Here is a 56476-nt window from a genome sequence, read left to right as displayed (position 1 = left end):
CGACCGCACCGTGCGGCAGATCGCCGAGCAGCGGCAGGCGCGGCGGCGGGCGGCGGCGTTCGCCAACTCCCGTGGTCGGGCCACCCTCGAGACGCTCATGGAGCAGCTCAAGGCGGGCGAGAAGACCTCGCTCAACCTGGTGCTCAAGGGCGACGTCTCCGGTTCCGTGGAGGCGCTCGAGGATGCCCTGTTCAACCTCGACATCCCCGAGGAGGTCCAGCTACGGATCATCCACCGGGGCGTTGGGGCGATCACCGAGAGCGACGTCATGCTCGCGAGCGCCTCGTCGGAGGCGGTCACGATCATCGGCTTCAACGTGCGGGCCGCCAACAAGGTCCGCGAGATGGCCGACCGCGAGGGCGTGGAGATGCGGTACTACACCGTCATCTACCAGGCCATCGAGGAAATCGAGGCGGCGCTCAAGGGCCTGCTCAAGCCGGAGTACGAGGAGGTCGAGCTGGGCACCGCGGAGGTCCGCGAGGTGTTCCGTTCGTCCAAGGTCGGCAACATCTCCGGTTGCATCGTCCGGTCGGGTCTGCTCCGACGCAACGCCAAGGCCCGGCTGCTGCGCGACGGCGCGGTGGTGGCGGACAACGTCACCATCAGTTCGCTCAAGCGGTTCAAGGACGACGCGACCGAGGTGCGCGAGGGCTTCGAGTGTGGTCTGACCCTGGCCGGTTTCAACAACGTCCAGGTCGGCGACGTGATCGAGACCTTCGAGATGCGGGAGAAGGCGCGCGCCTGATCCGGTAGGGACACAGGTCAAGGGGTTTACGCCAGACGGCGTAAACCCCTTGATCATGTCCGGCTTCGTCCGTAGTCTCCGGGACGATGTTCACCGGAACCGCGGTATTCGATCTTCTCCTGCCGGGCGACTCCCGGTCGCTGAAGGCCAAGAGGTCCTATGTTCGGCCGATCGTGTCGGCGCTGCGCCGCGTCGAGGTCTCCACCGCCGAGGTGGGGGCGCTCGACCTGCACGGGCGGGCGGAGATCGGCGTCGCGGTGGTGGCCGCGACAGCGGCGCACGTACGCGAGGTGCTCGACTCGTGTGAGCGCCTGGTCGCCACCCGTCCCGAGGTTGATCTGTTGTCGGTGCGGCGGCGACTGTACGGCGCGGACGACTGATCCACTGGCGTCGCTGCGGGGCTGCTCGGTGGGCGGTCACCGCACCGGCGACGTACGGGCGGACCGGCGGCGCGGGTAGTGTTCATGGTGATGGCCGGCGGCTTGGGCACTCCTGGTGCCCGGCGGCCGGGAGCGGTACGCCTGGAGGTGGCGAGATGTCGGATCCGGCCAAGGTGCGCCGGCACGCGGAGCGGGTGCGTGAGCTGGTGGCGTCGGTGGTACGTAGCCAGATCAAGGATCCCCGGCTTGGCATGATCACCATCACGGATGCGCGGATCACCGCTGACCTCCGCGACGCCACGGTCTTCTACACGGTGCTCGGCGACGCGGCTGCCCAGGCGAGCACCGCGGCGGCGCTGGAAAGCGCCAAGGGCATGTTGCGCAGCACCGTTGGGAAGGCGCTGGGGCTGCGCCACTCGCCGACGCTTACCTTCGTCTTGGACGATGTTCAGGACCAGGTCAAGCACATCGACGACCTGCTCGCCCAGGCCCGCCACGCGGATGCCGAGGTGCAGCGCCTCGCCACCCGGGCCGAGTACGCGGGTGAGGCCCAGCCGTACCGGCTGGAAGAGGAGCCCGAGGCCGCCGGGGACGAGGTGCTGCCGCCGGGCGGAGAGCAGCGGTGACCGATTCCGTCGCCGGGGCGCGGTCCGCGCCGGCGGAGGCCGACTGGGCGGCGGCGGTGGCCGCGGTCCGGGCAGCGCCGGCCGCGGGGCGGGTGCTGCTGGTCTGTCATGTGAACCCGGACGGCGACGCGCTCGGCAGCATGCTCGGCTTCGCTCTCGGCCTGCGTTGGCTCGGTCTGCGACAGGTGCAGGCCACCTTTCCCGGCCCGCCGCAACTCCCGGAGCCGCTGCGCGGGCTGCCCGGTGAGCAGTTGCTCGTTCCGGCGGCGGAGGCGGTTGCCGATCCGGACCTTCTGATCAGCTTCGACGCGGCGAGCGAGTCCCGGTTGGGGGAGCTGGCTGACCGGTTGACGACCGCCGGCAGCACGTTGGTGCTCGACCATCACGCGTCGAACCCCGGCTTCGGTGCGATCAATCTGGTTGACCCGCGGGCGGCGGCCACCGCGGTGCTCGTGGACGAGCTGCTCAACCGGCTGGGGGTGCCGCTCGATGCGGAGATCGCGGAGTGTCTCTACGTGGCGTTGACCACCGACACCGGTTCGTTCCGGTACGCGGCCACCACCGCGGCGGTGCACCGCTTCGCGGCCCGGCTACTCGCCACGGGCATCCGTCCCGGTGAGATCTCTCGGCGCGTCTTCGACACCCGCCCGTTCGGTGCCGTGCGGCTCTACGCCGAGGTGCTCGGTCGGGCCCAGCTGGAGCCGGCCGCTGCGGGCGGTCACGGCCTGGTGTGGACCTGGGCGAGCCAGGAGGACCTGGCCCGGCACGGGCAGCCGGCGTACGTGCTGGAGGCGCTGATCGATTCGGTGCGGTGCACGGCGGAGGCCGACGTGAGCTGCGTGGTGAAGCAGACCGCCGACGGCGAGTGGGCGGTGTCGTTGCGGAGCAAGGGCGCGGTGGACGTGAGCCGGGTGGCGATGGCGTTGGGCGGCGGAGGGCACCGGCTCGCCGCCGGCTTCACCGGCCGGGGCAGCGCCGACGAGGTGGTGGAGGCCGTCCGGCGGGAGCTGGCCGAGGCGCTACTCGCCCCGACCGGCGGTTGAGGGGTGGCCTCGCGGTGTCGGTCTGGTCAACCCCGCGGTGTCGGTCTGGTCGGCTTCGCGGCAACGGTCGGGTAGCCCTGCGGTAGCCGTCAGGTCAGCCCTGCGGTTTACTGCTGGCGGGCCTGTCGGCTGATGATCTGTCGGACAAAGTTCAGGGTCGGCTTACGGGTGTTCGGTCTTCCCGCCGTTGGTGACGGTGGGCAGAATTGCGGAATGGAACAGCCCTGTGACCTGACCATCGAGGCGCCGCGCGCCTGGGATCGTCCCGCTGTCACCGTGCCGGTGCTCGTCTGCCTGTCGTTGGTGGGTGGCCGGTTTCCCTCCTTCTCGATGGAGGCGAATCTGTGGACGCTCGGCACCGGTGGTGTCCTGATCTGGCTTGGCCTGGGTAACCGGGTGCCCCGGCGACCCGCACCGGTTCGGCTGGACGGGGGTGCGGTGTGGTGGACGTTGCCGGTGGTGGTGTTTGTGGTCTTCGAGGGGGCCACCTTCGTGGCCGCTGCCGGTGATGATTTCCCGACCTTCTCCCGGCTGGCGGATCCACTGCTGGAGGACGGGGTGATCCGTTCAGCGGGTTGGCTGGCCTGGTTGTCCGCGTTCTGGGGGATGGTGCGGCGATGATGCGGACGCTGGCGATCGGCGGTTTCCTGGTGGCGGTGGCGCTCTTTGTCGCGGTGGAGTTGGCAGCCCGCCGGGAGGGGTCCCGCATCCCCACCCTGGGTGAGGTCTGCGCGTACGTCATGCGGTACGAGGTCGGCTCGGTGCCGGTCGGCCGGATTGGGCTCTTCGGCTTCTGGTGGTGGCTGGGCTGGCACTTCCTGGCTCGTTGAGGTGCCGCTTCCGCGCTGGCCGACCACCGGCCTTCGGAGCTCTGGCTCCGCCCGGATGGTGGGAACAGCCGGCGGTGGGTGGACCTGAACGATAGCTTGGACATTGACCGATGCCGTGCTGACGGTGCTGGTCGTGAGCGGTGGGGCCGTACCCGGCGTCGTCGCTCTCCAGGGTCGGACCGACCCGGGCTCGATGCTTCGTGCGCCGCTCCGGCGACCCCGGACGTCCGCGGGTGGCAGACCTTGCCCGTGAGTTCCACCGCTGCCTTGGTGGCTCGCGCCCTGGAAGGGGTTTCCCATGCCGAACAAGCCCAAGCCCGACACCGCGGACGAGGCACGTGAGCAACTGCGCCGTGCCCTGCAGACCTCGATGGACACGCGCCAGTGACGTCGCCGAGCAGCTGACGCCCTCCCCGACGGGCGGCGCTGGCCGCCCGTCGTCCGGCGCCACGGATCGCCGGTAAGTGACTAGCCCGGTTTGCGGTCCTTACCGAGCCCGTGTCAGGATCGGCGACGATGAACCCGCCGTCCGCCCCCGCAACCCGCTCCGCCTCGCCCCGCCGGATCGCCGCGCTCGCCCTGCCCGCCCTCGTGGTGCTCGCCGCAGAGCCGCTGTACGTGCTGGTCGACACGGCGGTGGTGGGACACCTCGGCCGGGTCCCGCTCGCCGCGTTGGCGATCGGCGGCACCGTGCTGACGCTCATCGCCTGGCTGGGCACGGTCGTCGCCTACGGCACCACCGGGCGCTCCGCCCGGCGGTTCGGGGCTGGTGACCGCGCCGCCGCCGTTGCCGAGGGGGTCCAGGCCTCCTGGCTCGCGCTCGCGGTAGGGGTCTTCGTCGCGGTCGGCATGCAGGCCGGTGGCGGCGTACTCGCCCGTGCCCTCGTCGGGGCGGACAACGAGGTGGCGGAGGCCGCCGCGCAGTGGCTGCGGATCGCCGCGCTCGGCGCACCGGGGCTGCTCCTGGCCGCTGCTGGCAACGGCTGGCTGCGGGGTGTCCAGGACACCCGCCGGCCGCTGTGGTTCGTGCTCGGCCCGAGCCTGCTCTCCGCGGTGCTCTGCCCGGTGCTGGTCTATCCCGTCGGGCTCGGCCTGCCCGGATCGGCGGTGGCCAACGTCGTGGCGCAGACGATCTCTGGTGTGCTCTTCGCCGGGGCGCTGGTCGCCGAGCGGGTGGCCCTCCGCCCCCGGCCCCGGGTCCTCGCCCAGCAGCTTGTGCTCAGTCGGGACCTGCTCATCCGCGGCGTCGCCTTCCAGGCGAGTTTTCTCTCCGCCACCGCGGTGGCCGCCCGCTTTGGCGCGGCGGCGGTCGGCGCCCATCAGATCGTCCTGCAACTCTGGTTCTTCACCGCCCTGGTGCTCGACGCGCTCGCCATCGCCGCGCAGGCCCTGGTCGGCGCCGCGCTGGGGGCCGACGACGCGGCCGGCGCCCGTGGACTGGCCCGCCGGATCGGGTTGCTCGGCGCCGGCTGCGGTGTGGCGTTCGCGCTGGTCATCGCCGCTGGCGCCGGGGTCGTCCCGGGCTGGTTCAGCGCCGATGGGCAGGTCCGCGACGAGGCGATGGTGGCCTGGCCCTGGTTCGTCGCGATGTTGCCGCTGGCGGGCGTCGTCTTCGCCCTGGACGGGGTGTTGATCGGCGCGGGGGACATCCGCTACCTGCGGAACCTCACGATCGTGGCGGCGTTGGGGGGATTTCTGCCGGCCATCTGGTTGGCGTACGGACTGGACCTCGGACTCGGTGGGATCTGGGCCGGACTCACCTTCTTCGTGGTGCTCCGGTTGGCCGCCCTGCTGCTGCGCCTGCGCTCCGGTCGCTGGGCGGTCGTCGGTGCCACCCGGGCCTGAGTCGCCGGCGTGGTCGGAGCCTGAGTCTTCGGAGTGGGTCCGGGCCGCCGACCGCAGCGTGCGGGAGTGGAGCGCCGGCTAGGACGAGGCCATGCCCAGCAGGGCGTAGGTGGCCATCACCAGCCCCAGGGCCACGGCGAAGGAGACGATGAAGCCGGCTAGCTTCATCGTGTTCGGGAAGCGTTGGTACAGCCGGCGTCGGCCCTGCCACACCTGCCACCGCCGGCGCAGGGCGGCGGCACCCGGGAGCGCGAGCAGCGCCGCGGCGATCCGGTCCACAGTCGTGCGCCGCGGGGGCGGTGGGTCGAGCATCCAGGAGGGGAGGCTGGGCGGCTGCTCCGGTTGGTGCAGTCGGGGAAATCGCTGCCGGTCCTGATTCTGGTGCTGGCGTGACATTGCCTAACCCTCCCGTGGTTGATCAGCCCATTGGTAGCAGCCGGTGTCAATGCGATCGTCGTGGTGCGGGTGGGTGGTCTGGTTGTCCGGGTGGCGTCCCGGTGTCGGCCTGGCCGGCCCGTCTGGCAGGCTTGGCGGTCGTGAGCGCAGACGGACTGATCGTGGTCGACAAGCCCGGCGGCATGACATCGCACGACGTGGTGGCACGGGTGCGCCGGCTGGCCCGGACCCGGCGGGTCGGGCACGGTGGCACACTCGATCCGATGGCGACCGGGGTCCTGGTCCTCGGCGTGGGGCGAGCCACCCGGTTGCTGACCTACGTCATTGGGGCTGGCAAGAGCTACGCCGCCACGATTCGGCTGGGGCAGGCGACGGTAACCGACGATGCCGAGGGGGATGTGATCTCCAGCACGCCGGCTGGTCTGGTGACCGACGAGGCGGTCCGGGCCGTGCTGGCGGCGCAGACCGGTGCGGTGGACCAGGTGCCCAGCGCGGTCAGCGCTATCAAGATCGACGGTCAGCGGGCGTACCGCCGGGTTCGGGAGGGAGCCAGCGTTGACCTGCCGCCCCGGCGGGTCACCATCTCCCAGCTCGACGCGCGAGCACTGCGCCGCGACGAGCCGGACGTGGTGGACGTGGACGTGGACGTCACCTGCTCCTCCGGCACGTATGTGCGGGCGATCGCCCGGGACGCCGGCCAGGCGCTCGGCGTCGGCGGGCACCTCACCGCGCTACGGCGTACCGCCGTGGGCGGTTTCACCCTCGCCGAGGCCGCTACCCTCGATGACCTGGAGCGCCGGGCACCCGAGGTGGTCACGCTCTCCCTCGCGGCGGCGGCCGATCGGTTCTTCCCGCGCCGGGAGGCGACCGCCGAGGAGGAGCGGGTGCTCTCGCACGGCGGTCCGTTGGACCCGGCGGGGATCGACGGCCCGTACGCCGTCTTCGGCCCGGCGGGCGGGTTGGTCGCTATCGTCAGCGAGCGGGCCGGTCGGGCCCGTGCCGAGATCGTGCTGGCCCCGGCCTGACGGCGCGGCGGTCGGGACAGCGACAGGGGAGGAGCGTTATGCAGCGGTGGCGGGGGTACGACGCGGCGCCCGGCGGCTGGGGGCGGTCGGTCGTCACCATCGGTGTCTTCGACGGCGTGCACCGGGGGCACCAGGCGATCATCGGGCACGCGGTGGCGCGGGCTCGCGAACTCGGCGTCAGGTCGGTGGTGGTCACCTTCGATCCGCACCCCGCCGAGGTGGTCCGTCCGGGTTCGCACCCGGCGGTGCTCACCGAGCCGGCCCGGAAGGCCGAGTTGATCGAGGCGCTCGGCGTGGACGTGCTCTGTGTGGTGCCGTTCACCCCGGACTTCTCCCGGCTGTCGGCAGAGGCGTTCGCGCACGACGTTCTGGTCGAGCACCTGCACGCCGCGCTGGTCGTGGTGGGGGAGAACTTCCGGTTCGGGCATCGGGCCGCGGGAGACGTGGCGTTGCTGGAGCAGCTCGGTCGGACGTTCGGTTACGCCGTCGAGGGGGCGCCCCTGGTGGCCGAGGCGGGGACGATCTTCTCCTCCACGTACATCCGTTCGTGCGTCGCCGCCGGAGACGTGGTGGCCGCTGCCAGCGCGTTGGGGCGGCCGCACCGGCTGGAGGGCGTGGTGGTCCGCGGCGACCGGCGCGGTCGCGAGCTGGGCTTCCCCACCGCCAACCTGCTCTGCCACCGGTACGCCGCGATCCCGGCCGACGGGATCTACGCCGCCCGCCTGGTGCGGCGGGGGCAGCGGGAGCCGCTGCTGGCGGCGGTGTCGGTCGGCACGAACCCGACCTTCTCCGGCCAGGAACGGCGGGTCGAGGCGTACGTGCTCGACTTCGACGCGGACCTGTACGGCGAGCGGCTGGCCCTGGACTTCGTGGCGCACCTGCGTGGGCAGGTCCGCTACGACTCGATTGAGCCGTTGGTGGCCCAGATGGCCGAGGACGTCGAACGTACCCGCCAAGCCTTGGGATGATCACGGAAAGTGATCGGGTTCGACACCCCGGTCCGCCCCTGGTCCGGAGTTTCCGGACTGGCTGGTACCCTGACAGGGACGTCGGCCGACCGACGTGGGTCCTGGCATGCCTGCACGACGCCGCGGGTGCGAGGACCGTCCGCCGCCGGGCTTCGCCCGGCCATCTGGGCGAGGCCCAACCGGGCGGACACGATACCGATCAACCCACCGAAACAGGGAGAACATGGCGCTCGACCAGCAGGACAAGGCCAAGATCCGCGAGGAGTACGCGACCGTCGAGGGTGACACCGGTTCGCCGGAGGTGCAGGTCGCCGTCCTCACCAAGCGGATCGCGGGCCTGACCGAGCACCTGAAGGTGCACAAGCATGACCACCACAGCCGCCGTGGGCTGCTGCTGCTGGTCGGCCGCCGCCGTCGGCTGCTCAACTACGTGCAGAAGAAGGACATCAACCGCTACCGGTCGCTCATCGAGCGGCTCGGTCTGCGCCGGTGACGTGACGGGGGAGTGGCCGAACGGCCGCTCCCCCGCTCCGGTTCACCGCCAGAAACTCCGAAATTAGGGCCGCACGACCCCCCGACCACCGGGAGCCGGTCAGCGCACCGGTCTCCGGTAGTGGCCTCCGGGCATCCGGCACCTCGCCGATCCGCCCGGGCGCTTCGATCGAAGACCGGCCGTCTGAGCAGCTGCGCGTCGCGGTCCGTAGACGCGAAGGAGCGCAACCACAGATGACCGAGAGCAACCTCGGTACCCAGTCTCGTACCGCCACGATCGACAACGGGGCCTTCGGCACCCGTGTGATCACCTTCTCCACCGGCCGGCTGGCCCGTCAGGCCGCCGGCTCCGTCGTCGCCCAACTCGGCGAGACGGTCGTCCTCTCCGCCACCACCGCCGGTCGGCAGCCGAAGGAGCACTTCGACTTCTTCCCGCTGACCGTCGACGTCGAGGAGCGGATGTACGCGGCGGGCCGGATCCCCGGTTCGTTCTTCCGCCGGGAGGGGCGCCCCAGCGAGGACGCGATCCTCACCTGCCGGCTGATCGACCGGCCGCTGCGTCCCTCGTTCGTCAAGGGCCTGCGCAACGAGGTCCAGGTCGTCGAGACCGTCCTGGCGCTCGACCCCAGCCACCCGTACGACGTGGTGGCGATCAACGCCGCCTCGATGTCGACGAAGCTCTCCGGCCTGCCGTTCTCCGGCCCGATCGGGGCGACCCGGATGGCCCACATCGACGGCTCCTGGGTTGCCTTCCCGACCCACGAGGAGCTGGAGCGCGCCACCTTCGACATGGTGGTCGCCGGTCGCGCCCTGCCCGACGGCGACGTCGCGATCATGATGGTCGAGGCGGAGGCCACCGAGCACACCGCGAAGCTGGTCGCCGACGGCGCCTCCGCACCGACCGAGGAGGTCGTGGCGAGCGGGCTGGAGGCAGCCAAGCCGGCCATCCGTGAACTGTGCCGTGCGCAGAGCGAGCTGGCCGAGGTGGCGGCGAAGCCGGTCGCCGAGTTCCCGGTCTTCCTCGACTACGCCGATGACGCGTACGACGCGGTCACGGAGCTGGCCCGGGAGGACGTGGCCGAGGCCCTGAAGATCGCCGGCAAGGCCGACCGTGAGGAGGCCCTGGACCGGATCAAGGCCCGGGTGGTCGAGGAGCTCGGCCCGCGCTTCGAGGGTCGGGAGAAGGAGCTCTCCGCCGCGCTGCGGTCGCTGACCAAGTCCGAGGTCCGCAACCGGGTGCTGCGCGAGCAGGTCCGCATCGACGGCCGCGGCCCGCGGGACATTCGCCCGCTGACCGCCGAGGTCGGGATCCTGCCCCGGGTGCACGGCTCGGCGCTCTTCGAGCGGGGCGAGACCCAGATCATGGGCGTCACCACGCTGAACATGCTCCGGATGGAGCAGTCCCTGGACACGCTCTCCCCGGAGAAGTCCAAGCGTTACATGCACAACTACAACTTCCCGCCGTACTCGACCGGGGAGACCGGCCGGGTGGGCTCGCCGAAGCGGCGGGAGATCGGCCACGGCGCGCTCGCCGAGCGGGCCCTGATCCCGGTGCTGCCCTCGCGCGAGGAGTTCCCGTACGCGATCCGGCAGGTCTCCGAGGCGCTCGGCTCCAACGGCTCGACCTCGATGGGCTCGGTCTGCGCCTCGACGCTCGGCCTGCTCTCCGCCGGGGTGCCGCTGAAGGCGCCGGTCGCCGGGATCGCCATGGGTCTGATCTCCGACGAGGTCGAGGGTAAGACCCGGTACGTGACGCTGACCGACATCCTCGGCGCCGAGGACGCCTTCGGCGACATGGACTTCAAGGTCGCCGGTACGCCGGACTTCGTCACCGCGCTGCAGCTCGACACCAAGCTCGACGGCATCCCGTCGGACGTGCTCGCCGCGGCGCTTCAGCAGGCCTACGAGGCCCGGCAGACGATCCTGCAGGTGATGCAGGCGGCGATCGAGGCGCCGGCCACGATGAGTGACTACGCGCCTCGGGTCACCACCGTCAAGATCCCGGTGGACAAGATCGGCATGGTGATCGGCCCGAAGGGGCAGACGATCAACGCCATCCAGGACGAGACGGGCGCCGAGATCTCGATCGAGGACGACGGCACCATCTACGTCGGTGCGACCAACGGCCCGGCGGCGCAGGCCGCGGTCGAGCGGATCAACGGGATCGCGAACCCGACCCTGCCGAAGATGGGCGACCGCTTCCTCGGCACGGTGGTCAAGACCGCCGCCTTCGGCGCGTTCGTCTCGCTGCTTCCCGGCCGCGACGGTCTGCTGCACATCTCCAAGGTGGGCGACGGCAAGCGCGTCGAGAAGGTCGAGGACTTCCTCAACGTCGGTGACAAGGTCGAGGTGGAGATCGCCGACATCGACCAGCGGGGCAAGATCTACCTGGACAAGGTGCGCCCGGAGGGCGCCGAGGTCCCGGCGGAGGGCGCCGGCGAGCGGCCGGCGGGTCGGGACCGGGGCGACCGGGGACCGCGCGACCGCGGTGACCGCGAGCGCGGTGGCCGGGGCCCGGACCGCGGCGACAGCGGCGACCGTGGCGACGGCGGTGAGGGCGGCGAGTCGCGTCCGCGCCGTCGTACCCGGCGCAGCTGACCGTCGGACCAACGCACCATCCACCCCTCGTCGAACCGGGAGCCCTTCGTGAGCCGGACTGTCTCCGTACCGTCCACACCGGAACGACGGGGGGTGGCCGCGTTTCGGGGTGCTCCCGGCGGCGCGGCCAGCCGCGCCGTAACCCGTACGCTCAGCGATGACCCGCTGGGTGGCACGGTCCGCCGGACCGTGCTCCCCAGCGGGCTGCGGGTCCTCACCGAGGCCATTCCCGCGATGCGCAGCGTCTCGTTCGGCATCTGGGTGTCGGTCGGCTCCCGGGACGAGACCGGCCCCCAGTCCGGTGCCGCCCACTTCCTTGAGCACCTGCTGTTCAAGGGGACACGCCGGCGGTCGGCACTGGAGATCTCGTCGGCGATCGAGGCGGTCGGCGGCGAGACCAACGCCTTCACCACGAAGGAATACACCTGCTACTACGCGCGGGTCCTCGACGACGATCTACCCCTCGCCATCGACGTGATGTGCGACCTGGTCGCCGACTCGGTGCTGACGCCGGAGGACGTGGAGGTCGAGCGGGGCGTGATCCTCGAGGAGATCGCCATGCACGACGACGAGCCCGGCGACGAGGTGCACGACCTCTTCGCCCGGGCTGTCTACGGTGAACACCCGCTCGGCCGGCTGATCTCGGGGACGGAACAGACGGTCACCCCGATGACCCGGCGACAGATCCAGAGCTTCTACCGGCGGCACTACACCCCGCCTCGGATCGTCATCGCCGCCGCGGGGAACCTTGATCACTCCAGCGTGGTCAAGCTGGTCCGGCAGGCGCTGCAGGGCACACCGCTGGACACCGACCCGGCGGCGCCCGCTACCTACCGGAGCGCCACCCCGGCGGTACGCACGCAACCGGCGACCACCCTGGTTGGGCCGAAGGAGACCGAGCAGGCGCACGTCGTTCTTGGCTGTACCGGCATCGATCGGCGGGATGAGCGTCGGTTCGCCCTCGGGGTGCTGAACAACATCCTCGGCGGCGGCATGTCCAGCCGGCTCTTCCAGGAGATCCGCGAGCAGCGGGGGCTGGCCTACTCGGTCTACTCCTACGCCAGCCAACACGCCGACAGCGGCCTGTTCTCCGTCTACGCCGGCTGCGCCCCGGGTCGAGCCAACGAGGTGCTGGAGTTGATCCGCGCGGAGCTGGCCCGGACGGCCGCCGACGGACTCACCGCAGCCGAGCTGGCCCGGGGCAAGGGCATGAGCAAGGGCGCGTTCGTGCTGGGCCTGGAGGACAGTGGTTCCCGGATGAGCCGGCTGGCCAAGGGGGAGCTGCTCTACGGCGAACTGATGCCGGTCGACACCTTGTTGGCCCAGGTGGACGCGGTCACCCTGGCCGACGTGAACGCGCTCGCCGCAGAGCTGCTGAGGCGCCCGATGTCGCTGGCGGTGGTGGGTCCGTTCGGCGAGTCCGACTTCCCGCCGGAGTGAGCCCGACCGCCCCTGCCTGACCGCCTCCGCCCGACCGCCTCCGCATCGCCGCCCCAGCCGGAGCGCCGGCACCCGGGTTCCGGGTCGCGGTCCATCGGGCTACCCCGGCGATGCCCGTGTCCCGGTTGGGATAGGTTGTCGGCTGTGACTGACGAGCAGGACAAGAGCGCGGACGAGCCGCTCCGGGTCGGTGTGCTGGGCGCCCGTGGCCGGGTGGGCATCGAGGTGTGCAAGGCGGTGGACGCGGCCCCCGACATGGAGTTGGTGGCCATGGTTGACCAGGGCGACTGGTTGTTCAACGCCTCCGACGCCGGAGCCGAGGTGATCGTCGACTTCACCACCCCTGACGTGGTCATGGACAACCTGCACTGGTGCATTGACCAGGGCATCAGTGCCGTGGTCGGCACCACGGGTTTCACCGAGGCGCGGCTGGAGCGGATGCGCGGCTGGCTGGCCCGGAAGCCGGGGGTGGGCGTGGTCGTCGCCCCCAACTTCGGCATCGGGGCGGTACTGATGATGCAGTTCGCCGAACGGGCCGCCCGCCACTTCGAGTCAGTCGAGATCATCGAGCAGCATCACCCGCGCAAGCTGGACGCGCCGAGCGGTACCGCGACGCACACCGCGCGCCTGATCGCGGCGGCCCGCGCCGCCGCCGGTCAAGGCCCGGCACCGGACGCCACCCGGGACGAGGTGGCCGGTGCCCGCGGCTGCGACATCGACGGTGTACGCGTGCACTCGGTCCGCGCCACCGGCCTCGTCGCCCACCAGGAGGTGCTCTTCGGCGCCGCCGGCGAGACGCTGACCATCCGGCACGACTCGTACGACCGGGCCTCCTTCATGCCCGGCGTGCTGCTGGCTGTCCGCGAGGTGCGCAACCGGCCCGGCCTGACGGTCGGCCTGGACGCCCTGCTCGACTGAGCGGATCGTCCCGCACCGGCGGTGAACCGGGCCGCCCGGGGTCGCGGGGCCGTCCGGAGGTTGGGTCGTCAGGGAGTCGGATCGTCAGGGAGTCGGATCGTCCGGGAGTCGGGTCGGTTCCGCGGGGACCGCGACGTGTAGTCGTAACTGGGCGACCAGCATGTCGTCCACGTCCAACGCGCGGGTCGCCCCGTCCGGCTCCCACCCGGTGCCGGTCAGAAACCCCCGGGTCGCCGCGTCGGCATCGAACGCCCACGCCACCGCGCGGGTGAACCCGTCATCACGCCAGTGGTCCACCGCCGCGGCGAGTAGCCGACTGCCGTGCCCGCGCCGGCCCCAGCGCGGCTCCACCAGCAGGTCGGTGACCGCGACGACCTTCGGACCCAGCGCTTCGGCGGGTTCGCCGGGCGCCTGGGCCTCGGCGTCGGCCGGGCCGGAGGCGGCGAACCCCACCAGATACGATTGCTCGGCCTGTTCGACGGCGACCAGCACCCGGTGGGCGGCCGAGGGCGGCTCTTGCACCGCTGCGGTCCACCGCTGGGCCAGCCACGCCTCGTCGAGGTTCGCGAGCACCTGCCGGGGCAGGATGCGGCGGTACGCGACCCGCCAGGTTGCGAGTTGGATGCGTGCGATATCGCCGGCGTCCTGCGGACGCGCCGGGCGGACGTACCCGAGAGCCATGGCACGAAAGCCTACGCAGGGTGGAGGAGGCGACGATGGCGCAGGGTGCCAAGCGGACGGTCAGACAGGCGATCGGTGTGGTCGGGCTCGCCATCGGGGTGGCCCTGTTCCTGTCCGTGGCGGCCGCGCGGCACGGATTTTTTGACCTTGGGGTCTACTACGGCGCGATCCGCTACTGGGTGCACGACGGCGGAGAGATCTACGACTTCCTGCGCCCGTTCACCCAGTACGGCTTCACCTACCCGCCGTTCGCAGCCCTGGTCATGCTGCCGATGGCGTACGTCTCCTGGACTATGGCGATCGTGCTGAGCGTCTCCGCGAGCGTGGTGGTCACCCTGGTGCTGTTCTGGTGGCTGCTGGACCCGATCTCGCGCCGCGCTGGCTGGACCCGCTGGTTTGCCATCGCGGTGGCGCTCTGCCTCGCCGCGGCCTACGAGCCGATGCGGGAGACGGTGAACTTTGGCCAGGTCAACATGCTGTTGCTGTTTCTGGTGGCGGTTGATCTGCTGCGGTTACTGCCTTCGGGTAGCCGGTGGGCCGGTGCCACCATCGGCCTGGCCACCGCGATCAAGCTGACCCCGGGGATCTTCATCGTCTACCTGCTGGTGACCGGGCGCTGGCGGGCGGCGGTAACCGCGATGGGCACCGCCGCCGGCGCGACCCTGTTCGCCGCCACCCTCTTCCCGGATGCCTCCCGGGAGTTCTGGACCGAGGCGCTGTGGAACACCAACCGCGTGGGCGAGCTCTCCTTCGTCTCCAACCAGTCCCTCCGTGGAGTGGTGGCCCGGCTGAACCCGGAGAATCCGAGTACCGTCGCCTGGTTGGCGCTGGTGGTGGTGGTGCTGGCGCTCTGGGTGTGGCGGGCCCGGGCTGCGGTGGCGGTCGGTGACGAGGCGACCGGGCTGGCGTTGACCGGTGTGCTGATGTGTCTGGTCAGCCCGGTCACCTGGGTACACCATCTGGTCTGGCTGCTGCCGGCGCTCATCCTGTTGGTGGACAACGCGATGGCGGCGCCCGCCGGCAGCCGTCGGCAGCGCCGGCTACTGGCGGCCGTGGGCATCGCGTACGCGTTCCTGATCAGCCGGATCGTGTGGGCCTGGGAGCGGGACTTCACCGGGATCGACGGCTTCCTCGGCAGCAACACGTACGTCTGGATCAGCCTGGCCCTGCTGGCGTTTCTGCCGATCCGGACCGTGACACACCAGACCGCGGTCGGGACGGCCGGGCAGGAGGAGGGCCGTCCCCGGAGCAGTGTCGTACCGGTGACCTAGTGTCCCCGCGATGACCGCGCCGGAATCGCTCTCGCTCGCCCAAGCCCGACGGATCGCCCTGGCAGCCCAGGGTTTCACCGACCCCGCGCCGACCGGTGTGCCCACCCGCCGGCACCTGCGTCGGGTGCTGGACCGGGTCGGTCTGATCCAGCTGGACTCGGTCAACGTGCTCCAGCGGGCGCACTATCTGCCGCTCTACAGCCGCCTCGGTCCCTACCCGACGACGCTGCTCGACGCGGCCGCGTACCGCCACCCCCGGGATCTTTTCGAGTACTGGGGGCACGAGGCGTCGCTGGTGCCGGTCGCGTTGCAGCCGGCGCTGCGCTGGCGGATGGCGCGCGCCCGTAGCCAGGCCTGGGGCGGCATGCGCCGGATCGCCGAGGAGCAGCCGGATCTGGTGGCGTGGGTCCGGGACGAGGTAGCGGCCCGCGGGCCGATCACCGCCGCGGAGATCGAGCACGACGCTGACCGGGTGACCGGCAACTGGGGCTGGAACTGGTCCGCGACGAAGCGGGCGGTGGAGTACCTGTTCTGGTCCGGTGAGGTGACGGCCGCCGAGCGTACGACGTCCTTCGCCCGCCGTTACGCCCTGCCGGAGCAGGTGCTGCCGCCGGCGGTACTGGCGGCGCCCACCCCGAGCGACGCCGAGGCGTACCGGACTCTGGTGGCCGTGGCCGCCCGCTCCCTCGGCGTGGCGGCGGAGCCGGAGCTGCGGGACTACTTCCGGTTGCCGCTGGCGCAGGCGCGGGCGGCGATTGCCGAGCTGGCGGAGGCGGGGGAGCTGCTTCCGGTAACCGTGTCGGGCTGGCGGCAGCCGGCCTGGCTGCACGCCGAGGCCCGACTGCCGCGTTGGGTGCGGGGCAACCGGCTGGTCAGCCCCTTCGACCCGCTGGTCTGGGAGCGGGGCCGCACGCTGCGGTTGTTCGATTTCAGCTACCGCATCGAGATCTACGTCCCGGCGCCGAAGCGGGTGCACGGCTACTACGTGTTGCCGTTTCTCCAGGGGGAGCGGTTCACGGCCCGGGTCGACCTGAAGGCCGACCGGAAGCACGGGGTACTCCTCGTGCCGGCAGCCTGGCAGGAGCCCGGCGTTGAGGCGGGTGAGACGGCGCTCGCGCTCGCCGCCGAGCTGTACCGGCTCGCCGGCTGGCTGGGCCTGGCCGCAGTGGCGCCACCGACCGCCGGTGACCTGGCGGTGCCGCTGGCCGCTGCCCTGAGGAGCGTGGCGGGTGTACCGTGATCGACGTGACGAGCGTTGACGGGCCGCAGAGCCGGGCCGCCGCGGCGACTGATGCTGCTGACCAGCCGTCCGCGGCTGGGGCCCCGCCGCCGGATGGCTGGCCGGTGGAGGCGACGCCGGTCCATCCGGCTCCGCAGCCGGACCGACTGACCCGATTCGTGCTCCGTCTCCAGCAACGCTCGCCTCGGTGGGCGGTGCCACTGGCCGCCCTGGGCTGTGTCGGCGCCGGTATCGGCTACACGCTGATGATCGATCCGACCCGGTCCACGCCGGATGCGGCCCCCACCTGCCTGCTCAAGCTGACGAGCGGGCTCGACTGTCCGGGCTGTGGTGGCACCCGGGCCCTTTGGTACCTGCTGCACGCCGACCTGCCGGCCGCTGCCCGACACCATCTCCTTCTCGTCTTCGCGCTTCCCTTCCTGGCGTACCTGTTCGTGGCGTGGGCGGGTCGGCAGGCCTTCGGGTGGCGGCTGCCCGAACTGCGGATCAGCAACAAGCTGATCGGGGTCTTCCTGGGCGCCTGGTTGGCTTTCTCCGTGGCGCGTAACCTGCCCTGGGCACCGTTCACCACGCTCTACGTCTGACCGGGCTCCGCGGCTCGGCCCCGCCGGTCGTGGGTTGCCGGTCGAGGTACGGGGGTGGTGGTCCGCGTCGGGACCGCAGGTCCAGGTGGTGCGGCAGCCGCTGACGGTCGGTCCACCCCTGGCACGCCCCGTTTGTGTGGGCAGCTCGACAGGATGCGCCGGCGCCCCCGGTCGCTCGGGGCGGGAGGCAAGCTGCGGGGTCCGATTTCCGTCGGCGCCGGTCGCGCCACTACAGTCGCAGGAATGCCGGACATGGTGCAGCCCCAGGTCAAGCTCATTGCGTGGACCCAGTTCGCGCCCCCAGACGACGTTGAGTGGTCGACTGACGCGGACGGAGGGCAGGCGCTCGCGGAGTTCGCTGGGCGGGCCTGCTACCAGAGTTGGAAGAAGCCAAACCCGGCGACGGCGACCAACGCCGGCTACCTCGCCCACATTCTCGAGGTGGGCCACCTGAGCGTGCTGGAGCACGGCTCGGTGAGCTTCTACCTCACCGGGGTGTCGCGGTCGCTCACCCACGAGTTGATCCGGCACCGGCACTTCTCGTTCTCGCAGCTGTCCCAGCGGTATGTGCCGGAGCGGGACGCGGCGATGGTGGAGCCGGCCGTGATCGCCGACGACCCGGAGCTACACAAGCGGTTCGTGGAGGCCGCCGAGGCGAGCGTACGGGCGTACACCGAATTGCTGGCGGGCCTGGAGCAGCGCTTCACCGACGAACCCAACGCCACCCTGCGGCGTAAGCGTGCCCGGCAGGCGGCGCGGGCGGTGTTGCCGAACGCCACCGAGACCCGCATCGTGGTCACCGGCAACTACCGGGCGTGGCGGCACTTCATCGGCATGCGGGCGACCGAGCACGCCGACGTGGAGATCCGGGAGCTGGCGGTGGAGTGCCTCCGCCAGCTGCAGGGGGTGGCCCCGAGCGTCTTCAACGACTTCGTGATCTCCTCCCTGCCCGACGGCACCGAGGTGGCGACCAGCCCGCACGCGGAGGTGTCCTGAGCCCTTCCCCGTCGGGGGCTCAGCGGCCGTCCGCTAGGTTGGACGCATGACGAGTGACCTCCCCGACACCCCCGCCCGGACGGCCTCCCGGCCGTTCGGGCGGGTGCTCACGGCCATGGTGACCCCCTTTGCCGCCGATGGTGCGCTCGATCTGGATGGTGCGGCCCGGTTGGCGAACTACCTGGTCGACGAGCAGGGCAACGACGCGCTGGTGGTCAACGGCACCACCGGTGAGTCGCCGACCACGACCGACGCGGAGAAGGAACGCCTGATCCAGACGGTGGTCGCGGCCGTCGGCGATCGAGCCAAGGTGGTGGCCGGGGTCGGCACCAACGACACCCGGCACACCATCGAGCTGGCCGCTGCGGCGGAGAAGGCCGGAGCGCACGGCCTGCTGGTGGTGACGCCGTACTACAGCAAGCCACCGCAGGCGGGCCTGGTGCGACACTTCACCGCGGTGGCCGACGCCAGCGGGTTGCCGGTGATGCTCTACGACATTCCGCACCGCGCCGGGGTGGCGATCGAGACCGAGACGCTGGTGCGCCTGGCCGAGCACGGGCGGATCGTCGCGGTGAAGGACGCCAAGGGCGACCTGACCGCCACCAGCTGGGTGACCAGCCGGACCGGTCTGGCCTACTACAGCGGCGAGGATTCGCTCCTCCTGCCCGCGCTGGCGGTGGGTTCGGTCGGCGTGGTGGGCACGTCAACCCACTTCACCGGGGCGCGGACCCAGGAGATGATCCGGGCGTTCGACGCGGGGGACAACGCCACCGCGCTCGCCCTGCACCGACAGCTGCTGCCGCTGTACACGGGCATCTTCCGGGCTCCCGGCACGATCCTGGTCAAGGCCGGCCTGGCGGCGAGGGGACTGCCCGCCGGCCCGGTCCGCTCCCCGCTGGTGGACGCCACCGCCGACCAGCTCGCCCAGCTCCGCGCCGACTGTGCGGCGGCGGGCCTGGACCTCCCTGAATGAACGAACGACACGACGGACGCCGGGTGACGGCGTCGCAGAATGAGGTGAACGCGTGACCGAGGCGCGAATCGAGACAGAACTGCCGCCGCCGCTGCCCGAGGGTGGGTTGCGGATCGTTCCGCTGGGCGGGCTCGGCGCCATCGGTCGGAACATGACCGTCTTCGAGTACGACGGGAAGCTGCTGGTCGTCGACTGCGGCGTGCTCTTCCCGGACGTGGAGCAGCCGGGGGTGGACCTGATCCTGCCCGACTTCGCCCCGATCCTGGACCGCCTCGATGACGTACAGGCGATCGTGCTCACGCACGGCCACGAGGACCACATCGGCGCGGTGCCGTACCTGCTCGCCCACAAGCCGGACATCCCGCTGGTCGGTTCGGAGTTCACCCTCGCCCTGGTCGAGGCGAAGCTCGCCGAGCGGCGGATCCAGCCGTACACGCTGACGGTGCGGGAGGGCGGTCGGGAGCAACTGGGCCCCTTCGAGTGTGAGTTCTTCGCGGTCAACCACTCGATCCCGGACGCGCTCGCCGTGGCCATCCGCACCCCGGCCGGCCTGGTGCTGCACACCGGTGACTTCAAGATGGACCAGCTCCCGCTGGACGGCCGGATCACCGACCTGGCCGGCTTCGCGCGGCTCGGCGCGGAGGGGGTGGACCTGCTCCTGTCCGACTCCACCAACGCCGAGATCCCCGGCTTCGTCACGCCCGAGCGGGAGATCGGCCCGGTGCTCGACTCGATCTTCGCCAAGGCTCGGGGCCGGATCATCGTCGCGTCGTTCGCCTCGCACGTGCACCGGGTCCAGCAGGTCTTCGACTCCGCGGTGGAGCATGGCCGCAAGGTGGCGCTGATCGGCCGGTCGATGGTGCGCAACATGGGCATCGCCCGCGACCTCGGTCTGCTGAACATCCCGCCCGGCCTGGTCGTCGGGCTCGACGAGGCCACCAGCATGCCGCCCGACCAGATCGTGCTGATGTCGACCGGTAGTCAGGGTGAGCCGATGAGCGCGCTGGGCCGGATGGCCAGCGGTGACCACCGGCACATCACCATCGCTCCCGGCGACACCGTGGTGCTCGCCTCCTCGCTGGTGCCCGGCAACGAGACCTCCGTCTACCGGGTGATCAACCGGCTGGCCCGGGCGGGTGCCGTCGTCGTGCACAAGGACGTGGCCAAGGTGCACGTCTCCGGGCACGCCCCCGCTGGCGAGCTGCTCTACCTGCTCAACATGGTTCGGCCGAGCAACCTGATGCCGGTCCACGGGGAGTGGCGGCACCTGCGCGCCCACGCCCGGCTCGGCGTCGAGTCCGGAGTCGCCGCCGATCGGGTGGTGCTCTGTGAGGACGGCGACGTGGTCGACCTGGTCGAGGGGCGGGCCAGCCTGGTCGGACGGGTCAGGAGCCGGTACGTCTACGTCGACGGCCTCGCCGTCGGGGACGTGTCGGAGTCGCTGCTCACCGAGCGGCGGATCCTCGGCGACGGCGGGTTCATCGCGGCCACCGTGGTGGTCGACTCGGTCACCGGGAAGGTGGTCGGTGGGCCGACCGTCTCCGCGAAGGGCTTCTCCGAGGACCCGGAGGCGTTCAGCCCGGTGGTGCCGTTGATCACCGAGGCGCTCAACCGCGCGGCCTCCGACGGCATCACCGACCCGCACCAGCTGCAGCAGATCGTGCGGCGCACGGTGGGGCGGTGGGTCAACGACGCCTACCGCCGTCGGCCCATGATCGTGCCGAACGTGGTGGAGGTCTGAGCCGAGGCGCGGCAGGGTCGGGGAGCCGGCCCGGGTCAGGGCAGCTCCGCGACCGCGTCGGCGTACGCCGAGCCGGTGCGTACCGCGGCGGCCAGCAGCACATCCAGCTGGGTGGGCGCGACCCCGTGGGACAGGTCGGTGCTGACATCGCCGGCCAACACCAGTTCGGCGCCGGAGTCGTGCACGTAGGCCGTCGGTAGCAGCCGGTCCTGGTTCCAGGCGTTGCAGAACGCGTACGCCTCGGCGCGCCGGTCGGCGGGCAGCCGGCGGCTGGCCACGGCGCGTACGTGCAGGACCTCGCCCCGCTCGCCGGCCCGCCGTACCTGGATCAGCGCCTCGCCCCAGCGCCCCACGACGGTGTCCGTGGCGTCCAGGATGTACTTGTCGCCGCGCCGGTCCAGGGCGCTGGTGATCGCTGCCAGGCTGAGCGGGGCGGGCTGGTCAGCCGGTTGGTCGTCCGGCTCGCGGTCGGGTTCGTCGTCGTCCGGGCGCTCGAACGGCAGCGCCACCGGGTGGGCCAGGGCCCGGTCGGCTGCGCCCCGCTCGTCCAGCCAGGAGGCGACCCGCCCGGACTGGTGCCCGGTGCCGTTGCGCGCGTCGAAGCTGCCGGCGAGCCCGGTGGCCAGGTCGGTCAGCGCGGCCCCGAGGGTGGCGAGATCGAGGTCGGCCGCGGGCCGTGGCCCGTACGCGGGGCGGTGCACCCGCTGCTCGCCGAGGTCGGCGGCGACCGCGACCCCGCACACCAGCGCCCCGGCGGCGGCGAACTCCATCGCGGAGAGCTCGTCGGGCGCCCGGTCCAGCTGGGGCAGCTGCTCGGTGAGGACGGCCAGCCCGCGGACCGGGTTTCCGCTGAGCGCGCAGAAGCGCAGGTGCGCCGCGAGGTATGCGAAGCCGGCCCGTTCGCGTCGGTGCCGCTGGTACGCGTGCACGTGCGCCGCCGCGGCCGACTCGGTGGCACCGACCCGGAGCCACGGAAGCATCCCCGCGGCGAGCCCCCGTTCGGGTGCTCCGGTGCAGTCGCCCGGGCTCACGCCGGCCAGGACGTCCAGCGCGGCGGACCACTCCTCCCACCCGGCGAGCAGCTCCGCCCGTCGGACGGCGGCGCAGCTGACGCAGCCGTCGGCCGGGGTGGCGGGCGCCGCTACCCAGCGGTCGTACCAGGACCGGGCGGTCGGCTCGTCGCCGAGGTGGTCCGCGATCCGGCAGTAGAGTTCGGCGGCGGTCGCGGTGTCGGCGGTGCCGAGGTCGTCGAGGAGGGCCCGGGCCTGGTCCAGGCCACCACGTGGGCTGCCGAGCAGCGCTTCGACCGCGTACCGCCGGTAGCGGGCCAGAATTTCGTGACCGTCGGGCGGCAGCAGGTCGGGCCGCCGGTCCACGGCGGCGAGGCAGCGGCGGACCGGCTCGACCAGGCGCCACCGCCCTTCGTCGAGCAGGTAGGTCTCGATCAGCGCGAGCCGGGCCTCCAGCGCCGACTGGTCGTCGCCGGCGGCGTCGGCGCGCGCGGCGATCCGTTCCAGCTCGGCGCTGCGGGTCTCGCCGTCGGGGGAGTCCCGGGCGTCGGCCAGCTCCTCGGCGAGGGGGCGGCCGTTCCGCCCGGGTCGTTGGCGGCGTGGTGGCCATCCCGGCCAGCCGAACTCGTCCAGCCCGCGGCCGCCGGGCTGCCCGATCACGACGGCACCCCGCCGGGTAGCCGGGCCACCTCGGCGGCGAGCTGACAACCGGTGGTGATGCCGCGGTCGAGGAGCCGGTCGAGTTGGTGCGGGGTCACACCGCGTTCGAGGTCGGTGATGACCTCCCCACAGATTCGTGCCCGACCGTCATCTTCGACGTGCACGAACGCCTTGGGCCAGAGCCGGTCGTGGTTCCAGGCGTTGCAGAAGGCGTGCAGCGCGGGGACGTACTCGATCGCGAACGTGGGTGCCACGACGGTGCGTACCTGGAGTAGCTCGCCGGCGGTCCCGGGCCGCCGGAACCAGATGAGGCTGTCGGCCCACCGGCCGACCAGCTCCCCGGCCGGGTCGGTCTCCACCGTGTATCCCCGCTGGGTGAGTACGGTGGCGACCAGCTCATTGGTGAGTGGGCTCAGGGTGCCCGGGTAGCCGCCCAGGAGGCGGTCCGGAATATCCCCGGTCGGCGACGCCATGCGGCATCCCTTCTGAGGCGAATATCACGACCGGCGGCGGATTCGCGTGCCGACGCGCGGACACGACCTGGAATAGCGGCGATCCACCGGGTACCGCCGCTAGGTTGATGCTATGGCGGGCCGTACCTCTCAGGCGAGTCGGCGGCGCGGCGCGTCGCCACGAGGCAACACGAACAACCGTGCCCGGCAGCCGGCGAAGAAGCCCCGCGCTGCCGCCAAGCGTCGTCCTACGGCCCGTACCAGCCCGGCCGGTTCCGTGGGTCGGGCGCTCGGGGCACTGTGGATGGGCCTCGCGCACGGGGTGGGCTGGTCTGTTCGCGCCGCCGGCCGGCAGGCCGCCGCGGCCCGTGGCCTCGACCCCGAGCACCGGCGCGACGGCGCCGGGCTGCTGGTGCTCGGCATCGCATTGCTCAGCGCGGCCAGCATCTGGTTCGAAAAGGCCGGACCGGTCGGGGAGCGGCTGGCCGACACCGTACGGCTGTTTCTCGGTGCGATCGCCGTCGTGGTGCCGGTGCTGCTGATGATCGGTGCCTGGCGGCTGATGCGGGAGCCGACCGCTCCGGAGCACCGGGGGCGGGGGCCGGTCGGCTGGGGGTCCATGCTGGTCGCTACGGCCGCGCTGCTGCACATCGGGCAGGAGCCGACCTCGCCGGCGCAGCGGGACTTCGCGGGCGGCCTGATCGGTGCGGGGGTGGGGAGCCTGCTGGAGCGGGCGGTGACGGCCTGGGTGGCCGTGCCGCTGCTGTTGCTGCTCCTGGTCTTCGGGCTGCTGGTGGTCACCGCGACCCCGATCAACAAGATTCCGGAGCGGCTCGGTCTGTTGGCCGGCACGGTGGTCGGCACCCCGGCCGGCGCGGAGGCCACCGAGGAGGCCGCGGCGGAGACCGGCAAGCCGGTTCGCAAGCGTGCGGCGAAGCGGACGCCGCCAGCACCGCCGGACCCGGCGGACTTCGCCGACGACCTGGCGGGCGCGGATCTGCAGGAGACGCTCGTGCTGCCCCGCAGGTCGTCGGCGAAGGTGCCGGCCAGTCGGAAGCCGGCGGAGCCGCCGGAGCACTCGCCGCTGCCCACCCGGGCCGAGCAACTCGCATTGACCGGGCTGGCGGGCGACTACGCGCTGCCCCCGGCGACGCTGCTGGGCAGTGGTGCCGCCCCCAAGAAGCGCAGCCGGGCCAATGACGAGGTGATCGCCGCGTTGACCGGGGTGTTTGAGCAGTTCGACGTGGACGCCGCGGTTACCGGTTTCACCCGGGGGCCGACGGTGACCCGGTACGAGGTCGAGTTGGGCCCCGGGGTCAAGGTGGAGCGGATCACCCAGCTCTCCCGCAACATCGCGTACGCGGTGAAGTCGCCGGACGTGCGCATCCTCAGCCCGATCCCGGGCAAGAGCGCGATCGGCGTGGAGATTCCGAACACCGATCCGGAGAATGTCGCCCTCGGCGATGTGCTGCGCTCCCGGGCGGCCACTGGTGACCATCATCCGATGGTGGTCGCGCTCGGTAAGGACATCGAGGGCGGCTACGTGGTGGCCAACCTCGCGAAGACGCCGCACATTCTCATCGCGGGGGCCACCGGCGCGGGGAAGTCGAGCTGTCTGAACTCACTGCTGGTCTCGCTCCTGACCCGGGCCACCCCGGACGAGGTGCGGCTGCTGTTGATCGACCCGAAGCGGGTCGAGATGACCGGCTACGAGGGGATCCCGCACCTGGTCACGCCGATCGTGACGAATGCCAAGAAGGCGGCCGACTCGCTGGAGTGGGTCGTGCGCGAGATGGACATGCGCTACGACGACCTGGCCGCCAACGGGGTGCGGCACATCGACGACTTCAACCGCAAGGTTCGCAATGGTGAGATCACGGCTCCGCCCGGCAGTGAGCGGGAACTGCGGCCGTACCCGTACCTGCTGGTGATCGTGGACGAGCTGGCCGACCTGATGATGGTCGCCCCGCGGGACGTGGAGGACTCCATCGTCCGGATCACGCAGCTCGCCCGGGCCGCCGGCATCCATCTGGTGCTCGCCACCCAACGTCCGTCGGTGGACGTGGTGACCGGTCTGATCAAGGCCAATGTGCCGTCCCGGCTCGCCTTCGCGACCTCGTCGTTGGCGGATTCGCGGGTCATCCTGGATCAGCCGGGTGCGGAGAAGCTGCTCGGTCGCGGTGATGGTCTCTTTCTGCCTATGGGTGCCGCCAAGCCGGTCCGAATCCAGGGCGCGTGGGTGACCGAGCGGGAGATCGCCGATGTGGTTCGGTTCTGCAAGGAGCAGCGGGAGCCGGAGTTCCGCGCGGATGTGCTCACCGTGGCCCAGGAGAGCAAGAAGAAGATCGACGAGGATGTCGGCGACGACCTCGACCTGCTGGTGCAGGCGGTTGAGCTGGTGGTGACCTCGCAGTTCGGCTCCACCTCGATGCTGCAGCGCAAGCTGCGGGTTGGTTTCGCGAAGGCGGGTCGGTTGATGGATCTGATGGAGACCCGCGGCGTGGTGGGCCCGTCTGAGGGCTCCAAGGCCCGGGATGTGCTGGTGAAGCCGGACGAGTTGCCGGAGGTTCTGGCCGGCCTGCGCGGTGGCGAGGACTGACCGGGACGGTCGTCGTGCCCGACGGATTCGGTCTGGCCCCGGTGCCGAGCGGGGTCAGTCCGGTCCCGGGGCCGGGCGTCTCCCGGGGCCGGGCGTCAGTGGTAGATCTTCAGGCCCATCACGCCGGCGATCACCAGCAGGAGGCAGAGGATCCGGGGCAGGCTGGTTGACTCGTTCAGCGCCACCATCCCCACCACGGCGGTACCGACCGCGCCGATGCCGACCCAGACCGCGTAGCCGGTACCGACCGGGATCTCCCGGAGCGCGTAGGCGAGGCCGATCATGCTCAGGGCGGCCGTGACGGCGAAGACAATCGTGGGGACGAGCCGACTGAAGCCGGCGCTGCGGTCGAGGGCGATGGCCCACGCGGTTTCGAGGAGTCCGGAGATCACCAGCACGATCCAGGCCATTGCCGGACGGTAGCAGCTGCCGGAGAGCGGAGCAGTGCGGTGAAGGTGATCTTCACCACCATGACTGGAGCTGAACCTGACTTTATCTTGCAGTATCGGTCCATGCCGCCGCTTCTCACTGACTCCGAGGTCGCCGCCGCGCTCGACGCCCCGACGACCATCGCCGCCATGCGGGACGCGCTGCACGCCGCCCACGACGGTCGACTGGTCGCCCCGCCCCGCGCCACCGCGCCGCTGGACGGGGGCCGGATGGTGTTGACCGCCGGGCACCTCGTCGGTCAGTGGTACGGCTCCTGCTCCTACGACACCTTCGGGCTCCCCGGAAGCGAACCGGTGGCGGTGCTACACGACGCCAGCACCGGCGGCGTCCGGGCGGTCGCGGTCGGGACGGAGCTGAGCTCCCGGCGTACCGGTGGGTTGGGTGGGGTCGCCATCGACACGCTGGCCCGCCCGGACGCGGCCACGCTCGGGGTGGTCGGCTCGGGTCGGCAGGCGTGGGCGCAGGTCTGGGCCGCCGCGGCGGTACGGCCCCTGCGGGAGGTGCGTGTGCACAGCCGCTCGGTGGCGCGGCGTACCGCCTTCGTCAGCCGGGTCCGCGCCGAACTGGGCGTACCGGCGCGGGCGGTCGACTCCGCGGCGGCGGCCGTCGCCGACCGGGACATCGTGGTGATCGCCACCTCCAGCACCACCCCGGTGGTGGACGCCGCGGACCTCGCGCCCGGGGCCCACGTGAACGCGGTGGGCTTCAAGCAGGTAGACCGGCACGAGTTCGGCCCGGATCTGCTGGACCGGGCCGAGGTGCTGGTCACCGACTCGCCGGCCCAGGCCGCCGGGTACGCCCCACCGATGCTCGCCGCCCTACCCCCGTACGCCGAACGGCTGCGTGACCTGGGTGCGGTCCTGGCGGCGGCGGTGCCGGGCCGGACCAGCGCGGACCAGATCTCCGCCTTCTGTGCCACCGGCCTGGGCGGCACCGAGCTCTTCCTGCTCGATCGCCTGGTCCGGGTTGCCGCGACGGTCTGACCAACCGGTGTGCGACCCCGCGGGCTGGCTGACCCCCGGTGTGGCGCTGTTGGGTTGACCCGGACGGGCGCGCGGTCGAGGCCGGCCGCTGGCGGTTGCCGGGCGGTCAACCGGCGCCCGGTACCCTCGGATGGTGTCTGCCACCCCTCCCGCACCCGCCGACGGCCGCCGCGTCGCCCTGCTGACCCTGGGCTGCGCCCGCAACGAGGTCGACTCCGAGGAGCTGGCTGCCCGGCTGCACTCCGACGGCTGGCAGGTGACCACCGACGGTGAGGGCGCCGACGTGGTGGTCGTGAACACCTGCGGATTCGTCGAGAAGGCCAAGCAGGATTCGATCCAGACGCTGTTGGCCGCCGCCGAAACCGGCGCGAAGGTGGTGGCGGCGGGGTGCATGGCCGAACGGTACGGGCGGGAGCTCGCGGAGAGCCTGCCCGAGGCGCAGGCGGTGCTGAGCTTCGACGACTACCCGGACATCTCTGATCGGCTCCAGACGGTGCTCGCCGGAACCGCGATCGACGCGCACACCCCGCGGGACCGGCGCGAGCTTCTCCCGCTCACCCCGGTACGGCGGGCGGAGGCGGCGGTGTCGTTGCCGGGCCACGGCACCCCGGCCACCGGGTCGCACTCCGGCACGCGGTCCGCTCCGATCGAGGTGGACGAGCACACCCCGGCGCATCTGCGTCCGGTGCTGCGGCGTCGGCTCGACACCGGACCGGTCGCGTCGCTCAAGCTGGCCAGCGGTTGCGACCGACGGTGTGCCTTCTGCGCCATTCCCGCCTTCCGCGGCGCGTTCGTCTCCCGTCCGCCGGAGGCGCTGCTCGCCGAGGCGGAGTGGCTGGCCAAGACCGGGGTACGGGAGTTGGTGCTGGTCAGCGAGAACTCCAGCTCCTACGGCAAGGACCTGGGCGACCCGCGGGCGCTGGAGAAGCTGCTGCCCCAGCTCGCCGCGGTGGACGGCATCGTTCGGGTGCGGGCGAGCTACCTCCAGCCGGCGGAGACCCGTCCCGGACTGGTCGAGACGATCGCCACCACGCCGGGCGTCGCCCCGTACTTCGACCTCTCCTTCCAGCACTCCAGCGAGACGGTGCTGCGGCGAATGCGTCGATTCGGCTCCACCGACCGGTTCCTGGAACTGTTGGGCAGTATCCGGGAGCTCGCGCCGGAGGCCGGCGCGCGGAGCAACTTCATCGTCGGGTTTCCCGGCGAGACCCGGGCCGACGTCGCCGAGCTGGTCCGCTTCCTGGAGGAGGCGCGGCTGGATGCGATCGGGGTGTTCGACTACAGCGACGAGGACGGCACCGAGGCCGCCGGCCTGCCCGGCAAGGTCACCGCCGCTACCGTCAAGCGTCGCTACGACCGACTCAGCTCCCTCGCCGACGAGCTCTGCGCGCAGCGGGCCGAGCAGCGGCTCGGCTCGACGGTGCAGGTGTTGGTCGACTCGGTCGACGGTGGTGCGGTGGAGGGTCGGGCCGCGCACCAGGCCCCCGAGGTGGATGGCTCAACCACCCTGGTCGCCCCGGCCGAGGGCGGCGTGGACCTTACCGCCCTGTGCCCTGGTGACCTGGTTCAGTGCACGGTGACCGCTACGGAGGGTGTGGACCTTGTCGCCGTACCGGAGGCGATGATCTCGGCCGCGCCGGGCGTGGCGCGGTGACGGTGCGGCGGGAGGATACGGAGGGCGCGGGGCCGGAGCGGCGGCGGGACACGGCGATGACCGGAGCGGCGGAGCCAGCGCCGGCGGCTCCCCGGGTGCCGGTGCTCAACGCCGCCAACGCGTTGACATTGCTGCGGCTGGTGTTGGTGCCGGTCTTCGCCGCCTCGGTGGTCGTCTCCGAGATGACCCACGTCGGCTGGCGGATCGTGGCCTGTCTGGTCTTCGTCGGGGCTGCCCTCACCGACCTGGTGGACGGGTGGATCGCTCGCCGTTTCGGGCTGGTCACCTCGGTGGGTAAGGTGGCCGACCCGATCGCGGACAAGGCGCTTACCGGCGTCGCGCTGTTGTTGCTCTCCGCCTACGACCAGCTTCCGTGGTGGGTGACCGTCACGATCCTCCTTCGGGAACTGGGCATCACCGCGCTGCGGTTCTGGGTGATCCGGCACGGCGTCATCGCCGCCAGCCGGGGCGGGAAGATCAAGACGGCCCTGCAGACCCTCGCGATCGTCTGGTATCTCTGGCCTGTGCCGGCGCCGCTGGACCTGGTCGGACCATGGGTCATGGGTGTCGCGGTGGCGGTTACGGTGGTCAGTGGCATCGACTACGTGGTGCGGGCGCTTCGTCTACGGCGGCACGCGCGCTGACCAGGACGGCGAGGGGAGAGTAGCCATGGGGCTGGGAGCGGATGCCGAGCAGCCCGTCGGAAGCCCCGCCGCCAGCATCGTGCACAGCCTGGCCAAACGGGGGGAGACGCTCGCCACGGTCGAGTCGCTGACCGGTGGTCTGCTCGCCGCCACGATCGTGGAGGTCGCCGGGGTGAGCAGCGTCTACCGCGGTGGGTTGGTGGTCTACGCGACCGAGCTGAAGTCCCGGCTGGCCGACGTGTCGGAGCAGCTGCTCGCCGGGCGTGGTCCGGTCGACCCGGACGTGGCCGTGGCGCTTGCGCAGGGAGGTCGGCGCCGGTGTGCTGCCGACTGGTGCCTGGCTACCACCGGGGTGGCCGGGCCGGAGCCACAGGGCGGGAAGCCGGTCGGCCTGGTGTACGTGGCGGTGGCCGGTCCGGGTGGCAGCGTGGTGCGCCGGCTGGAGCTGGGTGGGGGCCGTGAGCTCATTCGGTCCGCCAGTGTGGTGCAGGCGTTTCGACTGTTGGCCGAACGGGTGGCCGGGGCACCCCGCGATACGGCCGATGGTGCGTAGTGACACCGACCGTGATACGGTCGGCACTCTTTGTCGACAGCGTTGTCATTCGGTGGGCTAGCCGGCCCGCAGCCTGATTCGGCAGGCGGGGCGGTATGTCGGTCAAGCCGGCACCGGGTACGGTTGCGGGAAGGTTCCGGTGGTCGGGGCCCGGATTCCCCGGGTCGTCGACGCACGGAGTGTTCCTCCAGGGGAGGTGCGATGGTCCTGCTACGCCGGCTGATCGGTGACGCGCTACGGACACGCCGGCAGGGGCAGCACCGCACCCTGCGCGAGGTCTCCTCTGCCGCCAATGTCAGTCTCGGCTATCTCTCCGAGATCGAGCGTGGGCACAAGGAACCGTCGAGCGAGCTGCTGGCCGCCATCTGTGACGCGCTTGGCGCCCGCCTCTCCGAGCTGCTGCGTGAGGTGAGCGACACGGTGGCGCTCGCCGAGCAGATGTCGGGGGTGCTGGTGCCGGTCCAGGACGAGCCGACCGGGCAGCAGCCCGCCCCGGTCCCGGCCGCCAACCACGGCAAGACCGCCGGCCGGGCGGTCCGCCAGGTCTCCTCCTCGGACGGCACGGTGTCGGTGCAGGTCCGCCAGGAGTCGCCGCTCAAGGCGACCCTGCACACCCGGGTTCGCGCAACGGACCGGGACGTGGTCTGCGCCGCCTGAGCGCGCGTAGGGTTGTCGTGGCACCGTGGCCCCGCTGGGTTGTCGGCGGCTGCCCATACTGGCATCCGCCTGCGACGATGGAGTCACTGCCGTCGCGGCCGGCCAGGTCGCGGCCGGCCGCGTTGCTAGTGAGGGGATACCGCGGAGATGGCGAACCCGTTCGTCAAGGGTTGGAAATATCTGATGACGCTCTTCGGCACCAAACTTGACGAGCGTGCCGATCCGAAGGTGCAGGTTCAGCAGGCGATCGAGGAATCGCAGCGGCAGCACCAGCTGCTCGTCCAGCAGGCCGCCGCGGTGATCGGCAACCAGCGGCAGCTGGAGATGAAGCTGTCCCGACAGATGTCCGAGGTCGAGCGGTTGCAGGGCAACGCCCGCCAGGCCCTGGTCCTGGCCGATCAGGCCCGCGCCCGGGGCAGCGTCACCGAAGCCACCCGCTACGAGCAGTCCGCCCAGGCGCTCGCCACCCAGCTGGTAGCCGCGGAGCAGGCCACCGAAGACCTCAAGACCCTGCACGACCAGGCGCTCGGCGCGGCGGCGCAGGCGCGTAAGGCGGTCGAGAACAACTCGATGATCCTCCAGCAGAAGCTCGCCGAGCGGGCGAAGCTGCTCAGCCAGCTTGAGCAGGCCAAGATGCAGGAGAACGTGGCCGCATCGCTGGAGTCGATGTCCGCGATCACCGCCCCGGGTACCACCCCCACCCTGGACGAGGTGCGCGAGCGCATCGAGCGGCGTTACGCCAACGCGATGGGTCGAGCCGAGCTCGCCGGCAACTCGGTCGAGGGGCAGATGCTCGACGTTCAGCAGGCGGCCCTCGACGCGGCCGGCTCCGCCCGACTCGATCAGATCCGCGCCGGCATGGCCGGCGAACAGCTACGCGGCGCGGCCGAGCGGCCCGCCGTCACCCGGCCCGAGCAGCAGGGTGCTCCGGTCGCCGACTCGGCCGCCGTGGCCCGGCTCGACGAGATTCGCTCCACTCTGGGTCGCGAACGCGGCACTGGGGACAGCACCGCCGCCGGCTGAGCTGCGCGGGATGGGGAGGCGACGTGGCGGACGAGCGGACGCGATACTTCCGGCGGCTGGCCCGCCGGCGGCGCTCTGCCCGGCGGTGGAGCGTCATCGCCGGTGGGCTCGGCGGTGCCGCGGCGGTGCTGACGCCGTACGCCGGTCTGGGGTTGCCCGACGCGGCCTGGGCCGCCGGCGCGGGTGGGGCGATCGTGCTCGCCGCGTGGCGCTGGGCCGACCTGCGGGCGCTCGCCGCCCAGCCGGCGCCGCCGGAGCTGGGCCCGGCCGAGGCGGCGGCCCAGTCCCGGGCCCGGCTGGTCGCGGCGGTGCAGCGCCTCCCGGCCGGCTCCGGCATGCTCGCCGAGGCCCGACGGGTACGGTCCCGGGTCGCGCTGCGCGGCACCAGCGCCGCCGAGCCGTGGGGCCGGCTGGATCGGGCCGGGTCGACCTTCGCCGGCCTGCGGGGCCGGTTGACCGGGCTGGCGGCGCCCGCGGTCGCCGAGGCCACCGCGGCCGACCACTCGCTGCGGGACCTCGCCCTCCGGGTCGGGGAGGTCGAACGGGCCATCCGGTTTGCGCCACCCGACACCCGGCCCTCGCTTGAGCAGGCCCGGACGGCCCTCGCCGACCAACTGCGCGACGGTGTCGAGGCGTACGAGCGGCTGGTGGCGGCCGCCGCTGGCTACGTGGCCGAAAACGTACGGTCCGATGTCCAAGAACCGGCGGTGGCCCGGCTCACCGAGGCGACCGACCTGCTGCACGGGGTGGCGTCGGCCCTGGCGGAGCTGCGCGCCACCGACCCCACCTACCGCGCCTCCTGAACAACGGGGCCGAAGCCACCACCGGCTGGCGGTGCCGGGTTGGGGTGTCAGTCCGGCGTCGTCACCACGATCGGGGCGGCGAACGGGGACAGTCCGACGACGTTGAACGCACGGATCCGGTAGTGGTAGGTGGTTCGGCGGGCCAGGCCGGTGTTGGTGAACCCCCGTCCATGCACGGTGAAGGTGGCGACGTCCTGGCTGAACGCCGGGTCCGCGGCCCGCTGCACGGTGAAGCCGGCCCCGGATCCGACGGCTGCGCTCGTCGTCCAACCGAGGATGACCGTCGCCGTGTCCGGTGCGACCGCGGTGGCGGTGACAGTCACCGACTCCGGTGCCCCCGGTCGGGGTGGTGTGGTCACCTGAGCCACTCTGGACCAGGGGGAGGCCGAGCCGAGGTAGGTGGTGCGGACCCGGTAGTAGTAGCGGGTGTCGGGCGCCACGGCGGTGTCCAGATGGGTGTCACCGACACTGATGGCGGTGGTGCCGGGCCCGCTGGTGAACGTGGGGTTGGTGGCGCGCTGCACATCAACGCCGGTGGCGAAGGAGCGATTGCGCCACTGCAGCCCCACCCGTAGCGGTGCGGCCGGCGGCACCGCCGCGGCCAGGCCGGTCGGTGCGGTGAGTTGCACCGATGCGGGCGCGCAGTTCGACCATGCCGAGCAGCTGACCGCGTTCTCCGTCCGGATGCGGTAGTGGTAGGTCACCCCGGGAATGACGGTCGCGTCGGTGTACCGGGTGGCGTTGGCGGCTACCGTGATCGTGGCGAGTCCATCGGTGAACACCGGGTCGGTGGCCCGTTGGAGTTGGTGGCTGGTGGTGGGGGGCCGGTCGCCGTTGCGGGTCCAGGCGAGCAGGATCGCCGGCAGCGTGGTGGCCGACCCGGGTCCGGGGGTTGCGGTCAGCCCGGTCGGGGCCTTCGGGGCGACCCGCAGCACCAGCGGCCGGCTCAGGCCCTGGTCGCGGTAGCCGGCGAGCTGGCTGTGCCAGCGGTACTCCCAGCCCAGGTTGACCGGCTGGGTGCCCGCCGGGGCGGCTTGGCCGCCGCGCGGCGCGCCTGGGGGGTGGATGCTCGCTGGTCGGCTCGGGTCCAGCGGTCGTACGCTGTCCGTGATCTTGAATGGGAGGGGCGGTGCGACCGGGCGCAGTGCCACCACCACATCCTCCCGTGGGTTGACCCGGATCACCTGTTTCCAGCCCAGCTCGTTCGGTGCCGGCGCGCGGAGCGTGCCGTCCCACCCGGCTCGGTTGACCAGCTGCAGGTCGACGCCGTCGAGGCGGACCGGCTGGGTGTGTCGACCGGTGCCGCGCAGCCGCCACAACTGCACCTCGTCGATGACCGGGTCCCCCGTTACCGCCGACTCGCCGACCGACACCACCTCGGTGGCCGGATCGGTCGGGTCGAGTGGTGTCACGGCCGGGGTGCGGGACGCTCCGGGTGGTGGACCGACGCCGAAGCGGCCGGCGAGTCGGCCGTGCGCGGGCTCGAAGACCTCCCCGATCGACTTCACGGCGAGCGGCAGCAGGATGGGGTAGGTACTGCCGGTGGGGGCGAACGTGACCGTCGCAGCGTGTACCGGGACGACGGTCTCTTGGGCCGTGCGGGTGCCGAACGCCGCGTCGTAGGCGGGCTGCGGCACGACCGGCGGACGCTGGCTGGCCGAGTACGCCCGGGGCAGCCGCTCCTGGAGCCGGGCCAGGTCGTAGCGGGGCTTCGGAACGCCGGCCACCCGGAACAGCAGCAGGGTACGGGTGTTCGGCCCGTACCCGGGACGGCTCGGTGGTGTCCCGCCCCCGGCGGTGTGGTCCGGGGCTTCGGTGTGGTGGTCATAGCGGGGGTCGAAGGCGGGGAACGGGGCCGGGGCGTCGTTGTAGAGAAGCACGGTGCTGCCGGGGGTGACGGTGGCGAAGTCCACCAGCACGTCGGCCTGCTCTCCGGGGGCGAGCAGCAGCGTGTGCCGGTCCACGTTGAGCACGGTGGGGTCGCGTCGGTCGTACCGGTAGGTCACCGGCTGGTTGGGGAGCACCGCGGGGGCCGGTAGGAGGCCCCCGTCGTTGCCGATCTGCACCAGGTCGGGGCCGGCGGCACGGGGATCCGGCACCCCGCCCTCCCGCCCGTCGGTCGGCCACCAGGAGGGCCGGCCGGGCACCGGAACCGCCGCGACCATCGGTACCTCGCCGGCGTTCGGGTCGGCCAGCCTGCCATCGCTGTCCCACATCGGGCCGGCGGAGCGCGCGTGGTAGAGCTGGAGGTTCAAGCTGCGGTCCAGGCACGCGTTGAGGACGCGGAACCGGTAGGCGCGCGGCTCGACCGCCAGCCAGGGGTACGCGACGCCGTTGACCAGCACCGTGTCGCCGTACGCGGCCGGCACCGCCGACGGGTGCGGTATGCCGGGTGCCATCGGCGGTTCAGCCGAGGCGTCGTCGACCGGGTCGTGGTGTGGGTTCGGGACCGGCCTCGGTCCGGTGCCGGTGGGTTCGGTGCCGTTGGGGCTGGTTGTGCCGTCGGTCCCGAACTCTTCGGCGGTTCGCGTCCACGGCCCGTAGTCCCAGCGCCCGGTCGGGTTGATGCCATCGTTGCGGTAGGGGTTCTGCCGGGGTTGGTAGATGTGTGGGTGCCAGAGGCTGCCCCGCGCCCCCCAGCGGTCGCGGTCCCAGGTCGGGTCGGTGGCGGCCAGCTGACTGTCGTCGGGCACGAAGGTCTTGTCCTCGAAGACCAGCGGGATCTGGTCGGCGGGCAGCACCCCGTCGGCGACCAGGTCGTCCTCAGCCGGTTCGGTGATCAGGTAGATGCCCAGCTGTCCCGAGTAGCTGGTGAGCCGGGCCAGTCCAACGGTGTTGTCGTGGTACGCGAGTAGCCGGCCGCTCTGCTCGTTCGGGTAGTACAACGTGGTGGCCCCCCGGCCGGGCGGCGGCATGTCCGGCACGGGGGTCAGCCCAGGACCGGTTGGGTACGGGGTGATCTCTGTTGCAGGTGTGATCCAGTGCCATGGGTTTCCGGCGCTGATCCAACCGGTCTGCGCGCCAGCGAGGTGCAGCACCGCCCGATTCTGCGGGTATGGTGCCGGCCCGTCGAGTGGCCCGGGACCGGCACCGTGGATGGTGGGGTCAACGGGTAGGAACAGCTCACCGGCCCGACCGGCGGGAAGCTGGTTGATGAACTTGACCCGTACTGGTCGGCCGCGCCGCGCGACGAGCACCGGGCCGAGGTGGACCGGGCACCTCGGTGGGGGGACCGTGTTGTGCCCGGTCGAGTCCGTACCAAGATTCAGTTGCCGGTATCCCCGCAGCCGGGTGGCCGGCAGGTCCCGGTGCAGCTGTTGCGCGTACTCCTGAAGGCCGATTTCGTAGTAGTCGCAGCCCGGGTAGGTGATGGTGTCGGGTACGGCCACCGGCAGGCGGCCGGGGTCGTTGGCCGAGCCGAGCGTGGGCAGCGGGTCGACGAATTTGCGGATGCCGGTGCCGGGCACCACGTCGCCATCGTCGTCCACGGTCGGCAGCGGGCTGTGCGCGTGGTTCGGGACCCGGCCGAAACAGCGGGGCAGCGCCGCCGGGTCCAGCGTTGTCGGTGCCACCGGGTCCAGGGCCGTCGGTGGTGCCGGATCCAGGGCCGTCGGCGGGTCCGGGGCCTCCACTGGCGGGCTCGCCGCAGCGTCCCGCGCGCTCCGTGTCGCCGGCACCAGCGGGCCGTCGTCATCGGTGGCGTCTGTGTGGTTGGTGGCGGGTCGCTCGGCCCAGGGGATCCGGAGTCTGCGGAACAGGTCCATGGCTCTCCCGGCGTCGGGCGCGGCACCGACCACCTCGGCGTGGCGGTGGACGCGCGAAACGAACGGTGTGTGAGCGCTCCACCGCAGCATGCGACCTGTGGGGGTGGGTTAGGAAGTGTCCAATCGTCCCTTTCTGCGACCGCCCGTCGTTTCGTCCGTGCCCAGCCCCGCGAGCAGGCGTAGCCCGTCCTCGCTGGGGCTACCGGGGGCTGCGGACAGGACCAGCAGTTCCACGCCGGACTCGTCCGGTGGCATGAGGCTCTCCTGGTGCAGTTCCAGGAGCCCCACCAGCGGATGCCGATATGTTCGGCGTCCGTGGGTGCGGGCGCGTACGTCCGCGCGGGCCCAGAGGCCGCGGAAGCGCTCGCTACCCATCGCCAGTTCGCCGATGAGCGAGGTGAGACGGGGCTCCTCGGGGTACTTGCCGGCGGCCAGGCGCAGATGTCCGACCACGTTGAGTGTGCACGCCTCCCAGTCCGCGTACAGACCGCGTTCGTCCTCCTCGAGGAAGATGTGCCGAGCGGTGTTCAGGCCCGGCATCGGCAGGCCGTAGAGGAGCCGGGCGAGGCGGTTTCCGGCGAGCACGTCCAGGCGATGGTTCATGATCAGCGCGGGCGCGTCGGCCATCAGGTCGAGGAGGTGGAGCAGTTCGGGCCGGACCCGCCCGCCCGGTGTCTTCGTGCGGTGGCGACGTTGTCGGGCGAGCCGGAAGAGGTGCTCGCGTCCGGTCTCGTCGAGGCCGAGAACGCGGGCGAGCGCGTCGAGGACCTGGTCGGAGGGTTGGGTCGCGCGGCCCTGCTCCAGGCGTTGGTAGTAGTCGACGCTGACTCCGGACAGGTGCGCGACCTCCTCGCGGCGCAGCCCCTGCACCCGGCGGTGCCGGTCGGTGGGGATGCCGACGGCCGTCGGGTCGACCCGGGAACGCCGGGTCCGCAGGAAGCTCGCGAGACTGTCCATCCTCCCAGTATCGCCGGGCTACTGCCGGGTGGGTGGTACTGCTGTTACCAGGACGTCCCGTCCGAGGAAGCGGCGCCCCTGAATATCGAGCGCCCCGGCGCCCAGGATCGAGACACCGATCCGAAGGGGAGCCCTCATGAAGACACTGATCGTCTATGCCCACCCAGAGTCGAAGTCGCTCAACGGCTCGCTGAAGGACCTCGCCGTCTCCACCCTGCGCACCGCCGGGCACGAGGTGCGGGTCAGCGACCTGTACGCGATGAACTGGAAGGCGGTCGTGGACCGCACGGACCACGAGCCCGACGCCTCCGGCCGGCTGAAGGTCGCGCTGGACTCGGGCCGAGCCTTCGACGCCGGGACACTCACCCCGGACGTCCTCGCCGAGCAGGAGAAGCTGCGGTGGGCCGACACGGTCATCTTTCAGTTCCCGCTGTGGTGGTTCACCATGCCCGCGATCCTCAAGGGCTGGGTGGATCGGGTGTTCAGCTTCCACTTCGCGTACGGCGTCGGCGAGTACAGCGACACCAGGTTCGGTGACCGTTTCGGCGAAGGCACCCTGGCTGGCAGGAAGGCACTGCTGTCGGTGACCGCCGGCGGATCGGAGCCGCACTACTCTGATCGTGGGATCAACGGCCCCATCGAGGACCTGCTGTTCCCGATCCAGCACGGCATTCTCTACTACCCGGGTATGCAGGTGCTGCCGCCGTTCGTGCTGTACGGCGCCGATCGGCTGACCGACGAGGACTACCCGGACATCGCCAAAGCCTGGACGCAGCGCCTGCTCACCCTGGAGTCGACCGAGCCGATCGCGTTCCGACAGCAGAACTCCGGCGACTACGAGATCCCCTCGTTGCGGCTGAAGGAGGGGCTGGAGCCCAGCGGCCGTACCAGCTTTGGGCTGCACCTGAGGGACTGACCGCGGTCGCCGGCCACCGTCTCGACGGTCTGTCTCAGCCGGGACGTTCGGGTTGGCAGGTCGGGCACCAGTAGGTGACCCGTTCATCCTGCTCCTGCCGACGGATCGTGGTGCCGCAGCGGCGGCAGGGCTGAGCCCGCCGGCCGTACACGTAGGTGGTCTGTCCCCGGTGCCGCGATCCGGTGGTGCTCTGGGTCCAGTGCCCCCGGTTGGCGGCGAGCAGCCGCTGCGCCAGGGCGACCAGGCCGATCAGGTCGGGTACGGCGCGCACCGGCGTCCACGGCGACACCCCGCGCAGGAACAGCACCTCGCACTTGTAGAGGTTGCCGACCCCAGCGAGGCTGCGTTGGTCGAGCAGGGCGGTGCCGATGGTGACCTCGGGGCCGGCGGTGAGGCGCCGGACTGCCTCGACCGGGTCCCAGTCGGGGCCGAGGAGGTCCGGGCCGAGATGGCCGACGAGGCGGTGCTCCGCGGCGGTCGGCACGAGGGCGAGGTCGTGCAGGTGATAGCCGACGGCCACCGCCCGGGGGCCGCGCAGCACCGCCCGGATCAGGTGTGCTGGGCGGGCGGACCAGCGCCGTCCGGGCGGATACGTTCGCCAGGTGCCGTCCATCCGTAGGTGCGAGTGCAGCGTCCAGCGCTCGCCGTGGTCGTCGTCGCCGTGGTCGGTGTGCGGAGCCGCGAGCCGCAGCAGCAGGTGCTTGCCCCGGCTGGTTGACTCCCGGACCGTCCAGCCGGCGAGGTTCGTCGTGGCGAGCTGCGGCACGCGGAAATCCGCGCCGACCAACCGGTCGCCGGCCAGCGCCCGCTGAAGTACGTGGGCGGTGTTCCAGACGGTGTCGCCTTCGGGCACCTCCCCATCCTCCCGCTCGGGCGGCGTCGGCGCTGGCGTCAACCGGCGGTGACGCGGAGTTGGTCGCCCGGCGCCACCCCGAGCAGGTCGGCGGCCCGCCCACCGTTGACCGCGACCGCGACCAGGCCGGCCGAGTCCACGTACACCAACAGCCCTCCCGACGGCGCGTCGTCGAACGTCCGGGCGTGCACCGCGTGCGCACCGACGCGGTCCGGGCCCGTTGGCCGGTGCGCGACCCGAAGTGACCGGGGTAGCGGTCCCAGTAGGGCGCCCGTCGCCGCGAGCTGCACGTTGCCGAAGTGGTCCACAGTCAGCGCCTCGGCGGTGAACCCGTCGGGCTCTGGTCGGACCAGCGGGGTGGGTAGCCGGACCAGGGTGCCCGGTTCGACGGCCGGGCCGGCGTCGGCGAGCGGCGCACCGAGCGCCAGCCGGGCCGCGACCGGCGCGAAGACGTCCCGGCCGTGGAAGGTGGCGGACAGCTGCGTTCCGAGCCAGTCCGGGTTCGTCAGCTCCACCGCGGCGCTGACCCCGCCGAGCGCCGTCGCCGCGTCCAGCAGCAGCCCGTTGTCCGGTCCGACCAGCAGTCCGTCCCCGGCGGCGAGGGCGATCGCCCGGCGGGCCGTGCCCACGCCGGGGTCGACCACGGCGACGTGGACGGCGGCCGGCAGGTACGGCACGGTCTGCGCCAGCACCGCCGCACCGCGCCGGACGTCGCCGGGTGGGACCAGGTGGGTCACGTCGATCACCCGGGCGGTGGGCGCCAGCCGGGCCAGCGTCCCGTGGCAGGCGGCCACGAAACCGTCGGCGAGACCGTAGTCGGTGGTGAAGGAGATCCAGGGCGTCGGCGCCATGGAGGGAAGGCTAGCTGAGCCAACCCGGTCGACCCGGGCACCCGGCGGATAGCCCGGGGCGGCCCGAAACCGGCGGACCGATCAGGCCCGGAGGCGGAGTCCGCGGGGGGTGGGCTGGAACCCCGCGGCGGTCAACGCGTCGTGCAGCGGTGACGAGCGCACCGCCTCGCCGTCGGCCCGTTCGACGGAGATCGTCCCGAGGGCTCCCCCCTGTACGGCGTCGGCGAGCGCCTTACCGGCGGTCGCCAGCAGGTCGCTGTCGTCGGCGAAGGAGAGCAGCGTCCGACCGCCCCGCTCGACGTAGAGGACCAGGTCACCGGAGACCAGCACCACCAGGGCGCCGGCCTTGCGGCCGGCCCGGTGCCCGGTCGGGGTGGCACCGCCGTCCCCGGAGTCGACCACCCGTTCCGGCCAGGGCAACGCCGCGCCGTACGGGTTGGCGGGGTCGGTCGCGGCGAGGACCAGAGCCAGGCCGGCACGGACCCGCCCACCGTCGGCCGGGTCGGCCAGCGCGCGCAGTCGGTCAACCGCCCCGGGTACGGCGAACTGCGCGGCCCCCAGCCCCTCCACGAAGTAGCCGCGCCGGGTGGCGCCCCGTTCCTCCAGCGCGGACAGCACCGGGTAGACGGCGGCGTACCCGCCGGGCACCTGCTCCGCCGCGACCGCGCCCCGCGTCACCACGCCGTGCCGTTCCAGCAGTACGTCGGCGAGGGCCGCGGCGCGGCGGGTCGGGTCGGTGTCCCGTTCGGGCAGGCGCGACCAGCGGCCGGCGACGGTGGGTGGGCCGCTGCGTGACGGCAGGGCGACGCGGCCGGGTCGCCGGTAGCGGGTACGGGGGGTGGCCGGGCGGGACCGGTGTGCCCCGCGACCGGCCAGCAGGGCCCGCAGCGGGGCGAGAGTGTCGTTGGTCAGGTGACCGGCCCACACCAGGTCCCAGACGACGGCGGCGAGGGCGGTGTCGTCGGTGGCCCCGAGCCGGTCGGACAGGGCACGGAAGAACAGCGCCTGCCCATCGTCGAGGGCGTCGAGCACCGCGTCGTGCAGCGGGGTACGGGTCAGTGCCGCGTCCGGCGGGGGAAGCAGCAGCGGGGCGGTGTCCGCGTACGCGAGCACGACCCAACCGTCCCCGCCGGAGATCGCCCCGGAACCGGCCCACACCACCTCGCCGCTGGTACACAGCTCGTCGAGCTGGGCGGGGGAGTAGTCGGCGATCCGGGCCGGCAGCACCAGTCGCTCCAGGGCGGACCCGGGCAGGGCCAGCCCCTGTACCTGCTCCAGGGCCGCGGCGACCGCCGGCACCCCTCGCCCGGCCGCACCGACCTGTTGCCAGCGGGGCAGAAAGGTGGCCAGTGCTCGGGGCGGCACCGGCTCGATCTCCCGGCGCAGCGCCGCCAGGGAGCGGCGGCGCAGCATGCGCAGCACCTCGGCGTCGCACCACTGGGTGCCGACCGTGTCGGGGGCGAACTCACCGGCGAGCACCCGACCGGCGGCGGCGAGCCGGCGCAGCGTCCCCTCGACCACGGCCACTCCGAGCCCGAACCGGGCGGCGCAGGTGGCGGCGGTGAACGGCCCGTGGGTGCGGGCGTAGCGGGCGATGAGGTCACCGAGCGGGTCGGCCACCGGGGCCAGGTACGCCTCGGCCACGCCGACCGGAAGCGCGACACCCAGCGCGTCCCGTAGCCGGCCGGCGTCCTCGATTCCCACCCAGCGCTCCTCGCCGGCGATGCGGACCCGCAGCACCCGGCGGGCGGCGACCAGCTCGGTCAACCACTGCGCCGGCGTCCCGCGCTCGGCCAGTTCGGCGCTGCTCAGGTCGCCGACCATCCGCAGTAGCTCGACCACATCCTCGGCGTCGCGGGGGCGGCGCTGTTCGGTGCGCCAGCGCAGCTGGCGTTCGGTTTCGGCGAGTACCGCCGGGTCGAGTAGCTCCCGCAGGTCGACCCGGCCGAGCAGCTCGCCGAGCAGGGCTGAGTCCAGGGTGAGGGCGGCGGCCCGCCGCTCGGCGAGGGGCGCGTCCCCCTCGTAGAGGAACGTCCCGACGTAGCCGAAGAGCAGCGACCGCGCGAACGGCGACGGCTGCGCCGTCTCCACCTCGACCAGGCGTACGCTGCGGGCGGCCAGGTCACGCATCAGCGCGGCGAGCGCGGGCTGGTCGAAGACGTCCTGGAGACATTCCCGAGCCGCTTCGAGGGTGACCGGGAAGTCCGCGTACTCCCGGGCGACGTCGAGGAGTTGGGCGGCGCGCTGCCGTTGCTGCCAGAGGGGCTGCCGGCGGCGCGGATCCCGGCGGGGCAGCAGCAGCGACCGGGCGGCGCACTCGCGGAACCGGGCGGCGAACAACGCGGACGTGCCCACCGACTCCTCGACCAGCTGGGTGATCTCGTCGGGCTCGAAGACGACCATCTCCGCGCCCGGCGGCTCCGCGGCGGTGTCGGGCAGGCGGACGACGATCCCGTCGTCGGCGGGGAGCACCTGGGCGTCCACCCCGTACCGCTCGCTGAGCCGGCGGCCGATGGCCAGCGCCCACGCGGCGTTGACCTGGGCGCCGAGGACACTGTGCACGGCGAGCCGCCAGTCACCCAGCTCGTCGCGGAAGCGCTCGACCACCACGGTCCGGTCGTCCGGCAGGCTACGGGTGGCCGCCTGCTGCTCCCGCAGGTACGCCAGCAGGTTTCCGGCTGCCCACTCGTCGAGACCCCCGGCGCGCAGCGCGGCTACGGCGGTGTCGTCGTCGGTCCGCAGCAGGGTGCGGAGGCGGGCGCCGATTGCCCGGCCCAGCTCCACCGGGCGGCCTGGCTGGTCGCCCTTCCAGAAGGGCATCTTGGCTGCCTGGCCCGGGGCGGGGGTTACCAGCACCCGGTCCGGGGTGATGTCCTCGATCCGCCAGGATGAGGAGCCGAGGAGGAAGACATCGCCGACCCGCGATTCGTAGACCATCTCCTCATCCAGTTCGCCGACGCGCGCGGCCCGCTCCGCCCCGGCCAGGAAGACGCCGAACAGACCCCGGTCGGGGATGGTGCCGCCGCTGGTCACCGCGAGCCGCTGGGCACCGGGCCGGCCGGTCAGCAGGTCGGTGGCGCGGTCCCAGACCAGGCGGGGCCGCAGCTCGGCGAAGGCGGTCGACGGGTAGCGGCCGGAGAGCATGTCGAGCACCGCGTGCAGCGCCGAGTCGGGTAGTTCCGCGAAGGGCGCGGAACGGCGGACCAGGTCAGCCAGGTCGCTGACCTGCCACGGGTCGAGTGACACCATCGCCACGATCTGCTGGGCCAGCACGTCGAGGGGGTTGCGCGGGTGGTGCAGCTCCTCGATCGCGCCTTCGGCCATCCGCTCGGCCACCACCGCGCAGGCGAGCAGGTCTCCGCGGTGCTTGGGGAACACCACGCCCCGGGAGACGGCGCCGACCTGGTGCCCGGCGCGGCCGACTCGCTGGAGCCCGGCGGCGACGCTCGGCGGCGCCTCGATCTGCACGACCAGGTCGACCGCGCCCATGTCGATGCCCAGTTCCAGGCTGGAGGTGGCGACCACCGCCGGGAGCTGCCCGGACTTGAGGGCTTCCTCGATGTGTTCGCGTTCGGATCGGGAGACGCTGCCGTGGTGGGCGCGGGCGATCACCGGTGGCGCTCCGGTCCCCGACCCGGCCTGCGCCATCAGCTGGGCCGGCGGTCGGGCGGCGCTGGCCGGTCCTCCCGGTGCCTCGGTGCCGGCCGTGCTGCCGGCCGCTCCGGTGAGCTCCTCGGCGGCCAGTTCGTTGAGCCGGGCGCAGAGTCGCTCGGCGGAGCGGCGGGAGTTGGTGAAGACGATGGTGGAGCGGTGCGCCCGGACGAGGGCGTAGACCCGCTCCTCCACCGCCGGCCAGATCGACGCGCGGCGGGGGCGGTCGAGGTCGGGCCCGGGCTGCTCCGGCTCGTCGAGGAGGGTCATGTCGGCGACCGGGACCTGGACGCCGACGTCGATGGTCTTGGCGGTGGGCGGGGCGACCACGTCAACTGGTCGGGCTCCGCCGAGGAAACGGGCGCAGGCGTCAACCGGCCGGACGGTGGCGGAGAGGCCGATGCGTTGGGCCGCGGTGGGTAGCAGGTCGTCGAGCCGTTCCAGCGACAGCGCGAGGTGGGCACCGCGCTTGGTGCCGGCCACCGCGTGCACCTCGTCGACGATGACCGTCTGCACGCCCCGGAGCGAGTCGCGGGCGGCGGAGGTGAGCAGGAGGAACAGCGATTCCGGGGTGGTGATGAGGACATCCGGCGGGGTCCGGGCGAAGGCGCGGCGTTCGTCGGCGGGGGTGTCGCCGGTGCGCATGCCGACGGTGATCTCGGGCGGGGTCAGCCCCAGCCGGGCGGCGGCCTGCCGGATACCGGTGAGCGGGGTCCGCAGGTTGCGTTCGACGTCGAACGCGAGCGCCTTGAGTGGGCTGACGTAGAGCACCCGGCAGCGCTGCCGGGGCTGTGCCGGGGCGGGCTCGCGGGCCAGCCGGTCCAGCGACCAGAGGAAGGCGGCCAGGGTCTTGCCGGAGCCGGTGGGGGCCACGACCAGTGCGTTACGGCCGGCACCGATGGAGCGCCACGCTCCCGCCTGGGCCCTGGTCGGTGCGGCGAACGCCGCGGCGAACCAGTCCCGGGTGGCCGGGCCGAACGCGTCGAGCGCGGTGTTGTCGGTCATGTGGGGCGCTGTGGTCGCGTCGCTGGCCTCGCCGCTCGTCGACCTGCCGCCCGCCTGGTTCGCCACGTCCCCATCGTGCCCCCACGGTCCGACACGTATCCGAGAAGCTGTGGCGTTCTGTCCGGCTAGACGCTAAAAGCATCGAATGTAACTATGCATTGCTTAAGTCTTAGTTAACTGCTTGATTGTAACCCACAACATAAAGTAACTTCCTCGCGATGTAGTGCGAGTGGAGGGCGGATGGCGGTCGAGAAGGCGCCTGCGGTGGTGTCGACGGCGGGTAAGCGGGCGGCCCGGGCTGGCACCGATGTGCTGATCCGGAAGGTCGACGGTCATCTCGCCGCCGTCCGCGCCGGCCTGGCCGAGCCCGAGTTGGAACTCGCCGAGCGGCTCGCCCAGGTCCTGCGCGAGCTGGTTGTCTCCACGGCCCGGGCCAGCGCCGCGGACCGGGGTCGAGTGCGCGCGGCCGTGCACTACTTCGTCCTGCGCCGGGAGAGTCGGGGGCGGTTGCTCTCGGTGCGCTCGCTGACCGCCGCTCAGCGGGTCGTCAACCGCGTCGTGCTCGACCTCGGGCGTCCTGACCTGCTGGTCGAGGCTCGTTGGGACTGTCGTCCCGGGGGTCCGCCGCGCTGACCGCCACCCCGCTGGTTGCCTTCAGGTCGGTTCACGTCTTGCCGTACGGGGAGTGTCAGGGCACGCTGGGATAGCGAAAGCTGTCAATGCAATCCCGGATGTGTGGTCGTGCCCACCGGTACGGCCCGCCCCGACCCGGAGGACCCATGAGACCCCGTACCCCTCGACCCGTCTGGCCGGCGGTGCTGGCCGTCGTGGCCGCGACGGCGCTGACCGCCACCGCGGCCGCCGCTGCGCCGGTGCGCCCCCACCTCGCGCCGTCCTCGGCTGCCGTCGACGCCCCGGACATCCCGCTGGCCAACGTGAAGGCCCACCTGAACCAGCTCCAGTCGATCGCCAACGCCAACGGCGGAAACCGGGCGCACGGTCGACCCGGCTACCTGGCCTCGGTGAACTACCTGCGGTCGCAGCTCGACGCGGTCGGCTACACCACCACCGTGCAGTCGTTCACCTACGCCGGTGCGACCGGCTACAACCTGCTCGCCGAGTGGCCGGCGGGTGACCCGGACGCCGTGGTCCTGACCGGAGCGCACCTGGACGGCGTCACCAGTGGACCGGGCATCAACGACAACGGGTCCGGCTCGGCGGCCATCCTCGAGGTGGCACTGGCCGTACCGAGCAGCGGCTTCACCCCGGACAAGCGGCTACGGTTCGCCTGGTGGGGCGCGGAGGAGTTGGGTCTGCGCGGCTCCCGTCACTACGTGAACAGCCTGTCGGGCGCGGAGCGCGACCGAATCAAGCAGTATCTCAACTTCGACATGGTGGGTTCGCCGAACGCCGGCTACTTCGTCTATGACGGCGACGACTCCGACGGGGTGGGTGCCGGCCCCGGGCCCGAGGGCTCCGCCGAGATCGAGCAGATTATCCAGGCGTACTACACCTCGATCGGCGTGACGACCCAGGGCACCGACTTCAACGGCCGCAGCGACTACGGGCCGTTCATCGCGGTCGGCATCCCGGCCGGGGGCACGTTCACCGGCGCGGAGGGCATCAAGTCCAGCGCCCAGGCGGCGCTCTGGGGCGGGACGGCGGGGCGGGCTTTCGACTCCTGCTACCACCGTTCGTGCGACACCATCGCCAACATCAACGACACGGCACTGGACCGCAACGCCGACGCGATCGCGTACACGGTGTGGGAGTTGGCCCAGACGTCCCCGCCGGGTGACACGGTCTGGAGCGACACCTTCGAGACCGCCACCGGCTGGGTCGTGGACCCGGCCGGCACCGACACCGCCACAACCGGGGCCTGGGAACGCGGCGACCCCGCCACCACCAGCAGTTCCGGGACCACCCTGCAACTCGGCACCACGGTGAGCGGTAGCTTCGACCTGGTCACCGGCGCGGCTGCGGGCAGCAGTGCGGGCAGCCACGACGTCGACGGTGGGGTCACCTCGATCCAGTCCCCGGCGGTCAGCCTGCCGTCGACCGGCACGCTGACCCTCAGTTTCTCCTGGTACCTCGCCCATCTCAGCAACGCCACCAGTGCCGACTACCTGCGCGTCCGGGTGGTGGGCAGTAGCACCGTGACGGCGTTGAGCGTCACCGGCACGGCGAGCAACCGGGCTGGGTCCTGGCAGATAGCCAGCGCGGATATCTCCTCGCTAAGCGGCCAAACGGTACAGATATTGATCGACGTGGCGGATGCCAGCAACCCGAGCCTGGTGGAGGCCGCCGTCGACGACGTGCGGATCACCCAGAGCTGACCGTGCGCCGGAAGGGTCCGGGTCGCCGAGACCCTTCCGGCACCGCCAGCGTACTTTCAGGTACTCCCGATAAAATGGACGACATGATCGACTCGTCTGCCCAGGAGGGCAGCAGTAGCGAGCCGGGTAATGCCCGGCTATCCCCGGCCCCGAAATCGACGGGAGCCCTGAAGCTCCCGTGTTGATCGTCGTTGGGCTCCTCTTCATCGTTGTCCTCACCGCCGCCACCGGATACTTCGTGGCCCAGGAGTTCGGCTACGTCGCCGTAGATCGGGGCAAGCTCAAGCAGCGTGCCGCCGAAGGCGACAAGGCCTCGGCCCGGGCCCTGGAGGTGACCGGGCGGCTGTCGTTCATGCTCTCCGGCGCCCAGCTCGGCATCACGGTCACCGCACTGCTGGTCGGCTACGTCGCCGAGCCGTACCTCGGCGCCGGCCTGGCAGATCTGCTCGGGCTATCCGGAATGTCTGACCAGGTCAGCGGGCCGCTGTCCGTCGCATTCGCGCTGCTCATCGCCACCATCGTGCAGATGGTGCTGGGTGAGTTGGCGCCCAAGAACCTCGCGATCGCCCGCCCCGAGGCGCTCGCTCGGGCGCTCGCCGGCTCCACCCTGATCTACCTCAAGGTCGCCGGCCCAGTGATCAAGCTCTTCGACCGGGCCGCCGTCCGGCTGCTCCGCCGGGCGGGTGTCGAGCCCGTCGAGGAGCTGCCCAGCGGGGCGACGCTGGAGGATCTGGAGCAGATCATCGCCGAGTCCCGCGAGGGCGGACACCTGACCGCGGAGATGTCCACCCTGCTGGACCGCGGCTTGGACTTCCGGCAGCTCACCGCCGGGGAGGCCATGGTGCCCCGGGTCGACGTGCACACCGTCCGCGCCCACGAACCGGTCAGCCGCGTCGTCGAGCTACTGGAGACCGGCCGTTCCCGCTTCCCCGTCCAGGGGGCCGAGGGCGTTGACGACGTGATTGGGGTGACCGGCATCGCCGACGTGCTCGGCGTGCCGTTGGAGCGCCGAGCCACCACCCCGGTCGGTACGGTGGCCGTTCCTCCGCTGCTGGTGCCGGAGACCCTGCCGTTGCCGACGGTGCTGGACCGGCTGCGCTCCAGCCATCGGCAGCTCGCCTGTGTGGTTGACGAGTACGGCGGCTTCGCCGGCGTGATCACCTTGGAGGACATCGCCGAGGAACTGGTGGGGCCGATCCGCGACGAGGATGATCCGCCGGAGCGGATACCGACCCGGCAGCGCGACGGCTCCTGGGTGGTGCCGGCCCGCTGGCGGATCGACGAGGTCGCCGACAGCACCGGCATCTCGCTGCCCGTGGCCCCGGAGTACGACACGCTCTCCGGGCTGGTCATGCGGGAGCTGGGCCGGGTACCAGAGGTCGGCGACCAACTGGAGGTCGCCCTGCCGGCAGACGGGGATGAGGCGGCAGCCGGCCCCCGGGCGCTGGTTGAGGTGCTCGTGGTTGACCGGCACGTCGCCGACTCGGTCCGGCTGCGCCTGCAGGAGTCGGAAGGCCAGCCGGAGGTGCAGGCATGAGCGTCGGTGTCGCCCTCACGGCCTCGGTGGTCCTGCTGGCGTTGAACGGGTTCTTCGTCGCCGCCGAGTTCGCCCTCGTGGCGAGTAAGAGTTACCGGCTGGAGCAGGCCGCCGCCGGTGGTGGCCGGGGTGCCCGGGCCGCGTTGGACGGCGTACGCGAGCTCTCGCTGATGTTGGCCGGTGCGCAGCTCGGCATCACCCTGTGCACGCTGGGGCTGGGTGCGCTGGCCGAACCGGCGATCGAGCAGCTGCTCAGCCCGCTGCTGTACGCCGTGGGCCTGCCCAGCGCGGCGAGCCACGTGATCGCGTTGATCTTCGCGCTGAGCCTGGTGACCTTCCTGCACCTGGTGGTGGGGGAGATGGCGCCGAAGTCGTGGGCGATCACCGACGCGGAGCGGTCGGCGACGTTGCTGGCGCTGCCGTTCCGCGCTTTCGCCCGGGTCTCCCGGCCGGTGCTGTCGGCGCTGAACTCCCTGGCGAACGGCATCCTGCGGCTGGTCAAGGTCCAACCACAGGATCAGCTCGCCCAGGTGCACGGCCCGGAGGAGTTGCGGCTGCTGCTGGAGCAGTCCCGTGAGCACGGGCTCCTCGGTGCCGAGCAGCACGAGTTGCTGACCAGCATGCTGCAGTTGCAGGGCACCACCGTGGCGCAGGTGATGGAGCCGTTCGACCGGATCGTCACCGTGCGACGGGACGCGGACGCGGGCCAGATCGAGCAGGTCAGCCGGGACAGCGGGCGGTCCCGCCTGGCGGTGCTCGACGAGGCCGGTGACGTGTGCGGGCTGGTGCACGTACGGGAGGCGGTTCGGGCCGCGGCCAGCCGTCCGACGGCGACGGCCGAGAAGCTGATGACGACCGCGTTCACCCTGCCCTCGTCCGCCACGGTGACCGAGGCGGTGGCGGCGATGCGGGCCCGGCGTTCCCAGCTGGCGTTGGTCCGCAACGGTGGGGGGCCGACCCGTCCGGTCGGTTTTGTCGCGCTGGAGGACCTGCTGGAGGAGGTCATCGGCGAGTTCGACGACGAGACGGACCCGGTTCCGCGGGGACGGCGGTTGCGCTGATCTGGTCTGGGTAACCGGGGCCGGTGCGGTTGACGGGGGTGTCGCCGGAGTCCGGTCGGACGGGACTGACCGTCCGGACCGCGCTGGCCAACCCGAGCACCCGCCCGGGCCTGCTGTTGCCCGGGCGGGTGACTGTCAGCGCCGGCCCGGTTGACGTTCCGGTGCTGCATGTCCGGCTCGGCCTGGTCACGTCGGCCGAGCCGGACGACCCGGAGGCCCCCCGGCGGCTGGTGCAGTTCCATCAGGCGGAGATCGCCACCGGGTTCATCCTGCGTGCCGGGCGGGCCCGCAGTATTCCGTTCTCGTTCCCGATGCCGTGGGAGACCCCGGTGACGGTGGTCGGTGGAGCGCCGCTGCTCAGCCTGCGGATGGGGCTGCGTACCGAGGTGGCGATCGAGCCCGGGCTGGATCAGGGTGCGATGGTGCCGCTCTTCGTGCACCCGCTGATCGCCCAGGCGCACATTCTCACCACCCTGGAGATGCTGGGGTTCAGGCTGCGGCAGGCCGGCTCGGTCGCCGCCCGGCTGCCCGGGGTCGAGCAGCAGCTAGCGCTGCACCAACGGCTGGGCTACTGGGTCGCGCCGTTGTACTCCGGGCCGATCACCGAGCTGGAGGTGATCTTCATTGCCAACTCTGCCGGTCTCGAAGTGCTCCTCTGGTGTGATCGTCGACTGGCGCTGGCCGGGATCACCCACCAGAGCATCAGTCGGTTTCGGATCTGGCATGACGGCGCCGAGCGGCAGGACTGGGTGGCGACCGTGGACGGGTGGCTGCGGGGTGCGATCAACCGGCACGCGGCGATGGCGGCGCACGCCGACTGGTCGGCCCCGATCAACGAGTCCGCCCATGTGAGCCGACCTCCGGACGCGCCACTGCCGCCGGGAATCGGGCTGGGCGGCACGGCCGGGGGCCCGGGCGTCGGCGGTGGCGGTGGCGGTGGCGATGGCACGTGACCGGGGCTGTCGGCCGCTGGCGGTGGCAGGTGACCCGGGGCGGGTCAGCCGGTGGCGAGTTTCAGACTGAAGCCGAGGAAGAGCGCACCAATCGTGGTCGTCCCGCCCGCGGCCAGGCGGCGGCGTTGGTGGAACTGGGCGGCCAGGAAGGTGCCCGCGAAGATCAGTATGGTCAGGAAGAGCGCGCTGATGAGCTGCGCGATCGACCCGAGCAGCAGGAACGACAGCGCCGGCCAGGGGTAGTGCGGGTCAACGAACTGGATGAAGAACGAGACGAAGAAGAGGATCGCCTTCGGGTTGAGCAGGCTGATCACCAGAGCTCGGCGGAACGGGCTGCGTGCTGGGGTGGGGTCGTCGGCGTCGAGAAGTCGCGGTGCGGCCGGGTCGTGGCGGGTCCGCCAGCGCTGCCAGGCGCCGCGCAGCATCCCCAGACCCAGGTAGCCCAGGTAGGCGGCGCCGGCATATTTGATCACCAGGAAGAGCGGCGGGTACGCCTGGAGCAGGGACGCCACCCCGGCGGCCGAGAGGATCATCAGGACTCCATCGCCCACGAACACCGCGCTGGCCGCGCGGTAGCCGGCGGCCACGCCACGGCGGGCGGCGGTGGAGAGCACGAAGAGCGAGTTGGGCCCGGGCAGCATGATGATCGCCACGGTGCCCAGCACGTACGTCCAGATGTCGGTGATCCCCAGCACGCCGGACATCATGCCGGTGTCGACACCACCGGGGCGAGTCCTTTCCCCGGCGCCGGTCTGTGTCGTTGGCCACCGAGGGCCCGGCACGGGCTGTGCGAACGGTCAGGCTGCCGAGTCGAGTGGACGCCGGTGGTCACCGACGATGCCGGCGATGACGGTGAGCAGCGCGGCGGTGACAATGCCGAACTCGACACCGAGTGCGTGGCGAAGGGCGGTTGACCAGTCTCCGTTGTTGGCGGTGACCGAGCCGAGCAGGGTTGCGCTGATCACCGCCAGCCCGATCGCGGCGCCGGCCTGCCGCATGGTCCGGTACATGCCGGCGGCGCTGCCGGCGTTCCGCACGGGCACCTGCGCAAGAGTCAGGGTGTTGTTCGGTGTGATCACGAGGCCGCTCCCGACTCCGGCGAGGAGCAGCGGGAACGAGTTCAGGACCGAGAACGTCGTCCCGGTGACGCTGGTGAGGGCGATCATCAGGGCGAGGCTCGCCAGGACGGTGAGTAGCCCGACGGCGATCAGCCGGCGACCGAGTCGTTCGACGTGCCGGCCGCCGAGCAGCGCGCCCAGCGCGGAACCCACCGCGAATGGCGCGATCGTGAGCCCGGTGTGCAACGGACTGCGGTGGAGACCGTACTGCAGGTGCAGGCTGAAGATCAGCGGCAGCGAGGTGAAACCGGCGTAGTAGAAGAAGCCGAGCAGCAGCCCCAGGCGGTACGTCCGATGGGTGAGTAGGTGAAAGTCGAAGACCGGCGGATGTCGCCGGGCAGTGGAGGTCTCCCAGGATCGGAAGGCGAAGAGGACGCCGATCCCGGCCGGCAGCAACAGCCACGGCAGCAGCCCCGGCCACTGCTCCCGCTGTAGCGCGGGCAGGATCACCAGCATGAGTCCGGTGCCCAACAGCAGCGTGCCGATCAGGTCGGGTCGGTGATCCTTCGGGCCGCCCAGCGGCTTCGCCGGGAACAGCCGCCAGACGAGCACCGTCGCGACGACGCCGATCGGGATGTTGCCGAGAAAGACCAGCCGCCAGCCGTTCTCCACCCCACCGAGAGCGATGATCAGCCCGCCGATCACCGGTCCGATCGCGGTGGCGATGCTGGTCGTGGCTCCGAGAAGCCCGAAGGGTCGGCCTCGCCGCTCGGGGCGGAACAACTCCTCGACCAGGGCCGTGAGCTGGGGGACGAGGACACCGGCCGCGGCGCCCTGCGCGAGTCGGGCGACGACCAGTGCGGTGCCGGAACCGGCCGTTCCGGCAACTGCGCTGGCGCCGGTGAACAACGCGAGGCCGAGGATGAGCGCGTGGCGCCGCCCTCTGGCGTCACCGAGTCGTCCGGCGGGGACGAGTGCGAGCGCGAACATCAGCGAGTAGCCCGAGACGACCCACTGGACAGCACCGTTGCCGGCGTCGAGCGTGCGTTCGATCGAGGGCAGCATCACGTTGATGACGCTCAGGTCGAAGAAGCTCAGGAAGGAGACGGCTGCCGCGATGGCGATGATCCGCCACCGTTGGGTGTTCCCGGCTCCGCCCGGGGCGTCCGACCGTGACATCCACCCCGCCTGATCGTGAAATGACCGCTTCGTGCTAATCGAAGGTAATGCGGGATATCACCGAAAGCCGGGGATGTAGCTAAAGATCTTGAACGTCTGGCATCGACATGTCAGCACCTGTTTGTCGTGTTGTTACCCGCTGGGGGCCGCGTTTCGTGGGGGGAAACCGGCAGGATGACGGTGGTTTGCGCTGGCTTCGGTGCGAACCGCTGATCACTCGGATGTCTACCCGGGAGTTGCTCGTGCGTAGGAAATGGTGGGGTGGGGCGCTGGCCGTGGTGACGGCGGGTGTGGTGGTCGGTGTGGCTCCGACGGTGGCGGGGGCCAGGGCCACGGCCGGGACCACGCCGATTGCGGGGTCGGCGCTCGCCCAGACTGTCGAGTCGGCGCCCACCCACACCGTTGCGCAGGTACGAAAGCAGTTCCTGCAGCCCGGTCCGGGTGTTGGGGTACTGGTGGTGGCGCACCGTGGGCACTGGCGTGCCGCACCGGAGAACTCCCTGAAGGCGATCAGGTCCGCGGTTCGTGCGGGCGCGCACGTGGTGGAGATCGATGTCCGGCGTACGGCTGACGGTCATCTGGTGTTGATGCATGACAGCACGGTGGACCGGACGACGAATGGTACGGGTGCGGTGTCGGAGTTGACGCTGGCCGAGGTGAGGCGGCTGCGGTTGAGGGTGGGCCTGGGTGGCGATCAGGCGCCGTTGACCGATCAGCGGGTGCCGACGTTGGCCGAGGCGATGGCGACGGTGCGGGGCCGGGCCATGGTCAACCTGGACAAGGCGTGGGACATCCGGGACGAGGCGTACGACGTCCTGGTCGACAGCGGCACCCTGGACCACGTTCTGTTCAAGAGTTCGGCGCCGGTCGCGGAGGTTGAGCAGTTCCTCGCCACCGACCCGGAAATCCTCTACGTCCATGTCGTGAAGGAGGAGAACGCCGCCGACCTCGACGGGTTCACCGACCACCAGCCGGAGGCGTACGAGCTGGTCTTCGACCGGCTCACCGAGCCGCAGATCCAGCCGGCGGTGGTGGCGGCGCTCCGCGAGCGGGCCCGGGTCTGGGTCAACACCCTGTGGTACGGCCTCGCCGCCGGCTACACCGACGAGTCGTCGTTGCGGGATCCGGCGCAGGGGTGGGGTGCGGTGGTGGATCGGCACCAGGCGGACATGATTCAGACTGACAACCCGGAGCAGTTGGTGAGCTGGTTGGCGAGTCGGGACCGGGAGCACGGTGGTCGGGGGGAGTGGCCGTCGTTGCCGAAAGGGTCGGTGCGGGTGCAGGCCGAGGACTACTCGCCGGCGGGTAGGGGGATCGGGTACCACGACCTGGAGGACGAGAACCGGGGTGGCACCGCGGGCCGCCAGTACGAGGGCGTGGACATCTGCGACAACAATGCCGCGATCGTGATGTGTTGGATCCGCGGTGGTGAGTGGGTCACGTACACCGTCGAGGTGCCGAAGTCCGGCAACTACCGGGTGAGCGCCCGGATGTCGTCGCCGTACTTCCCGGCGGGGCGGTTCTCGATAACCTTCGACGATCAGCCGACGACCGGTCCGGTGGACGTGGTCGGCACGACCTCGCACGATGCCTTCGAGTTGCAGGAGATCGAGGGGACCCAGTACCTGCGTCGGGGTGCGCACGAGTTCGAGGTGCGGATGCACGAGGACGCCCACCAGAACTTCAACATCGACTACTTCCAGTTCGACCGCGTCAAGCACTGAGCCGCTGACTGCCGCAGCTCGCCTTCGGCGTACCGCCGCCGGGTCGCTATACCCACAGCAGGAACCGGCGGTACAGGTCGGATGCCGTGTGGGTCTGGACCTGGGCTAGCTGTTCGGCCGCTTCCGACATGAGGGCACCCAGGTAGACCCGCAGCGCGGTGCGGTCGGTGTGGTATTCGGCCAGGAGGGCGTGTCGGGCTGCCGGGCAGGGCCACTCCGCCTGGCAGCTGCCGCACCCCCACAGTGGGCGCATCGGTAGGTGTGGCCGGTTAGCGGCCGGGTCACCCGGACGTGGGGGCCTCGGGCTGGTCGTCATCGCAGCACCCGGAGTGCGATGGCGGCCACGACGATCACCAGGATGAGCGCCGCGATCAGCTGGTGCCGGGTGGTGGCGGACGGCGGGGGAGTGCTCGGCGTGCTCGGCCGCACCCGGTCGCCGTCGGGCAGCGGCGGCGACCCGTGCGGGTCACGGTACGCGCGTCGGCCAGCGCGCGTCGGCTGGTCGGGGCGTGCGGGCCGGTCGAGGCTCGCCGGCTGGTCAAGGTGCGCCGGCAGGTCGCGGTGCGTGGGCTGGTCGGTGGTCGGGTTGTCATCGGCCATCACAGTCTCCGTAGCCCCGCGAGCACCGCGGCGAGGAGGTCGGCACCGGGGGCGGTGTGGACGACGCGGGCCCGGCCAACCACCCGCCCACCGGAGAGCAGCCGTTCCAGCTCCCCGTCGGGGAGAGTCGCCGCGTGGTCGGGGCTGATCGCGTCGGCGAGCGCGGCGCGGCGCCTCCGTCGCGGTAGTGGTGGTGGCGCGGTGGTGGTTGTTGGCACGGCTCGCCTCCCGGCTGTGGTGGTTGCTGGTTGGTGGTTGCGGTCCGGCAGCGCCTCCGGCGGGTCGGGCCCGCCACCGGTTCACGCCGTCTACGGGCAGTTTTCCGACAGTTGTGGGGCGAACACACCGCGTAGTACTAGGTTTTTGGGACGTCTGGAACGTTTGAGGGAGGTTGGAGCATGAACCACGCAGTCATCGCGGCGATGACGGAGGCGGGCGAGACCGCCGAAAGCCTCGCAGCTCAGATCGGGGTGGATCCGAAGACGGCCGCGAAGTGGGCGAGCCGTGGACGGATTCCCCAGACCCGGCACCGTGCGAAGGTGGCCGCGATCCTCAAGCGGGAGGTGGAGGACCTGTGGCCGGATGCGGTGCGACGCCGCGAGCCGGCGTGGTTCCGCCCGTGGGCCGACATTGAACGCGAGGCGGTGTCACTCCGCGCGTTTCAACTTGCGTGGGTGCCGGGCCTGCTGCAGACCGCGGCGTACGCGCGGGCGACCCTCGCCGGTGAGGCGCTCAGCCCCGAGACGGTTGAGGAACTGGTCGACGTGCGGATCAAGCGGCAGGCGATCCTGCGTCGGGACCGGGCGCCGATGTTCATCGCGGTGCTGGACGAGCTGATCCTTCGCCGGTCCGCCTACGGCGACCGGGGGTTGATGCGGGAGCAGTGCGAGCAGTTGGCGGCCTCCGCGGAGTTACCGAACGTGTCGATCCATGTCGTGCCGCTCTCGGCGGGTATGCACCCTGGTCTCGGCGGTCCGTTCACCCTCGCCGAGTTGGAGAAGGGCGCAGTGGTGGCCCATGTGGACAGCCAGGCGAAGGCGCAACTGGTCGATGGCGTCACGGATATTGCTACGCTGAGTCGACGGTGGGAACGCATCCGGGGGGAGGCTCTCTCCCGGGCGCAGTCCCGAGACCTGCTCAGGGAAGCGGCGAGTTCATGGACCTGATCGGCGCGCGGTGGCGCAAGAGCAGTAAGAGCGGCAACAACGGCGGCGACTGCGTCGAGGTCGCCGGTAACCTTCCCGGCGTCGTGGGAGTCCGGGACTCCAAGGACCCGGCCGGGCCGGCGTTGGTCTTCGGCCCGGCGGCGTGGCGGGCGTTCGTCGCCCAACTTCCCGGGCAGCCCTGACCCCACCCAGCGGGGCAGCCCCCGACCATTTCGGAAACACTGAACCCCCAACCCGGCCATTGCCCGGTTGGGGGTTCAGTGCGCTTCCGGCCGAGGCCGGGCACCGTCAGGTGCGGCTAGATGATGGTGTCGAAGGCGTCCCAGCTTTGGCCGATCTGTCGGGAGGAGGCGTAGCTGTAGGGGACGCCGTTGTCGCGGACGATGTTGTTGGAGTAGAGCCAGAGGGTGCCGTCGGGTTTGCGGGCTACGAGGTCGGTGTAGCCGTCGCCGGTGACGTCGGCGCCGATGATGGTGTCGAAGGCGTTCCAGCCCTGGCCGATCTGTCGGGAGGAGGCGTAGCTGTAGGGGACGCCGTTGTCGCGGACGATGTTGTTGGAGTAGAGCCAGAGGGTGCCGTCGGGTT

51 protein-coding genes and 1 pseudogene (1 of these 52 cut by a window edge) are annotated in these 56476 nt (G+C 71.7%); 36 read left to right on the top strand and 16 right to left on the bottom strand.

The genetic code is table 11. The features are described 5' to 3' along the window. The 7 genes from infB to B118_RS0117135 all read left to right on the top strand — a co-directional run. On the top strand, positions 1-745 hold the 3' end of the coding sequence (gene infB, locus B118_RS0117170) for a translation initiation factor IF-2 (protein WP_028193079.1). The gene continues 2258 nt to the left of window position 1, outside the view; only the last 745 of its 3003 coding nucleotides appear in the window; its start codon lies off the left edge, out of view; its stop codon occupies positions 743-745. A gap of 86 nt (positions 746-831) precedes the next feature. Beyond that, on the top strand, positions 832-1125 hold the full coding sequence (locus B118_RS0117165) for a DUF503 domain-containing protein (protein WP_018812150.1): 294 nt from the start codon (positions 832-834) through the stop codon (positions 1123-1125). Between the two features lie 155 nt (positions 1126-1280). Next, on the top strand, positions 1281-1751 hold the full coding sequence (gene rbfA, locus B118_RS0117160) for a 30S ribosome-binding factor RbfA (RefSeq protein ID WP_018220655.1): 471 nt from the start codon (positions 1281-1283) through the stop codon (positions 1749-1751). Next, positions 1748-2794 (top strand): DHH family phosphoesterase, encoded by a 1047-nt coding sequence (locus tag B118_RS0117155; RefSeq protein WP_018812151.1) that lies wholly within the window; start codon positions 1748-1750, stop codon positions 2792-2794. The genes rbfA and B118_RS0117155 overlap by 4 nt, the downstream gene beginning before the upstream one ends. A gap of 213 nt (positions 2795-3007) precedes the next feature. Next, positions 3008-3415: a hypothetical protein gene (locus B118_RS0117150; RefSeq protein WP_018220653.1), complete on the top strand. Its 408-nt coding sequence runs from the start codon at positions 3008-3010 to the stop codon at positions 3413-3415. Next, positions 3415-3624 (top strand): DUF6186 family protein, encoded by a 210-nt coding sequence (locus tag B118_RS0117145; protein WP_018219014.1) that lies wholly within the window; start codon positions 3415-3417, stop codon positions 3622-3624. Before B118_RS0117150 ends, B118_RS0117145 begins: the two co-directional genes overlap by 1 nt. Before the next feature lie 516 nt (positions 3625-4140). After that, entirely contained in the window at positions 4141-5469 is a 1329-nt protein-coding gene (locus B118_RS0117135) for an MATE family efflux transporter (protein WP_028193078.1), read from the top strand. 78 nt (positions 5470-5547) lie between these two features. Here the strand turns inward: B118_RS0117135 and B118_RS0117130 are convergent, their stop codons facing one another. Next, positions 5548-5865, bottom strand: coding sequence for a hypothetical protein (locus B118_RS0117130; RefSeq protein ID WP_018220651.1), 318 nt, complete (start codon positions 5863-5865; stop codon positions 5548-5550). Between the two features lie 101 nt (positions 5866-5966). On the opposite strand from B118_RS0117130, the gene truB reads away from it, so the two are divergent. The 6 genes from truB (at position 5967) to dapB (ending at position 13306) form a co-directional block, all read left to right on the top strand. Next, a complete protein-coding gene (truB, locus tag B118_RS0117125; RefSeq protein ID WP_018812153.1) occupies positions 5967-6890 on the top strand; it encodes a tRNA pseudouridine(55) synthase TruB in 924 nt (307 codons plus the stop codon). A gap of 38 nt (positions 6891-6928) precedes the next feature. Then, entirely contained in the window at positions 6929-7858 is a 930-nt protein-coding gene (locus tag B118_RS0117120) for a bifunctional riboflavin kinase/FAD synthetase (protein ID WP_018220649.1), read from the top strand. 223 nt (positions 7859-8081) lie between these two features. Continuing rightward, complete coding sequence (rpsO, locus tag B118_RS0117115; RefSeq protein ID WP_018219020.1) at positions 8082-8351, top strand: 30S ribosomal protein S15; 270 nt, start codon at positions 8082-8084, stop codon at positions 8349-8351. Positions 8352-8584: 233 nt separating this feature from the next. Further along, positions 8585-10948 carry a polyribonucleotide nucleotidyltransferase gene (locus B118_RS0117110; protein ID WP_028193077.1) on the top strand — a complete coding sequence of 788 codons (2364 nt, stop codon included), beginning with the start codon at positions 8585-8587 and terminating at the stop codon, positions 10946-10948. A 93-nt stretch (positions 10949-11041) separates the two neighbouring features. After that, entirely contained in the window at positions 11042-12388 is a 1347-nt protein-coding gene (locus B118_RS0117105; protein WP_420329458.1) for a M16 family metallopeptidase, read from the top strand. Positions 12389-12532: 144 nt separating this feature from the next. Further along, on the top strand, positions 12533-13306 hold the full coding sequence (gene dapB / locus B118_RS0117100) for a 4-hydroxy-tetrahydrodipicolinate reductase (RefSeq protein ID WP_018220646.1): 774 nt from the start codon (positions 12533-12535) through the stop codon (positions 13304-13306). An 84-nt stretch (positions 13307-13390) separates the two neighbouring features. Here the strand turns inward: dapB and B118_RS0117095 are convergent, their stop codons facing one another. Continuing rightward, positions 13391-13987 (bottom strand): GNAT family N-acetyltransferase, encoded by a 597-nt coding sequence (locus B118_RS0117095; RefSeq protein ID WP_028193075.1) that lies wholly within the window; start codon positions 13985-13987, stop codon positions 13391-13393. Positions 13988-14022: 35 nt separating this feature from the next. Here B118_RS0117095 and B118_RS0117090 point away from each other — a divergent pair, with 35 nt between their 5' ends. The 6 genes from B118_RS0117090 to B118_RS0117065 all read left to right on the top strand — a co-directional run bounded on the left by B118_RS0117090 (position 14023) and on the right by B118_RS0117065 (position 20792). Next, positions 14023-15258 (top strand): glycosyltransferase 87 family protein, encoded by a 1236-nt coding sequence (locus tag B118_RS0117090; protein ID WP_028193074.1) that lies wholly within the window; start codon positions 14023-14025, stop codon positions 15256-15258. A 10-nt stretch (positions 15259-15268) separates the two neighbouring features. Continuing rightward, positions 15269-16498, top strand: a complete 1230-nt coding sequence (locus B118_RS0117085; RefSeq protein ID WP_027658281.1) for a winged helix-turn-helix domain-containing protein — start codon at positions 15269-15271, stop codon at positions 16496-16498. Next, positions 16495-17082: a DUF2752 domain-containing protein gene (locus tag B118_RS0117080; protein WP_027648347.1), complete on the top strand. Its 588-nt coding sequence runs from the start codon at positions 16495-16497 to the stop codon at positions 17080-17082. The genes B118_RS0117085 and B118_RS0117080 overlap by 4 nt, the downstream gene beginning before the upstream one ends. 252 nt (positions 17083-17334) lie before the next feature. Then, the gene (gene thyX, locus B118_RS0117075) at positions 17335-18078 is read left to right on the top strand and encodes an FAD-dependent thymidylate synthase (protein ID WP_026185323.1); all 744 of its coding nucleotides are present in this window, start codon (positions 17335-17337) and stop codon (positions 18076-18078) included. A 46-nt stretch (positions 18079-18124) separates the two neighbouring features. Then, positions 18125-19051: a 4-hydroxy-tetrahydrodipicolinate synthase gene (dapA, locus tag B118_RS0117070; protein ID WP_018220640.1), complete on the top strand. Its 927-nt coding sequence runs from the start codon at positions 18125-18127 to the stop codon at positions 19049-19051. A 52-nt stretch (positions 19052-19103) separates the two neighbouring features. Then, positions 19104-20792 (top strand): ribonuclease J, encoded by a 1689-nt coding sequence (locus B118_RS0117065; protein ID WP_018220639.1) that lies wholly within the window; start codon positions 19104-19106, stop codon positions 20790-20792. Positions 20793-20827: 35 nt separating this feature from the next. Here the strand turns inward: B118_RS0117065 and B118_RS0117060 are convergent, their stop codons facing one another. Both B118_RS0117060 and B118_RS0117055 read right to left on the bottom strand, forming a co-directional pair. After that, the gene (locus tag B118_RS0117060; protein ID WP_018220638.1) at positions 20828-22462 is read right to left on the bottom strand and encodes a type III secretion system chaperone family protein; all 1635 of its coding nucleotides are present in this window, start codon (positions 22460-22462) and stop codon (positions 20828-20830) included. Next, positions 22459-22935: a type III secretion system chaperone family protein gene (locus tag B118_RS0117055; RefSeq protein ID WP_018220637.1), complete on the bottom strand. Its 477-nt coding sequence runs from the start codon at positions 22933-22935 to the stop codon at positions 22459-22461. The genes B118_RS0117060 and B118_RS0117055 overlap by 4 nt, the downstream gene beginning before the upstream one ends. 112 nt (positions 22936-23047) lie before the next feature. Here B118_RS0117055 and B118_RS0117050 point away from each other — a divergent pair, with 112 nt between their 5' ends. Then, positions 23048-25513, top strand: coding sequence for an FtsK/SpoIIIE family DNA translocase (locus B118_RS0117050; RefSeq protein WP_026270843.1), 2466 nt, complete (start codon positions 23048-23050; stop codon positions 25511-25513). Positions 25514-25608: 95 nt separating this feature from the next. Here the strand turns inward: B118_RS0117050 and B118_RS0117045 are convergent, their stop codons facing one another. Then, positions 25609-25923 carry a DMT family transporter gene (locus B118_RS0117045; RefSeq protein WP_018220635.1) on the bottom strand — a complete coding sequence of 105 codons (315 nt, stop codon included), beginning with the start codon at positions 25921-25923 and terminating at the stop codon, positions 25609-25611. Positions 25924-26025: 102 nt separating this feature from the next. Here B118_RS0117045 and B118_RS0117040 point away from each other — a divergent pair, with 102 nt between their 5' ends. The 7 genes from B118_RS0117040 (at position 26026) to pspM (ending at position 32280) form a co-directional block, all read left to right on the top strand. After that, the gene (locus tag B118_RS0117040) at positions 26026-26946 is read left to right on the top strand and encodes an ornithine cyclodeaminase family protein (protein WP_028193073.1); all 921 of its coding nucleotides are present in this window, start codon (positions 26026-26028) and stop codon (positions 26944-26946) included. Between the two features lie 130 nt (positions 26947-27076). Next, positions 27077-28600 carry a 30S ribosomal protein S12 methylthiotransferase RimO gene (rimO, locus tag B118_RS0117035; RefSeq protein WP_018828051.1) on the top strand — a complete coding sequence of 508 codons (1524 nt, stop codon included), beginning with the start codon at positions 27077-27079 and terminating at the stop codon, positions 28598-28600. A 56-nt stretch (positions 28601-28656) separates the two neighbouring features. Then, positions 28657-29244 (top strand): CDP-diacylglycerol--glycerol-3-phosphate 3-phosphatidyltransferase, encoded by a 588-nt coding sequence (gene pgsA, locus B118_RS0117030; protein WP_027658277.1) that lies wholly within the window; start codon positions 28657-28659, stop codon positions 29242-29244. A 25-nt stretch (positions 29245-29269) separates the two neighbouring features. Then, positions 29270-29797, top strand: a complete 528-nt coding sequence (locus B118_RS0117025) for a CinA family protein (RefSeq protein WP_018220631.1) — start codon at positions 29270-29272, stop codon at positions 29795-29797. 201 nt (positions 29798-29998) lie between these two features. Next, a complete protein-coding gene (locus tag B118_RS0117020; RefSeq protein WP_018220630.1) occupies positions 29999-30454 on the top strand; it encodes a helix-turn-helix domain-containing protein in 456 nt (151 codons plus the stop codon). Positions 30455-30601: 147 nt separating this feature from the next. Continuing rightward, positions 30602-31477 carry a PspA/IM30 family protein gene (locus tag B118_RS0117015; RefSeq protein WP_018220629.1) on the top strand — a complete coding sequence of 292 codons (876 nt, stop codon included), beginning with the start codon at positions 30602-30604 and terminating at the stop codon, positions 31475-31477. 23 nt (positions 31478-31500) lie between these two features. Next, the gene (pspM, locus tag B118_RS0117010) at positions 31501-32280 is read left to right on the top strand and encodes a phage shock envelope stress response protein PspM (protein ID WP_028188697.1); all 780 of its coding nucleotides are present in this window, start codon (positions 31501-31503) and stop codon (positions 32278-32280) included. Between the two features lie 47 nt (positions 32281-32327). Here pspM and B118_RS0117005 read toward each other — a convergent pair whose 3' ends face one another. Then, entirely contained in the window at positions 32328-36134 is a 3807-nt protein-coding gene (locus B118_RS0117005) for a hypothetical protein (protein ID WP_080678064.1), read from the bottom strand. Positions 36135-36152: 18 nt separating this feature from the next. After that, positions 36153-37001: a helix-turn-helix transcriptional regulator gene (locus B118_RS0117000; protein WP_018220626.1), complete on the bottom strand. Its 849-nt coding sequence runs from the start codon at positions 36999-37001 to the stop codon at positions 36153-36155. 136 nt (positions 37002-37137) lie between these two features. Between B118_RS0117000 and B118_RS0116995 the strand changes: the two genes are divergently transcribed. Further along, complete coding sequence (locus B118_RS0116995) at positions 37138-37917, top strand: NAD(P)H-dependent oxidoreductase (RefSeq protein WP_018220625.1); 780 nt, start codon at positions 37138-37140, stop codon at positions 37915-37917. 34 nt (positions 37918-37951) lie between these two features. On the opposite strand, the gene B118_RS0116990 is transcribed toward B118_RS0116995, so the two are convergent. The 3 genes from B118_RS0116990 to B118_RS0116980 all read right to left on the bottom strand — a co-directional run bounded on the left by B118_RS0116990 (position 37952) and on the right by B118_RS0116980 (position 44343). Next, complete coding sequence (locus B118_RS0116990; RefSeq protein ID WP_018220624.1) at positions 37952-38770, bottom strand: DNA-formamidopyrimidine glycosylase family protein; 819 nt, start codon at positions 38768-38770, stop codon at positions 37952-37954. Positions 38771-38808: 38 nt separating this feature from the next. Then, positions 38809-39621, bottom strand: coding sequence for an S-adenosyl-L-methionine hydrolase (locus B118_RS0116985; protein ID WP_028193071.1), 813 nt, complete (start codon positions 39619-39621; stop codon positions 38809-38811). An 81-nt stretch (positions 39622-39702) separates the two neighbouring features. Beyond that, positions 39703-44343 carry an ATP-dependent helicase gene (locus tag B118_RS0116980; RefSeq protein ID WP_028193070.1) on the bottom strand — a complete coding sequence of 1547 codons (4641 nt, stop codon included), beginning with the start codon at positions 44341-44343 and terminating at the stop codon, positions 39703-39705. A 174-nt stretch (positions 44344-44517) separates the two neighbouring features. Here B118_RS0116980 and B118_RS0116975 point away from each other — a divergent pair, with 174 nt between their 5' ends. From B118_RS0116975 to B118_RS0116955, 5 genes are all read left to right on the top strand, one after another. Beyond that, a complete protein-coding gene (locus B118_RS0116975) occupies positions 44518-44910 on the top strand; it encodes a hypothetical protein (protein WP_018220621.1) in 393 nt (130 codons plus the stop codon). Positions 44911-45056: 146 nt separating this feature from the next. Further along, complete coding sequence (locus B118_RS0116970) at positions 45057-46613, top strand: M20/M25/M40 family metallo-hydrolase (protein WP_026185319.1); 1557 nt, start codon at positions 45057-45059, stop codon at positions 46611-46613. 178 nt (positions 46614-46791) lie between these two features. Beyond that, positions 46792-48150 (top strand): hemolysin family protein, encoded by a 1359-nt coding sequence (locus B118_RS0116965; RefSeq protein WP_018220619.1) that lies wholly within the window; start codon positions 46792-46794, stop codon positions 48148-48150. Then, on the top strand, positions 48147-49211 hold the full coding sequence (locus tag B118_RS0116960) for a hemolysin family protein (protein ID WP_018220618.1): 1065 nt from the start codon (positions 48147-48149) through the stop codon (positions 49209-49211). The genes B118_RS0116965 and B118_RS0116960 overlap by 4 nt, the downstream gene beginning before the upstream one ends. Positions 49212-49234: 23 nt before the next feature. Then, positions 49235-50164 carry a sporulation protein gene (locus B118_RS0116955; protein WP_018828060.1) on the top strand — a complete coding sequence of 310 codons (930 nt, stop codon included), beginning with the start codon at positions 49235-49237 and terminating at the stop codon, positions 50162-50164. A 44-nt stretch (positions 50165-50208) separates the two neighbouring features. Here B118_RS0116955 and leuE read toward each other — a convergent pair whose 3' ends face one another. Next, positions 50209-50871 carry a leucine efflux protein LeuE gene (gene leuE, locus B118_RS0116950; protein ID WP_018220616.1) on the bottom strand — a complete coding sequence of 221 codons (663 nt, stop codon included), beginning with the start codon at positions 50869-50871 and terminating at the stop codon, positions 50209-50211. Between the two features lie 90 nt (positions 50872-50961). Then, positions 50962-52401 (bottom strand): MFS transporter, encoded by a 1440-nt coding sequence (locus B118_RS0116945; RefSeq protein ID WP_028193069.1) that lies wholly within the window; start codon positions 52399-52401, stop codon positions 50962-50964. A 221-nt stretch (positions 52402-52622) separates the two neighbouring features. Here B118_RS0116945 and B118_RS0116940 point away from each other — a divergent pair, with 221 nt between their 5' ends. Then, positions 52623-54125, top strand: a complete 1503-nt coding sequence (locus B118_RS0116940; protein WP_238323963.1) for a glycerophosphodiester phosphodiesterase family protein — start codon at positions 52623-52625, stop codon at positions 54123-54125. 46 nt (positions 54126-54171) lie between these two features. Here B118_RS0116940 and B118_RS0116935 read toward each other — a convergent pair whose 3' ends face one another. The 3 genes from B118_RS0116935 to B118_RS0116925 are packed head-to-tail and all read right to left on the bottom strand — an operon-like array spanning position 54172 to position 54943. Then, positions 54172-54441 carry a hypothetical protein gene (locus tag B118_RS0116935; RefSeq protein WP_028193067.1) on the bottom strand — a complete coding sequence of 90 codons (270 nt, stop codon included), beginning with the start codon at positions 54439-54441 and terminating at the stop codon, positions 54172-54174. Continuing rightward, positions 54438-54725 (bottom strand): hypothetical protein, encoded by a 288-nt coding sequence (locus B118_RS0116930; RefSeq protein ID WP_018220612.1) that lies wholly within the window; start codon positions 54723-54725, stop codon positions 54438-54440. Before B118_RS0116930 ends, B118_RS0116935 begins: the two co-directional genes overlap by 4 nt. Continuing rightward, positions 54725-54943: a hypothetical protein gene (locus B118_RS0116925; protein ID WP_028193066.1), complete on the bottom strand. Its 219-nt coding sequence runs from the start codon at positions 54941-54943 to the stop codon at positions 54725-54727. The genes B118_RS0116930 and B118_RS0116925 overlap by 1 nt, the downstream gene beginning before the upstream one ends. Before the next feature lie 180 nt (positions 54944-55123). Between B118_RS0116925 and B118_RS0116920 the strand changes: the two genes are divergently transcribed. Continuing rightward, on the top strand, positions 55124-55891 hold the full coding sequence (locus B118_RS0116920; RefSeq protein ID WP_027646134.1) for a DUF5753 domain-containing protein: 768 nt from the start codon (positions 55124-55126) through the stop codon (positions 55889-55891). Then, the gene (locus B118_RS0116915; protein WP_018744547.1) at positions 55882-56073 is read left to right on the top strand and encodes a DUF397 domain-containing protein; all 192 of its coding nucleotides are present in this window, start codon (positions 55882-55884) and stop codon (positions 56071-56073) included. Before B118_RS0116920 ends, B118_RS0116915 begins: the two co-directional genes overlap by 10 nt. A 116-nt stretch (positions 56074-56189) precedes the next feature. On the opposite strand, the pseudogene B118_RS32160 reads toward B118_RS0116915, so the two are convergent. Next, positions 56190-56476, bottom strand: a pseudogene (locus B118_RS32160) (hypothetical protein); the annotation flags it as partial.

The sequence above is a fragment of the Salinispora pacifica CNR114 genome, from assembly GCF_000514775.1.
Taxonomy (GTDB): Bacteria; Actinomycetota; Actinomycetes; order Mycobacteriales; family Micromonosporaceae; genus Micromonospora; species Micromonospora pacifica.
The sequence above is the reverse complement of the archived record's forward strand: the minus strand, read 5'-3'. Positions and strand labels throughout refer to the sequence as shown.

Bases quoted from the DNA above. Each gene is read 5' to 3' on its own strand.
- B118_RS0117165 (WP_018812150.1), top strand. From the start codon at position 832: ATGTTCACCGGAACCGCGGTATTCGATCTTCTCCTGCCGGGCGACTCC.
- rbfA (WP_018220655.1), top strand. From the start codon at position 1,281: ATGTCGGATCCGGCCAAGGTGCGCCGGCACGCGGAGCGGGTGCGTGAG.
- B118_RS0117150 (WP_018220653.1), top strand. From the start codon at position 3,008: ATGGAACAGCCCTGTGACCTGACCATCGAGGCGCCGCGCGCCTGGGAT.
- B118_RS0117145 (WP_018219014.1), top strand. From the start codon at position 3,415: ATGCGGACGCTGGCGATCGGCGGTTTCCTGGTGGCGGTGGCGCTCTTT.
- B118_RS0117135 (WP_028193078.1), top strand. From the start codon at position 4,141: ATGAACCCGCCGTCCGCCCCCGCAACCCGCTCCGCCTCGCCCCGCCGG.
- B118_RS0117130 (WP_018220651.1), bottom strand. From the start codon at position 5,865: ATGTCACGCCAGCACCAGAATCAGGACCGGCAGCGATTTCCCCGACTG.
- B118_RS0117120 (WP_018220649.1), top strand. From the start codon at position 6,929: ATGCAGCGGTGGCGGGGGTACGACGCGGCGCCCGGCGGCTGGGGGCGG.
- rpsO (WP_018219020.1), top strand. From the start codon at position 8,082: ATGGCGCTCGACCAGCAGGACAAGGCCAAGATCCGCGAGGAGTACGCG.
- B118_RS0117110 (WP_028193077.1), top strand. From the start codon at position 8,585: ATGACCGAGAGCAACCTCGGTACCCAGTCTCGTACCGCCACGATCGAC.
- B118_RS0117095 (WP_028193075.1), bottom strand. From the start codon at position 13,987: ATGGCTCTCGGGTACGTCCGCCCGGCGCGTCCGCAGGACGCCGGCGAT.
- B118_RS0117090 (WP_028193074.1), top strand. From the start codon at position 14,023: ATGGCGCAGGGTGCCAAGCGGACGGTCAGACAGGCGATCGGTGTGGTC.
- B118_RS0117085 (WP_027658281.1), top strand. From the start codon at position 15,269: ATGACCGCGCCGGAATCGCTCTCGCTCGCCCAAGCCCGACGGATCGCC.
- thyX (WP_026185323.1), top strand. From the start codon at position 17,335: ATGGTGCAGCCCCAGGTCAAGCTCATTGCGTGGACCCAGTTCGCGCCC.
- dapA (WP_018220640.1), top strand. From the start codon at position 18,125: ATGACGAGTGACCTCCCCGACACCCCCGCCCGGACGGCCTCCCGGCCG.
- B118_RS0117055 (WP_018220637.1), bottom strand. From the start codon at position 22,935: ATGGCGTCGCCGACCGGGGATATTCCGGACCGCCTCCTGGGCGGCTAC.
- B118_RS0117050 (WP_026270843.1), top strand. From the start codon at position 23,048: ATGGCGGGCCGTACCTCTCAGGCGAGTCGGCGGCGCGGCGCGTCGCCA.
- B118_RS0117045 (WP_018220635.1), bottom strand. From the start codon at position 25,923: ATGGCCTGGATCGTGCTGGTGATCTCCGGACTCCTCGAAACCGCGTGG.
- B118_RS0117040 (WP_028193073.1), top strand. From the start codon at position 26,026: ATGCCGCCGCTTCTCACTGACTCCGAGGTCGCCGCCGCGCTCGACGCC.
- rimO (WP_018828051.1), top strand. From the start codon at position 27,077: ATGGTGTCTGCCACCCCTCCCGCACCCGCCGACGGCCGCCGCGTCGCC.
- pgsA (WP_027658277.1), top strand. From the start codon at position 28,657: ATGACCGGAGCGGCGGAGCCAGCGCCGGCGGCTCCCCGGGTGCCGGTG.
- B118_RS0117025 (WP_018220631.1), top strand. From the start codon at position 29,270: ATGGGGCTGGGAGCGGATGCCGAGCAGCCCGTCGGAAGCCCCGCCGCC.
- B118_RS0117020 (WP_018220630.1), top strand. From the start codon at position 29,999: ATGGTCCTGCTACGCCGGCTGATCGGTGACGCGCTACGGACACGCCGG.
- B118_RS0117015 (WP_018220629.1), top strand. From the start codon at position 30,602: ATGGCGAACCCGTTCGTCAAGGGTTGGAAATATCTGATGACGCTCTTC.
- B118_RS0117005 (WP_080678064.1), bottom strand. From the start codon at position 36,134: ATGCTGCGGTGGAGCGCTCACACACCGTTCGTTTCGCGCGTCCACCGC.
- B118_RS0117000 (WP_018220626.1), bottom strand. From the start codon at position 37,001: ATGGACAGTCTCGCGAGCTTCCTGCGGACCCGGCGTTCCCGGGTCGAC.
- B118_RS0116995 (WP_018220625.1), top strand. From the start codon at position 37,138: ATGAAGACACTGATCGTCTATGCCCACCCAGAGTCGAAGTCGCTCAAC.
- B118_RS0116985 (WP_028193071.1), bottom strand. From the start codon at position 39,621: ATGGCGCCGACGCCCTGGATCTCCTTCACCACCGACTACGGTCTCGCC.
- B118_RS0116975 (WP_018220621.1), top strand. From the start codon at position 44,518: ATGGCGGTCGAGAAGGCGCCTGCGGTGGTGTCGACGGCGGGTAAGCGG.
- B118_RS0116970 (WP_026185319.1), top strand. From the start codon at position 45,057: ATGAGACCCCGTACCCCTCGACCCGTCTGGCCGGCGGTGCTGGCCGTC.
- B118_RS0116960 (WP_018220618.1), top strand. From the start codon at position 48,147: ATGAGCGTCGGTGTCGCCCTCACGGCCTCGGTGGTCCTGCTGGCGTTG.
- leuE (WP_018220616.1), bottom strand. From the start codon at position 50,871: ATGATGTCCGGCGTGCTGGGGATCACCGACATCTGGACGTACGTGCTG.
- B118_RS0116945 (WP_028193069.1), bottom strand. From the start codon at position 52,401: ATGTCACGGTCGGACGCCCCGGGCGGAGCCGGGAACACCCAACGGTGG.
- B118_RS0116940 (WP_238323963.1), top strand. From the start codon at position 52,623: ATGTCTACCCGGGAGTTGCTCGTGCGTAGGAAATGGTGGGGTGGGGCG.
- B118_RS0116935 (WP_028193067.1), bottom strand. From the start codon at position 54,441: ATGACGACCAGCCCGAGGCCCCCACGTCCGGGTGACCCGGCCGCTAAC.
- B118_RS0116930 (WP_018220612.1), bottom strand. From the start codon at position 54,725: ATGGCCGATGACAACCCGACCACCGACCAGCCCACGCACCGCGACCTG.
- B118_RS0116920 (WP_027646134.1), top strand. From the start codon at position 55,124: ATGAACCACGCAGTCATCGCGGCGATGACGGAGGCGGGCGAGACCGCC.
- B118_RS0116915 (WP_018744547.1), top strand. From the start codon at position 55,882: ATGGACCTGATCGGCGCGCGGTGGCGCAAGAGCAGTAAGAGCGGCAAC.